This window comes from Aldersonia kunmingensis, from assembly GCF_001646865.1.
Taxonomy (GTDB): domain Bacteria; phylum Actinomycetota; class Actinomycetes; order Mycobacteriales; family Mycobacteriaceae; genus Aldersonia; species Aldersonia kunmingensis.
Genome location: NZ_LRRB01000110.1, coordinates 1 through 57671 on the forward strand (window position 1 = coordinate 1; position 57671 = coordinate 57671).

At 66.5% G+C, this 57671-nt stretch carries 42 protein-coding genes and 1 pseudogene (1 of these 43 running past the window's edge); 29 read left to right on the forward strand and 14 right to left on the reverse strand.

The features are described 5' to 3' along the window. Together A8G08_RS08070 and A8G08_RS08075 are read left to right on the forward strand one after the other, a co-directional pair. A partial coding sequence (locus A8G08_RS08070; protein WP_068272504.1) for a lysophospholipid acyltransferase family protein occupies positions 1-688 on the forward strand: 688 nt, incomplete at its 5' end. Between the two features lie 6 nt (positions 689-694). Continuing rightward, a complete protein-coding gene (locus A8G08_RS08075) occupies positions 695-1468 on the forward strand; it encodes a lysophospholipid acyltransferase family protein (RefSeq protein WP_068272507.1) in 774 nt (257 codons plus the stop codon). Here the strand turns inward: A8G08_RS08075 and A8G08_RS08080 are convergent. Then, entirely contained in the window at positions 1465-2337 is an 873-nt protein-coding gene (locus tag A8G08_RS08080; protein WP_068272610.1) for a helix-turn-helix domain-containing protein, read from the reverse strand. The two genes, A8G08_RS08075 and A8G08_RS08080, sit on opposite strands and share 4 nt — an antisense overlap. A 109-nt stretch (positions 2338-2446) precedes the next feature. Here A8G08_RS08080 and A8G08_RS08085 point away from each other — a divergent pair, with 109 nt between their 5' ends. From A8G08_RS08085 to A8G08_RS08105, 5 genes are all read left to right on the forward strand, one after another. Further along, on the forward strand, positions 2447-3238 hold the full coding sequence (locus tag A8G08_RS08085) for an SDR family oxidoreductase (RefSeq protein WP_068272510.1): 792 nt from the start codon (positions 2447-2449) through the stop codon (positions 3236-3238). A gap of 9 nt (positions 3239-3247) precedes the next feature. Beyond that, a complete protein-coding gene (locus A8G08_RS08090; protein WP_068272513.1) occupies positions 3248-4312 on the forward strand; it encodes an NAD(P)H-dependent amine dehydrogenase family protein in 1065 nt (354 codons plus the stop codon). Positions 4313-4543: 231 nt separating this feature from the next. Next, positions 4544-4879, forward strand: coding sequence for a DUF4333 domain-containing protein (locus A8G08_RS08095; protein ID WP_068272516.1), 336 nt, complete (start codon positions 4544-4546; stop codon positions 4877-4879). 247 nt (positions 4880-5126) lie between these two features. Further along, entirely contained in the window at positions 5127-5429 is a 303-nt protein-coding gene (locus A8G08_RS08100) for a DUF4333 domain-containing protein (protein ID WP_084436031.1), read from the forward strand. Beyond that, positions 5371-5682 (forward strand): DUF4333 domain-containing protein, encoded by a 312-nt coding sequence (locus tag A8G08_RS08105; protein WP_245672725.1) that lies wholly within the window; start codon positions 5371-5373, stop codon positions 5680-5682. Before A8G08_RS08100 ends, A8G08_RS08105 begins: the two co-directional genes overlap by 59 nt. A gap of 4 nt (positions 5683-5686) precedes the next feature. Here the strand turns inward: A8G08_RS08105 and A8G08_RS08110 are convergent, their stop codons facing one another. From A8G08_RS08110 to A8G08_RS08145, 8 genes are all read right to left on the reverse strand, one after another. Beyond that, complete coding sequence (locus A8G08_RS08110; protein WP_342669640.1) at positions 5687-7513, reverse strand: CocE/NonD family hydrolase; 1827 nt, start codon at positions 7511-7513, stop codon at positions 5687-5689. Between the two features lie 470 nt (positions 7514-7983). Next, positions 7984-8670: a sterol desaturase family protein gene (locus A8G08_RS08115; RefSeq protein ID WP_068272520.1), complete on the reverse strand. Its 687-nt coding sequence runs from the start codon at positions 8668-8670 to the stop codon at positions 7984-7986. Continuing rightward, positions 8667-9389: a FadR/GntR family transcriptional regulator gene (locus A8G08_RS08120; protein ID WP_068272522.1), complete on the reverse strand. Its 723-nt coding sequence runs from the start codon at positions 9387-9389 to the stop codon at positions 8667-8669. The genes A8G08_RS08115 and A8G08_RS08120 overlap by 4 nt, the downstream gene beginning before the upstream one ends. 48 nt (positions 9390-9437) lie before the next feature. Further along, positions 9438-10076: a hypothetical protein gene (locus tag A8G08_RS08125; protein WP_245672726.1), complete on the reverse strand. Its 639-nt coding sequence runs from the start codon at positions 10074-10076 to the stop codon at positions 9438-9440. Then, positions 10077-11741, reverse strand: a complete 1665-nt coding sequence (locus A8G08_RS08130) for an ABC transporter family substrate-binding protein (protein ID WP_068272530.1) — start codon at positions 11739-11741, stop codon at positions 10077-10079. It lies immediately after the preceding gene. Between the two features lie 75 nt (positions 11742-11816). Continuing rightward, complete coding sequence (locus A8G08_RS08135) at positions 11817-13661, reverse strand: dipeptide ABC transporter ATP-binding protein (RefSeq protein WP_068272532.1); 1845 nt, start codon at positions 13659-13661, stop codon at positions 11817-11819. Then, the gene (locus tag A8G08_RS08140; protein ID WP_068272535.1) at positions 13658-14572 is read right to left on the reverse strand and encodes an ABC transporter permease; all 915 of its coding nucleotides are present in this window, start codon (positions 14570-14572) and stop codon (positions 13658-13660) included. Before A8G08_RS08140 ends, A8G08_RS08135 begins: the two co-directional genes overlap by 4 nt. 8 nt (positions 14573-14580) lie before the next feature. After that, complete coding sequence (locus A8G08_RS08145; RefSeq protein WP_068272542.1) at positions 14581-15558, reverse strand: ABC transporter permease; 978 nt, start codon at positions 15556-15558, stop codon at positions 14581-14583. Between the two features lie 143 nt (positions 15559-15701). Here A8G08_RS08145 and A8G08_RS08150 point away from each other — a divergent pair, with 143 nt between their 5' ends. Beyond that, positions 15702-16526 carry an HAD family hydrolase gene (locus A8G08_RS08150; protein WP_187344445.1) on the forward strand — a complete coding sequence of 275 codons (825 nt, stop codon included), beginning with the start codon at positions 15702-15704 and terminating at the stop codon, positions 16524-16526. A 30-nt stretch (positions 16527-16556) separates the two neighbouring features. Here the strand turns inward: A8G08_RS08150 and A8G08_RS08155 are convergent, their stop codons facing one another. Continuing rightward, positions 16557-18734 (reverse strand): N-acetylmuramoyl-L-alanine amidase, encoded by a 2178-nt coding sequence (locus tag A8G08_RS08155; protein WP_342669641.1) that lies wholly within the window; start codon positions 18732-18734, stop codon positions 16557-16559. 316 nt (positions 18735-19050) lie between these two features. On the opposite strand from A8G08_RS08155, the gene A8G08_RS08160 reads away from it, so the two are divergent. From A8G08_RS08160 to A8G08_RS08255, 20 genes and pseudogenes are all read left to right on the forward strand, one after another. Next, complete coding sequence (locus A8G08_RS08160) at positions 19051-20643, forward strand: SpoIID/LytB domain-containing protein (protein ID WP_084436034.1); 1593 nt, start codon at positions 19051-19053, stop codon at positions 20641-20643. Positions 20644-20857: 214 nt separating this feature from the next. Next, positions 20858-21808 carry an acyl-ACP desaturase gene (locus A8G08_RS08165; RefSeq protein WP_068272553.1) on the forward strand — a complete coding sequence of 317 codons (951 nt, stop codon included), beginning with the start codon at positions 20858-20860 and terminating at the stop codon, positions 21806-21808. Between the two features lie 104 nt (positions 21809-21912). Continuing rightward, positions 21913-23133 (forward strand): cytochrome P450, encoded by a 1221-nt coding sequence (locus A8G08_RS08170; RefSeq protein WP_068272554.1) that lies wholly within the window; start codon positions 21913-21915, stop codon positions 23131-23133. Further along, positions 23134-23704: pseudogene (locus A8G08_RS08175) on the forward strand (TetR/AcrR family transcriptional regulator). A gap of 50 nt (positions 23705-23754) precedes the next feature. After that, a complete protein-coding gene (locus tag A8G08_RS08180; RefSeq protein ID WP_157108463.1) occupies positions 23755-24693 on the forward strand; it encodes an endonuclease/exonuclease/phosphatase family protein in 939 nt (312 codons plus the stop codon). A 58-nt stretch (positions 24694-24751) separates the two neighbouring features. Then, positions 24752-25510 (forward strand): MerR family transcriptional regulator, encoded by a 759-nt coding sequence (locus A8G08_RS08185; RefSeq protein ID WP_068272556.1) that lies wholly within the window; start codon positions 24752-24754, stop codon positions 25508-25510. A 146-nt stretch (positions 25511-25656) separates the two neighbouring features. After that, entirely contained in the window at positions 25657-26880 is a 1224-nt protein-coding gene (gene glf, locus A8G08_RS08190; protein ID WP_068272557.1) for a UDP-galactopyranose mutase, read from the forward strand. Next, complete coding sequence (locus A8G08_RS08195; RefSeq protein WP_068272558.1) at positions 26877-28790, forward strand: glycosyltransferase; 1914 nt, start codon at positions 26877-26879, stop codon at positions 28788-28790. Before glf ends, A8G08_RS08195 begins: the two co-directional genes overlap by 4 nt. A 67-nt stretch (positions 28791-28857) precedes the next feature. Continuing rightward, complete coding sequence (locus A8G08_RS08200; protein ID WP_245672733.1) at positions 28858-29376, forward strand: phosphatase PAP2 family protein; 519 nt, start codon at positions 28858-28860, stop codon at positions 29374-29376. Further along, positions 29373-30299 (forward strand): decaprenyl-phosphate phosphoribosyltransferase, encoded by a 927-nt coding sequence (locus A8G08_RS08205; RefSeq protein ID WP_068272561.1) that lies wholly within the window; start codon positions 29373-29375, stop codon positions 30297-30299. The genes A8G08_RS08200 and A8G08_RS08205 overlap by 4 nt, the downstream gene beginning before the upstream one ends. After that, a complete protein-coding gene (locus A8G08_RS08210) occupies positions 30277-32259 on the forward strand; it encodes an arabinofuranosyltransferase AftB family protein (protein WP_425394537.1) in 1983 nt (660 codons plus the stop codon). Before A8G08_RS08205 ends, A8G08_RS08210 begins: the two co-directional genes overlap by 23 nt. Before the next feature lie 269 nt (positions 32260-32528). Then, positions 32529-33563, forward strand: a complete 1035-nt coding sequence (locus A8G08_RS08215; RefSeq protein ID WP_425394538.1) for an alpha/beta hydrolase — start codon at positions 32529-32531, stop codon at positions 33561-33563. Between the two features lie 251 nt (positions 33564-33814). Next, positions 33815-34825 (forward strand): alpha/beta hydrolase, encoded by a 1011-nt coding sequence (locus A8G08_RS08220; RefSeq protein WP_084436036.1) that lies wholly within the window; start codon positions 33815-33817, stop codon positions 34823-34825. Positions 34826-35167: 342 nt separating this feature from the next. Beyond that, positions 35168-37015, forward strand: a complete 1848-nt coding sequence (locus tag A8G08_RS08225; protein WP_068272565.1) for an alpha/beta hydrolase-fold protein — start codon at positions 35168-35170, stop codon at positions 37013-37015. A 197-nt stretch (positions 37016-37212) separates the two neighbouring features. Beyond that, positions 37213-37782, forward strand: a complete 570-nt coding sequence (locus A8G08_RS08230; RefSeq protein ID WP_068272571.1) for a DUF732 domain-containing protein — start codon at positions 37213-37215, stop codon at positions 37780-37782. A 38-nt stretch (positions 37783-37820) separates the two neighbouring features. Further along, positions 37821-38750 (forward strand): cutinase family protein, encoded by a 930-nt coding sequence (locus A8G08_RS08235; RefSeq protein ID WP_281182136.1) that lies wholly within the window; start codon positions 37821-37823, stop codon positions 38748-38750. A gap of 150 nt (positions 38751-38900) precedes the next feature. Further along, the gene (locus tag A8G08_RS08240; RefSeq protein WP_068272576.1) at positions 38901-39902 is read left to right on the forward strand and encodes an LLM class F420-dependent oxidoreductase; all 1002 of its coding nucleotides are present in this window, start codon (positions 38901-38903) and stop codon (positions 39900-39902) included. A 174-nt stretch (positions 39903-40076) separates the two neighbouring features. Next, positions 40077-42011 (forward strand): long-chain-fatty-acid--AMP ligase FadD32, encoded by a 1935-nt coding sequence (gene fadD32 / locus A8G08_RS08245; protein WP_068272578.1) that lies wholly within the window; start codon positions 40077-40079, stop codon positions 42009-42011. An 81-nt stretch (positions 42012-42092) separates the two neighbouring features. Continuing rightward, positions 42093-47306: a polyketide synthase Pks13 gene (gene pks13, locus A8G08_RS08250; RefSeq protein WP_084436037.1), complete on the forward strand. Its 5214-nt coding sequence runs from the start codon at positions 42093-42095 to the stop codon at positions 47304-47306. After that, complete coding sequence (locus A8G08_RS08255; RefSeq protein WP_068272579.1) at positions 47303-48847, forward strand: acyl-CoA carboxylase subunit beta; 1545 nt, start codon at positions 47303-47305, stop codon at positions 48845-48847. The genes pks13 and A8G08_RS08255 overlap by 4 nt, the downstream gene beginning before the upstream one ends. A 126-nt stretch (positions 48848-48973) precedes the next feature. On the opposite strand, the gene A8G08_RS08260 is transcribed toward A8G08_RS08255, so the two are convergent. Next, on the reverse strand, positions 48974-49435 hold the full coding sequence (locus A8G08_RS08260; RefSeq protein ID WP_068272580.1) for a hypothetical protein: 462 nt from the start codon (positions 49433-49435) through the stop codon (positions 48974-48976). A 165-nt stretch (positions 49436-49600) separates the two neighbouring features. Further along, on the reverse strand, positions 49601-51850 hold the full coding sequence (locus A8G08_RS08265; protein ID WP_084436038.1) for a serine/threonine-protein kinase: 2250 nt from the start codon (positions 51848-51850) through the stop codon (positions 49601-49603). 160 nt (positions 51851-52010) lie between these two features. On the opposite strand from A8G08_RS08265, the gene A8G08_RS08270 reads away from it, so the two are divergent. Further along, on the forward strand, positions 52011-53561 hold the full coding sequence (locus A8G08_RS08270; protein WP_068272583.1) for an MFS transporter: 1551 nt from the start codon (positions 52011-52013) through the stop codon (positions 53559-53561). On the opposite strand, the gene A8G08_RS08275 is transcribed toward A8G08_RS08270, so the two are convergent. Then, positions 53558-56881, reverse strand: a complete 3324-nt coding sequence (locus A8G08_RS08275; RefSeq protein WP_068272585.1) for an arabinosyltransferase domain-containing protein — start codon at positions 56879-56881, stop codon at positions 53558-53560. The genes A8G08_RS08270 and A8G08_RS08275 overlap by 4 nt on opposite strands. A gap of 21 nt (positions 56882-56902) precedes the next feature. Beyond that, positions 56903-57671, reverse strand: partial view of an arabinosyltransferase domain-containing protein gene (locus tag A8G08_RS08280; RefSeq protein WP_245672729.1) — the end only. 2546 nt of this gene lie beyond the right edge of the window; 769 of the gene's 3315 nt are visible here — the last part of the coding sequence; the start codon falls outside the window, past its right edge; the stop codon is at positions 56903-56905.

Consider the following 57671-nt stretch of genomic DNA (forward strand, 5'->3'; position numbering starts at 1 on the left):
GGTGCGCGGTGCGGAAAATGTGCCGGCCAAGGGTGGCGCGGTGATCGCAATCAACCACACCGGCTACATGGACTTCACCTACGCCGGGCTGCCGGCGCGGACGCCGAAGCGCTACGTGCGGTTCATGGCGAAGCAAGAGGTCTTCGACAACAAGATCTCGGGTCCCATCATGCGAGCTCTCAAGCACATCCCGGTGGACCGTTCGGCGGGTGCCGATTCCTACCGTTCCGCGGTGGGTGACCTGCGCAAGGGCGAACTCGTCGGGGTGTATCCGGAGGCGACGATCAGCCGCAGCTTCGAGATCAAGGAATTCAAGTCAGGCGCCGCGCGAATGGCGATCGAGGCGAACGTGCCGATCGTGCCGATCGTGATCTGGGGCGCGCAGCGCGTCTGGACCAAGGGTCAGCCGAAGCGCATGGGGCGCACGAACACACCCATCTCCATCGCGGTCGGGGAGCCGATCCAGCCGTTCGAACCGGCATCCGAGCTGACCGAGAAGCTGCACAGCGTCATGAAGGACCTGCTCGAGGGCCTGCAGCGCGATTACGAGCATCCTGCCGGTGAGTACTGGGTACCGGCACGGCTCGGTGGCGGTGCCCCGACCCTCGAAGAAGCGGACAAGATGGACGCCGACGAGGCGGCCGAGAAGGCACGCAAGCGCGCCGAGAAGGCTTCGGACGCGGAGTAGCCGACGATGCGCCGCGAACCGGTCTTCGACGTTCTGTCCGGATTGGTACAGACGGTGATCGCGGTGCAGGGCCTGCGGGTCGAGATGACCGGTCTGCACAACATCCCGGCGACCGGCGGCGCGGTGCTCGCGGTGAATCACACGTCCTATGTCGACTTCTTCGAGGTCGGGCTCGCGGGGCGCAAGGCCAAGCGCAATGTGCGCTACATGATGAAGGCCGAACTGGAGAACAACCGGCTGATCGGTTTCCTGATGCGGCACTGCAAGGCGATCGGCGTGGATCGCGACCACGGCGGGGAGTCCTTGGAGAAGGCAGTGACGGCGCTGCGCGATGGCGAGATCGTGGTGGTTTATCCGGAGGCAACGATCAGCCGCAGTTTCGAGCTCAAGGATTTCAAGCACGGCGCGGCGCGGATGGCACTCGATGCAGACGTACCGATCATCCCGATGGCGATCTGGGGCGCGCACCGGGTGTGGACCAAGGGTTTTCCCCGGCAGCTCGGCCGGCACAAGTTTCCGGTGAATATTGCAGTGGGCGAACCGATTTCGCCGGAGGGCGCGGTCGACGAGCTGACCGACGTGATGCGCACGGCCATGAGCGCGGCGCTCGACAAGGCGCAGGCCGGCTATCCGATGCCAGCCGGTGAGCTGTGGGTACCGGCCCGATTCGGCGGCGGTGCGCCCGACCTCGCGGCGGCCAAGCAATTGGAGATCGACGAGTTCGCCGCCCGCCGAGCGGCCAAGGAAGCCAAACAGGCCAAGGAGAAGCGAACCGGTTAGACGCGCGCGAGCGAGAGTTCGGACAGCGCCCCGGCCGCCTCACGCAGCGCGTCGATGTACGCGGCCCGTTGTGCACCATCGACCGCGGCCCGCAGCGGTGCCAGCTGCACCTCGAATCCCGGTAGCGCATCGTCGAATACGGGCGCGGTCAGATAGCTGACCGGCAGCGCGACATCCGAGCGCAGCTCAGCGGCGGTGTACGGGCGCGAGGTGAGGCTGGCGAGCTGGCGCAGCACTCGATCGCGCAGCTGCGGCTGCAGAACATCGGTGCCCACCACATCGAGAAGGTCCGCGAGCACGTCGACGAGGCCGGCATCGTCCGCGGTCGGCCGGAACACCGCACAACCGAAATCCCGCACGGTGCGCAGCAAGCCGGCGCCGGTACGGCGAGGGTCGGGTGCGGTCGCGAGCCAGGTGTCCCGGTCCGCGCGATCGCGCCACGGCATCACCGCGGCGCCGGCCGGATACGCCAGCGGAATACGTTGTCCGACTGCCAGTCCCGGCACAATCCGGGTGCCGGCGTGATGCTTGGCGACGACGGTGAGCCGCCGTGGTTCGATGCGGCTCAGTGTCACGCCGCAGTCGGTCCGCTCGGCCAGGGCGGCGAGTGCGTCTCCGACGCCCACGGGCGGCGCTACGGCTTCGCTGCGCAGGCCGGACAGTGCTGGACCGAGTTGGTAGCGCAGGTCGCCGTCGCGCGTCGCCCATTCGGCGTCGGTCAGTTCGGCCAGCACTGCGCTGACAGTGGCGCGCGCCAGTTGTGTGCCCTTCGCGACCTCGGCGACGGTGTAACCCCGATCCGAACCTGCGAGCAAACCGATCACGTCCACGACTCGCCGCGTGGGTGGGGAGTAACTGCGCGGTGCCATTTCCATCCTTGTCGGTGGGTTCTGCGACGCCTACACTGCATCGACTATTCGTCGATTGCAAGTCGAATATTCGACGCTTGCAGTAGGACACTGGCTAAGGAGCGAGTGCATGATTCTGGACAACTTCCGGCTCGACGGGCAGGTCGCCGTCGTGACCGGTGCGGGCCGCGGGCTCGGCGCGGCGATCGCCGTCGCTTTCGCCGAGGCCGGCGCAGACGTCGTGATAGCGGCGCGGACGCGCGAGGACCTCGACAAGGTCGCCGGCCAGGTCGCCGCTGCCGGGCAGCGGGCGCACGTTGTCGCCGCTGACCTGGCCGACCATGAAGCAGTGTCCGCGCTCGCGCAGACCGCCGTCGACGAGTTCGGCCGGCTCGACATCGTCGTGAACAACGTCGGTGGCGCCATGCCGAAGCCCCTGCTCGACACCACGAACAAGGACCTCGCGGCAGCGTTCTCCTTCAACGTCATCAACTCGCACGCGCTGCTCACCGCGGCCGTGCCGAAGATGCTCGAGACCGCGGGCGGCGGATCGATCATCAACATCACCTCGGCGGTGGGCCGCATGCCGGGCCGTGGCTTCGGCGCCTACGGCACCGCGAAGGCCGCGCTGGCGCACTACACACGCCTCGCCGCTGTCGACCTCTCGCCGCGGATTCGCGTCAACGGAATCGCGCCGGGCGCGATCCTCACCTCGGCGCTCGACATCGTCGCCGGCATGGATGAGTTGCGGAAGCCGATGGAGGCAGCGACGCCGCTGCGTTACCTCGGCGATCCGTCCGACATCGCTGCCGCTGCGCTCTACCTCGCTTCACCCGCCGGTCGCTACCTGACCGGCAAGGTGCTCGAGGTCGATGGCGGTTTGAACACCCCAAATATGGAAATGCCCCTTCCGGATCTGTAGGAGAAACTCATGAGCTTTCGTGTTGTGGCCTGGGGAACGGGCAATGTCGGCAAGCACGCGCTGACCGGAATCATCAAGGACCCGCGGTTCGATCTCGTCGACGTGGTTGTCTCGTCCCCGGCGAAGGACGGTGTCGACGCCGGCAAGCTCGCCGGACTCGACATCGAGACGGGCGTTCTCGCGACGACCGACAAGGCCCGTGTGCTCGCGGACAAGCCCGATGTCGTCGTGTACACCGCGATGACCGACAACCGCCTGATGGAGGCGCTCGAGGATCTGCGCGAGATCCTCGCCGCCGGCGTCAACGTGGTGGCCAGTGCGCCGGTGTTCCTGCAGTACCCGTGGAACGTCCTGCCGGCCAACATGCTCGAGCCAATCGAAAAGGCTGCCGAGGAGGGCAATTCGTCGATCTTCGTCAACGGCATCGATCCCGGCTTCGCGAACGACCTGCTTCCGCTCGCCCTGACGGGCACCTGTCAGAGCGTCGATCAGGTGCGCTGCATGGAGATCGTCGACTATGCCACGTACGACAACCCGGCGGTCATGTTCGACATCATGGGCTTCGGCAAGCCCATGGATGAGACGCCGATGTTGTTGCAGCCGGGCGTGCTCTCACTCGCCTGGGGCAGCGTGGTCCGCCAGATCGCGGCCGGTCTCGGCATCGAGCTCGACGCGGTCACCGAGGTCCACGAGCGGCTGGCTGCGCCGGAGACGTTCAATATCTCTTCTGGCGAGATCGCTGAAGGCACCACCGCCGCAATGCGTTTCGAGGTGCGCGGCATGGTGGGCGACGAGATTCCGGTTGTGCTCGAGCACATCACCCGTACCCGCGAGGACCTCGCACCGGACTGGCCGCAGCCGGCCCAGGAGGGTGGCTCGTACCGCATCGAGATCACCGGCGAGCCGAATTACGCGCTCGACCTGTGCCTGTCCAGTGCGCTCGGCGACCACAACCACGCCGGCCTGGTCGCGACCGCGATGCGCGTCGTGAACACGATCCCGGCGATCGTCGACGCGAAGGCGGGTATCCGCACCACGCTCGATCTGCCACTGGTCACCGGCCCGGGGCGCTGATCCCGGACTGAGTTAGCGAAGCGCCCGTCCCGCCGAAGCCAGGCGGGGCGGGCGCTTTCGTGGTTCTTGCTAGTGGTGGGTCGAAGTGCCGCTGTCGAGTGCAATCGCGGCCCAGATCGCGACGCCGTAAAGGGCGAAGATCCCGATGAGGAGGATGCCTCGCCGATCAATCACCACCCATGGCGGCAGGCGCTGTGCGAGCCTTGAGTCAACCGGATTCGAGGTGTCACCATGCCGAAGCTCCTACGTACCCTGGCGACGGCCTGCTGCGCCGTCGCGTTGTCCGCGCCTGTGCTCGCGGGTTGCTCCGCAGAAGTCAGCATCGGGAACGACTCCGTCGACAAGGACAAGGTCGCCGAGCAGATCAGTACCCAACTCACCGAGCAGGTCGGCACCAAACCGGATTCGGTCGAGTGCCCCGAGAACCTCGACGCGAAGGTCGGTGCCACGCTGACCTGCACGCTCACCCACGAGGGCGTGAGCTATGACGTCGACGTCACGGTCACGTCGGTGGACGACGACAAGAACGTGAAATTCGACATCGAGGTCGCCGACCAGCCCAAGTGAATTCGAAATCTCCTCCGACGCGCTCGCCGAAGGCACCACCGCTACAATGCGTTTCGAGGTGCTTGGGGTGGTGGGCGACGAGATCTCGGTTGTGCTCGAGCATGTCACCCTGACGCGCGAAGCGCCCGTCCTGCCGAGAGTTCGGTGGGGCGGGCGTCGCCCGCTGGTTCATCGGGTTGTTAGGCGACGACTACCATCCTGACGAGCGTTGTGCGAACCTGAGCGGCCACGGATTCGAGGAGTAACCATGCCGAAGTTCCTGCGTATCCTGGCCACGGCCGGCTGCGTCGTCGCGTTGTCCGCGCCGGTGCTCGCGGGCTGCTCCGCAGAAGTCAGCATTGGGGACAAGACTGTCGACAAGGACAAAGTCGCCGAGCAGGTCAGCACGCAACTCGCCGAGCAGGTCGGCACCACACCGGAATCGGTCGACTGTCCCGAGGATCTCGATGCGAAGGTCGGCGCGACGTTGACCTGCACGCTCACCCACGAGGGTGAGAGCTACAACGTCGACGTCACGGTCACGTCGGTGGACGAGGACGGACAACGTTAAATTCGATATCGAGTCGTACCAGACTGTCGGCAAGGACGTTGTTGCCGAGCAGGTCAGCACCCAGCTCACCGAGCAGATCGGCACCACACCCGATTCGGTCGACTGTCCCGAGGATCTCGATGCGAAGGTCGGCGCGACGCTGACCTGCACGCTCACCCACGAGGGCGTGAGCTACGACGTCGACGTCACGGTCACGTCGGTGGATGGGGGCGACGTGAAATTCGACATCCAGGTCGCCGACCAGCCCAAGTGACGCGTTACCCCAGCGGCACGTTCACGAAGCTCGGCGCACCCGGATCCAGCAACAGATGCTGTTGCATGAGCCCGCTCTCGTTGAGCAGCGGCCGCAGCGGTGTGCCCTTGGGGAAGTTGCTCGCGTAGACGTCCACACGCAGCCGGTGCCCGGCCTGCAGCACTGCGTCGGTCGGAGTGAGGCCGACGTCGAGCTGGGTCGCCTGTCCCGGCATCACCGGCTGGCGGGAGATCAGTGTGAGTGTGGGGAAGGGGTCGGTGAGATCCCCGTTCGCCGAGTAGCGGCTGCGTGCCGGGTCGATGGCCCGCAATGACGACGTGAGCTGTCCGGAGGTGAGCACCACCGAGGTGCCATCGGGCGCAACATCATTGAGGGTGGCGGTCCAGAACCCGTCCGTCCCGTTGTGCACGGTATTGAGGTGCACGTTGATCGGCCCGGAGAGCAACGTCGGCCGGTTTACCGGCGCAGCCGTGAAGGTCAGCCCATCGAGTTCCTGCGGGCGAGCGTCGCGCGTACAGCCGACGAGGACCGCGGATGCGCCTGCGGTGATGTACGCGGTGTCGCGGGAGCACACGCTCGAGACGCCGGGACCGATCGACAGTTGATTGACGCCGGTCGGCGGCGCGGGGAGCAGGCTGCCGTCGAACTGGCTGTGCGCAGCGGTCCCACTAGACGCGGCCGAGAGGTACATGCGCTGGTAGTTCACGCCGGGCTGCGGGAACGAGGTGGTGCTGACCCACCCGCCGCCCTGCTGGAACAGGGTGACTGGGCCGTATTTGTCGATACCGTTGTCGATTCCTTTGAGCCACTTGTCGAACCATGCGCGCTGCAGCACGTCGGTGCGCGGCGGATTGCCCGGATTGCCGAACCCGCGGGTCGCGTTGATGTGGTAGACCTCGCCCATCACGAGTTGCTTCTGGCCGGGCGGCAACGGGATTTCGTTGTAGATGCGCGGCTCGCCGTTGGCGAACAGGTCGTGCCAGCCGCCGACGACGAAGGTCGGAATTCGGATCTGGCTGGGTTGCCCCAGCCAGGCCTGGCGCATCGGGCCGTCGTTGAGCATTGCGGCGAGATTGGGTGGTATGGCGTCGACGGTCGGTGTCGCGAGCGCCGCGAACACCAGATCCATGAAGGTGAACGGATTTTCCATCCGATCGGAAAGCCAACGCCAGTCGAATCTGCCGGAGGCGAGCGCACTGATGTCGGGAATCATCTTGGTGAGATTGACCGCCATCAGCCACGGGACGAGGAAGCTGACGCCGACCAGAGCACCCGGCGCCGTGACGTCCCGCATCAGGTCGTTGCCCGGCACCACCGGGAAGATCGCTTTCAGATGCGGGGGCTGCTTCGCGGCGGCTTGCACTTGGTTGATCCCGGAGTACGACGCGCCGGTCATGCCGACTCGTCCGTTGGACCACGGCTGGGTACCGGCCCACTCGATCGTCTCGACAGTGTCCGCCTGCTCCCGTGTCTGGAAGACATCCCAGATGCCTTGTGAGAAGCCGGTTCCGCGCACGTCCGCGACGACCTGGACATAGCCGCTGCGGATCAGTTGGCGATCAACGGCAAAGTTGCGCGCGAAGCCGCCGCTGAGGGCCTGGGTGAGTTCGGTGATCCCGGAGAAGGGCGTGCCGGACAGATCGAAATCGCGCGCGTACTTCATCAGCGAGTCGGAGATACCCGGGATCGACAACGACGCATCCGCAACGGCCGAAATGAGTTTCGTGTACGCCGTCATATTGAGGATGGTTGGCATAGGAATATCAATCGGCAGGCCTGCCGCGTCGGCGGGACGGTAGATATTCGCCTTGAGTACGACCCCGTCGCTCATTCTGATCGGAACGTCCCATTGGATGTGAACGTTTGGATACTGCTGGAGTCCATCCTCGGTAGCGGTCCACGAGGCGCCGAGGGCGCCCGCATCCGGCGTCATCGCAGACGCGGGTGATGCTGTCGCGCAGGCGAAGACGAGTGCGGCCAATGCTGGAGCACCGATGCGAACTGCCCAGCGAGTGAATTTTCCACGACGACGTACTGCTGCCACGGTCCTGCGTCCCCTCCGCGACGGGCGACGCAGGTGCGCCGCGTCTCGGTTACCAGCCACACGGGTGTCGTTGCTCGGTTAACGGCAAGTAGCGCACCGCAATGGTAGCGACACTAACGATGCGGAATTGTCATTCCGCTGAAATCCGTGCGTGTGGAGGGAACGCGAAATATGTTTCCGGACAGAATATTTCGCGTCCGGAAACGAAATTCGCCCGCACAGATTGTGCGGGCGAATTCCGAGGGGGAAATTTGTGGCTAGACGACCCCGTTGAGCGCGTACAGGTTTCGCGCGGTCTTCGAGGTCCGAGTCTCTTGGGGATCGGGATAGGTATTCAGCACGCGGTCGGCCGTGCCCGAGCTGGTGACCGTGAACCAGTAGTGCTCGTTCTTGAAGTGGTGGTGGCGGTGGTTCTTCCACACCGCGCGGTACGGCGCGTACTTCGGCTTGTGGTCGGTGTGGATGAGGTAATGAATCCACTCGTAAACCATGAGGAAGCTCAGCGCGGTGACCGAGAAGGTCAGCCCGAACGCGAGCCCAACGGCCTGGAACGCGAAGACACCGATCAGGACGAGCGCCGGAAGCAGCCAGGCCAGGACCTGCCACGGAACGAAGATCAGCGAGATGATGCGCGGATCCACATGGTGCTCACGGTGTTTGCGGGACACCAGCGGATCGATCTTCATTCCGACAATGCGGCGCGGCTTCCAGTGCAGCAGCGCCACATGGATCCCCCATTCGATGAATGGAAAGGCCACGAACAGGATCACGGGAATGAGCAGGTCGCGGAGCTGCCAGTCGCCCACTGCGACACGAGCCACGACGGCGCCGGTCAGCGTGGTGATGATCAGCCACGGCGACGGATGGCGCAGGAACTCCGCGAACGCGGCCGGGAGTGTCTCGCCGATTCGGGCGCGCGAACGTTCTGCGGGGCGCGTGGTCATGACAATTTCTCCAGTGCGTCGAGAGCGGTAAGCATTTTGTAGGTGGCTGGTTCGAGCAGATCGCGGGCGGCGGCGGTCGCCGCGGCGGGCTCGCCTGCGCCGATCGCATTGGCGAGTGCGCGGTAGGCCTCGGGCCGGCCGACCTCGGCGTCCATCACGGCGGCCATCGCCGGCAGCACCGGCTCGTAGGCCGAGCGCAGCGTGTTGAACATCAGCCGGAAGGCGATTGAGTCGGCGGCATCGACGACGCGATCCCAGTAGGTCATTGCAATGAACTGGCGTTGCACCGGATCGGTTTCCGATTCGAGTTCATCGGCGACGCGGAGCAGTGCGGTGGTCGCGTCGGTGTCGGCGCGCAGGGCGGCCAGTTCCGCGATCTTCGGGCCGTTGTGCATCCGAGCCTCGAGCATGCTGCGGGCGACGGAGACGTCGAGCCCGCCGCTGCGGATCAGCAGCTGAGGAAGCAATTCCATCCCGGCGTGGCGGCGGAAATCGCGAACGGTCGTGGCATCGCCCTGGCGGACCTCGACGAGGCCGGCGGCCGAGAGCCGCTTGATCGCCTCTCGTACGGTGGGTCGCGAAACGCCCAGAACCTCGGCGAGCCGGCGCTCACTCGGCAGTGCTTCCCCCGGCTGAAAAGCACCGTCGAGGACCTTCGCGGCGATCTGCTCGAACACCTCCTCGGGCACCGAGCGCCGACTGACCGGCTCCAACGTCATGCGACGAGTGTGGCCCCGCAGTGGCTATAGGTCAAGTGGTCAGACCAATTAGCTCGGATCGGATCCGCCGATCGCCGACCACCAAATGGCTGCCGCCGCGCCGACCGCGGTCGCCCCGGCGAAGGCTCCGATCCCGCCACCTGCGACGAACACCCACATGAAGCCGACCAAAGGCGCGCCGACCGCGGACTGCGCATCGAGCAGCAACCGCCGTCCGACGCGGTTGGCGGCCACGCCGCGGACCACCGCGTCGGGAGCGATGCGCGAGGGGTTGTCGATCAGACGGCCGACAGGTTCGGTGCTCCTCGACCGACCGGCGGCAAAGAACCGGTGCCCGTTCCAGTCCACCGACCGCGATGTCCCACTCGCCGGTGTCGCGGTCAGCGCGACGAGTGCCGGATCGAAGTACACCGGCAACCAGTAGGCCCGTCCGCCGTCGCGCACCTCGAGCCACGAGCGGCTGACCAGCCGATGCTGCTGCCGGATTCGACGCACCTGAATCGCCCGCGGGGTCTCGCCCCCGGACCGCGCACCGACCAGTCGCACCGTGGTCCAGACGGCGACGATCAGAACCACCACCGCGAGTACGGCGATCTCATCGGCATTGCCGAAGAACGCCAACGCCAGGCAGATCGCGACGGCGCCGATCGCCGTCCCGGCCGGGTAACGCAGCGCGGGCGGCAGCACCTACTTCAGGAAGCCGATGATCGTGTAGTCGTAGGACGCCAGGCCGGGCGCGCCGAAGTTCGCGAGATTGCTTCGCACGCCGACATTTCCGGGCGCCTGCATAAGCGTCGCCGAGAAGCCCTCGTCCCAGACCTCCTGGTCGACCTCGTTGGCCATGACGATCGCCTTCTGCGGATCGAGTTCGGACACCGTGCGCTCGATCAGGTCGTTGAGCTCGGGCGAACCGATCCGGCCGTAGTTGCCCTGCAGATCGTTCGGGTTGTAGGCGTAGATCTGCGGCAGGCCGCTGAGCGGGAAAGCGTCACCGAGCCAACTGAATTGCGCGACATCGAAGTCGCCGGGCTGGATGACGTCGGTGAAGAAGCCCTGGCCGCTGCGGGTGTCGATGTTCAGCTTCACGCCGACCTGCGCCAGGTTCTGCTGGATGATCTGGGCGATCTGCACCCAGGTGGTGGACTGGTACATGACGTCGCGGATCTCGAGCCGCCGGCCGTCCTTCTCGCGCACGTCGCCGTTCAGCTTCCAGCCCAGGGCGTCGAGTTCCTGTTTTGCGGCCTCGGGATCGTAGGCGGGCGCGTTGTCCTGGTAGCCCTCCTGGCCGCGCAGGTAGACGTGGTTGTTCAGCGGCTTCGGATCAGCGACCATGCCGTTCTGCATCGCGGTCGCGATGCCCTGCCGATCGATCGCCTTGATGATCGCGACCCGCAGTGCGGGATCGGCCAGGATCGAGCCCTCCGCGCCGTTGAAGGTCAAGTGCGAGAACGCGTTACCGGGCGCGCGGCGAACGACGACCCCGTTGGAACTCTGCGCGGTCTTCACCTCGTCGATGGTCGCGAGGCCGGTCGAGTCGATCTCATTGTTCTGCAGCGCGGGCACGCGTGCCGCGTCGTCGAGCACGATGAAGGTGACGGTGTCGAGCTTGGGGGTGTTGCCCCACCACTTCGGGTTCCGTCCCAGCGTGATGCGGTTCTGCGCCCGGTCCAGATTGGCCACGACAAACGGCCCGGAGGTGAGCGTCAGGCCATTGAGCAGGCCTTTGTTGAACGCTTCCGGCGTGGCTGTCACCGACTTCGGATAGAGCATCGTGTTGCCCGCGAACTGGCCGCGCCACTCGGCGTAGTTCCGGTCGAAGGTGAGCACCGCCTGCCGGTCGTCGACGCCGCGCTCGACCTTCTGCACCCGATCGAAACCGTTGGTGTTCGCGATCAGGAAATCCTTGTTGCGCCCGCTGAGCGCATTCGCCTGCGATGCGATGTCTTCCCACGTAATAGGCGAACCGTCCGACCACACCGCGGCGGGATTGATCGTGTATGTGATGACCTGGGGGGTCTCGCTCGTGAGCTGGATATCGGTGAAGTAATCGGTGTTGACCGACAGCCGGCCTGCGGCATCGGTGTTGAACGCGCGCGGCAGCGTAGGCCGCTCGATGCCGGCGATCTCGCCCTCGTTGCCGTCGTTGGACAGCGTGTTCCAGTTGGCCGGCCAGGACGACACCGCGAGCCGAAGGTTGCCGCCGTCGGCGATCAGGGCGGGGTCGGTCGGATTGATGTCGTTCGTCGTTCCGAGGTCTCCCGACGCGTCGCTCGTATCGGTACCGCCACCGCAGCCGGCCAAAAGCAACGACAGGGCGGCGAGCGGTGCCATGAACCAACGAGCTGAACGCATCGGCGTTCCTTCCTGCGAAAGGTGGAGTCAGCGTAGCCGCTCCACCTGCGCAGAACCTGGGCAGAGTTGCGCGGATTACCCTGCCGCCACCACGGGGACCGCGGCGAGCAGTTCCCGGGTGTACTCGTGCTCGGGCGCGGCAAAGATACGATCCGCCGGGCCCTGTTCCACGAGCCGGCCGCGGTGCATGACCGCAACGTCGTGGGCGAGGTTCCGGACGACCGACAGGTCGTGCGAAACGAACAGGTAGGAGATCCCGCGGTCGGCCTGCAGTTCGCGTAGCAGGTTGAGGACGCCGGCCTGTATCGAGACATCCAGCGACGACACCGGCTCGTCGAGCACGAGGAATTCCGGGTCCAGCGCGAGCGCCCGCGCGATATTGATGCGCTGCTTCTGTCCGCCGGAGAAGTCGGCGGGATACCGGTCGGCATGGGCACGTTGCAGCCCGACGAGGTCGAGCAGTTCGGGCACGCGGCGCGCGATCTCGGCTTTGGCGCGGCCATCGACGCGCAGCGGCTCGGCGAGCAGGTCGAACACCGGAAGCCTCGGGTCGAGCGCTGCCGTCGGGTCCTGGAAAATGATCTGCATCCGCCGCCGCAGTGCGCGCCGCTGCGCGCGAGTCAGTGTCGCGACGTCGTGCCCGAAAACTTCGATCGAGCCGGACTCCGGTGCGACGAGATCCAGGATCTGCGTGAGGGTCGTCGACTTGCCCGAACCGGATTCGCCGACCAGTGCCAGGGTTCGCCCGGTGCGGATCTCGAAGCTGATGCCGTCCACCGCGCGGACCTCGCCGCGCTTGCGCTTGAACACCATGCCCGAGGTGATCGGGTACGTCTTGGTGAGGTCCTGCACGCGCAGCACTACCTGATCGGCTTCCGCCTCGTGGGCCGCGGGCACTTCGGCAACCTCGCGACGGAAGGCGGCGAACAGATCTGGGCTGCCGAGTTGGTCGGTTCGCACGCAGGCGGCGAGGTGGGCAGCGGCACCGGGCACCTGCTCGAGGGGCGGCTCGTCATCCAGGCAGCGCGGTTCCGCAAGTGGGCAGCGCGGCGCGAACGAGCACCCCGGCGGCAGCGCATGCAGCTGCGGCGGTGCGCCCGCGATGGGCACCAGCGAGGCGCGCGCCGGGCCGTCGAGGCGCGGTATCGAGCCGAGCAGACCAGCGGTGTACGGCATCCGAGGCTGCGAGAAAACGCTTGTCGCCGAGGCAGATTCGACGATCCGGCCTGCATACATCACCATGATCCGGTCGGCAAGCGTGGCCGCGATGCCCATATCGTGCGTGATCATCACGACGCCCGCACCGGTGATATCGCGCGCCTTGCGCAGCAGGTTGAGGATCTGAGCCTGCACCGTCACGTCGAGTGCCGTCGTCGGCTCGTCGCAGATGATCAACTCCGGATCGTTCGCGATAGCCATCGCAATCACCACGCGTTGGCGCATGCCGCCGGAGAACTCGTGCGGAAAAGCCTTGGCGCGCAAGGCGGGATCCGGGATACCGACGAGGTCGAGCAGTTCGACCGCGCGTGCCCCGGCCTCGGCGCGGCTCGTCGCCCGGCCGTGCACGAGCAGTGCCTCGGCGATCTGATCGCCGACCTTGTACACCGGGGTGAGCGCCGACAGCGGGTCCTGGAACACCATGCTCATCGTGCGGCCGCGCAGCGTGGACAGTTCGCGGTCACCCATGCCGAGCAGTTCGCGCCCGCGCAGCCGGATCGACCCGGTCACCCGGGCGTGCTCGGGCAGCAGGCCGAGTACGGCCAGCGACGACACCGATTTTCCGGAGCCGGACTCGCCGACGATGCCTACGACTTCACCGTCGTCGACCCGGTAATCCACGCCGCGCACGGCCTCGACGCGGCCCTCTTCGCTGGCGAAGCTCACCCGCAGGTCGGATACCTCCAGCAGAGGCGCGCTCATTTGCGACGACCCTTCCTCGCGCCGGTTGCGTTGGGGTCGAACGCATCCCGCAGCCCATCGCCGACGAGGTTCGCCGACAGCACGGTGATCACCAGCAGCCCGCCGGCGAACATGAACAGCCACGGATACGTCAGCGCCGAGGCGGTGCCCATCGCGATCAGCGAACCCAGCGACACATCCGGCTGCTGCACACCGAAACCGAGGTAACTCAAACCGGTTTCGGCGAGGATCGCAGCGCCCACGTTGAGGGTCGTGTCGATGATGAGGATCGAGGCGATGTTCGGCACGATATGCGTTGCAATGACGCGGTGCGTGGGCGCGCCCATATACTTTGCGGCCCGGACGAATTCGCGGTCCCGCAGGGACAGCGTCATTCCCCGGACAATGCGAGCGGTGATCATCCAGCCGAACACGGCAAGCAGCACGATGAGGAAGAAGATCGAGCCGCTGGCCTTCGTGCGCGGGCTGAACACCGCGATGATGATGAAGCTCGGCACCACCAGCAGCAGGTCGACCACCCACATGATGACCCGGTCGGTCCAGCCGCCGAGATAGCCGGCGACCGCGCCCACAGTGGCCGCGATCAATGTGGTGAACAGCGCGACGCTGATCCCGATAATCAGCGATTTCTGCAGCCCACGCAGAGTCTGTGCGAGAACGTCCTGGCCGATCTGATTGGTGCCGAACGGGTGCTGGAGGCTCGGCGGCTGCAGCAGCGCGGTGTAGTCGAGCTGCTGGTAGTCGTAGGGCAGAAATGGCGGCAGCGCGAAGCTCGCGATGAACAACAGCACCAGGATCACCAGACCCGCGATCGCCGGGCGATTGCGCAGGAAACGCCGCCGGACCAGCGCACGCCGCCCGGCCGCGGCAACATCGACATCGGAGTGGGTGACGATCTCGACTTCGCTCATGACCCTCCTCAGCCGACCCGGACCCGCGGATCGAGCGCGGCATAGACCACGTCCGCGAGCAGGCCGGAGAGCAGCACAACCAGCCCGATGAACGACGTGACCGCCACGACGATGTTGGTGTCCTGTGTGTCGATCCCGGTGATGAGCCACTCGCCCATGCCGTGCCAGCCGAAGATCTTCTCGACGAAGGTGGCACCGGTGACCAGCGCGCCGAACCCGTAGGCGAAAAGCGTCGCCATCGGGATGAGCGCGGTCCGCAGCCCGTGTTTGAGCATCGCGCGACGGCGGGTCAGTCCCTTCGCCCGGGCGGTGCGGATGAAGTCGCTGCCGAGCACGTCGAGCATGGCGTTGCGCTGGTACCGGCTGTATCCGGCCATCGCGCCGAGTGCGAGCGTGATCGTCGGCAGCACGAGATGTTTACCGCGGTCGACGAGTTGCGCCCACGCGCCCTCCACCGCGCTCGCGGACGTCTCCCCGGTGTAGAGGAAGATCTGTTGCCCGGTGGCCGAGTTGACCTCCAGGGCCCCGTATTTGAGCAGCGTTGCCACCAGGAATACCGGCGTGCTGAGCAGCAACAGTGAGATCGCGGTCGTGAAGTAATCGCTGAACCGGTACTGCCGGATCGCGCCTGCCGCGCCGATCAGCACACCGAGCACGGCGCCGATCACCGAGCCGAGCACGAGCAGCCGGAGGCTGGCAGCGATCCGGCGCGGGAGTTCATCGGAGACCGGTTGACCGGTGATCGTGGTGCCGAAGTCGCCGTGCAAGGCGCCGCTCAGCCACTCCAGGTATCGCTGGGGGATCGGTTCGTCGAGGTTCAGCTCCTGCGCCTTGGCGTCGATCACCGACTGCGGGGGGCGCGGGTTGCGCTGCTCCATGCTGTCGAGCGGGCGGAACGTGAGCGAGGTCAGGCTGAAGGTGAGAAACGACGCAAGCAGCAATAACACCAGATAGTTGGCGGCGCGACGCAGCAGGAACCCAGCCATAGTCCTCGCATCATAGGGATGGCCGTCTCCTGCGGTAGGCAGGCGCGACAGTGCTTTGGGTACCGAGCGCCGCTGCACCGCGAGGACTAGGGTTGTCGGTCCGCGGTGAACCTGACCAGCGGGGTTTCCGGCAGTATTGGGAGGTGACCATGAACAGACCGAAGCTTGTCGCCAGTGACGTGGACGGCACGTTGATCGACACCGATGAGAAGGTCTCTGCGCGCACCCGGAACGTGGTGAAAGCGCTGGTCGATGATGGTGCCCACTTCATCTTGGCCACCGGGCGCCCGCCGCGTTGGATCCCACCCGTGGTCGACGGTCTCGGCCTTGCGCCGCTCGCCGTGTGCGGGAACGGTGCCGTTCTCTACGACAGCGACGCCGACCGGGTGCTCGAGGCCCGTGTTCTCGACGTCGAGACGCTGGACTGGGTGGCCGAGCTCGCGTACCGCGTACTGCCCGGCTGCGGGCTAGCGGCCGAACGGATCGGCGAGAGTGCCCACGATGCGGCGACGCCGCAGTTCGTCAGCTCCCCCGATTACGAGCACGCCTGGCTGAACCCGGACAACACGGAGGTCTCGGTGCGCGAGGTTCTGTCCGCGCCCGCCATCAAGCTGCTGATCCGCTCACCCAAGGAACTCAGCGAGTCGATGCGCGCGGCGCTCGTCCCGCACGTGGGTGACCGTGCCGACATCACCTTCTCGACCAACAACGGGCTGATCGAGGTGTCCGCGCACGGCGTCACGAAGGCGTCCGGGGTTCGCGAACTTGCGCGCCGGCTGGGGATCGAGAACAGCGCAGGCATCATCGCGTTCGGGGACATGCCCAATGACGTGCCGATGCTCGAGTTCGCGGGGCACGGTGTCGCGATGGCGAATGCGCACCCTGCCGCGATCGCCGCCGCCGATGAGGTCACTGCGACCAACAACGACGACGGCGTCGCCCGGGTGCTCGAACGCTGGTGGAACTGACCCGTCAGATAGCGGGGATTAGCTGACCAGTCAGCCGACGGGGACGATCGACTCGTTCGTCTGCGGACGCGCCGGCGCCTCAGCCGGAACCGGTGCGGGCACGGCAGCCTGCACCGGCGCGGGCGCCGCAACCGGCTCGGGCGCGGGCGCCGCAACCGGCTCGGGCGTGCCCACAACCTCTTCGAGCGTCGGGAGCTTCAGTCCGGGCGCGCCCTGGTTGTCGGGCGCTGCGATCGGTGCCGCCGCGTTGTTGTAGGCGTCCGCGTAGGAATCGTTGTAGGTCTGGATGACCTCCTGCACGAATCCGGTGATCTCGTTGAAGATCAGCGAGCCCTTCTCGAAGTCCGCCCGCATGCCCTCAGGCACTGCGTACTCGCTGCTCATCGGCAGTCCGAGGGCGCCGCTGTCGAGGCCGAGTTCGATAAACTTCTGCAGGATCTGGCCGACGATCGTGACGATCTGCCCACCGGGCACGGTGTAGATGTAGCCGTTGGTGAACTTCGCGTACTTCTGGCCACCCTTGGCCTCGATCAGGCCGCTCAGGGCCTTGCCGAGCGGGCCGTCCGAGCCGCCCTGCGCGACCCACGCCTTGGAGATCGGGTTGTCGTCGGTGACCTCCACCACCGCGTCGATCAGGCCTGGGACGTCGATCGTCGGCTGCGCCGCACGCGGTGCCGCGGCCTGGATGTCCGGCGACGACGGAAGCGCGGCGCCCGAGCCGGCGGCGATATCGCGGATCCGGTCCAGCTGGGCGTACGCGGCATCGCCCGGGCAGGTCGTATTCCCGACGTCGCGGTGGGCGAAGATAATCGGCAGATCTACCTCGGCACCCTCGGGGTACGGCGTGAAATCGGTGCCCTCGGAGTACATCTTGGTGTGGCCCTTGGGGTCGAGATTCGCGGACTTGAGCCGCCACCCGAGGAACTGCCCCGTTGACTCGATCGCGGCGTCGGACGGCGCCTCGGTCTCGAAGTCACCCATCATCGCGACGCCGACGGTGTTCTCGTTGAACCCGCCCGCATGCGCGGCCTGCACCGGACGGTCGATCCCGCCTGCGCGGCCCTCGAAGATCTGGCCGTACTTGTCGACCAGCGCGTTGTAGCCGATGTCGCACCAGCCCAGCGTCGTCGCGTGGTACGCGTAGATCGCTCGGACGATGCCGGCGGATTCGGCCTGCGTGTAGTCGTTGTTGCCGGCCGTGTGGTGCACGGCCGCGCCGCCGATGAAGTCGTCGTAATCGGGATCCTGGCAGCGGATCGACTCGTCCGCGCCCCACTGCGAACGGCTGATGATGCGCGGTCCGCCGCTGGCGATGGGCGCGGCCGCCTGGTTCAGCAGGCCGTCGGCGGGATCGGAGCCGGGCTCGATGAGCGCGACGCTGAGGTCCTCTGCGGGAGCTGCCGCCTCATGCACGAGCGAATCGGCGGCGGGTGCTGCCGTCGCAGGATCGCGCGGCGGGGGCAGCGGCTCGGGAGCCTCGAAGCCCTGGCGCGGAAGCGGGGCGGAAATCGATGCCGGCGCATAGCCGAGCGGGGCCGCGCCGGGCGCAGGCGCGGCTGCGGCGGTCTTGCGGCCGATGATCAGCTGGATCTTGTCGGTATTACCGACGTAGATCGGCTCGGTGCCCGGCTGCGGATCGGTGGGATTGGCGCTGACGAGGTTTTCCGCGGAGAACCACCGACTCCACGTGCCGTCCGGCCCCATTGCTCGGATCCGGATGTCGGTGTTCACGAGGTCGCGGGCGGTGACGGCAACCATGCTGAACGGCGAGCTGTGCGTCAGCTCCTTCACCTTGGTGCCGAATGCATCGACGATGTCGGGCGGCAGCTCGTTCGCGGCGACCGGGCTGGCCGGGTCGGACAGCGTGGGAGCCCCGGCCACCGCGTCCCTACGGAGCAACGGCGCAAGCTCGGAGAGCGCCGCACCGGCCGGGATCAGCTTGGTGAGCTCCGACAAGGCCGCGTCGGTGCCTTCCGGAACCGGAATGTTGTTCGGGAGCGGGAGCTTCTGCAGGTCCCGGACGTGCAGGTCCGGCAGATTGAGGCCGGTCAGCTGCTTCAGCGGAATCACGACATCGGGCATTGAGGCTAGGACGACCCTTGCGATCTCGGTCGGCACCGCCGACCTGGTCTGTCGGGCGGCCTCGACATCGTCGTTGCGGACCTTGCCGTATAGCGCCCCCGCCGCAAACGGGCTCGCGATCACCACAGCGGCGACGGTGCCCAACACAACCGATCGGCGCCGGACTGTGCGGCGCGCGGAGTCTGCAAGGTTCCCTTGACGTCCTGCCTTGGACTTCGGAAGCCAGGTCGGTCCACCGTGCGGCACGAGTCCCCCCATCGAGTGTTCGGGATTTGGTCGCAACAGTGATGCTGCTGTTACCCGAGCGAGCTATGTTGCAAGCTGGTGCAACATTGATCACACTAGTCACAATTGCCCCAAGACTCAACCTTTACTTGAGAGTATAGGTAGCCGAACGCGCGATGCGATATCGCGCGGCGACACCACCCAAAAGGGAGCGTTCATGCGCAACCGGAGGATTGTTCGAGGCTGGGCCGATGTGTGGTCCCGGCAGGCACCTGGCTGGACAACGCCGGGACGCAAACGCCGCCGTGCGGTGATTGGACGTCCGGTGCGCAGCGGCGGGGGACCCGTCGTACTGCGCCGCGCGGTCCTCATTTTCGTGCCGGTGATGATCGCCTCTGGCGTCGTCGTGGGGATCTCGATGCGGCCGAGCGCGGCCGAGCGCGAGGGCATCGCCACGGTGGTTTCCGCCGACACGGTTTTCACCATCACCGGCCGCGGCAATGGGCACGGGCGCGGGATGGGCCAGTGGGGCGCATTCGGCTACGCCAAGGAAGGCTGGTCCGCCGAGCGGATCCTCGGCCATTACTACGGCGGCACCCAGCTCGCGCCGCACCCGCCGACCAAGGTCGCGATCCGCCTTATGGGCCGCGACGACAAACCGCTCGATGTGTACTCCGATGCTGGACTGAATGTCGCCGGTCAGCACGTTCCGCCCGGACAAGCCGCGCGGCTGACGCCGGCCCCTGGCGGCGCGGCGGTGGCAATCACCGACGGCTGCGGCGGTGCGGTGCTGTCGGAGCTATTCGCGCCCAACCCGTGGGCCGACCCGATCGACGTTGGGCCGGACCGTCCGGCGAACGAGTTCCTGAAACTGTGCGACGGCGACATCGCCTACCGCGGTGCGCTCGGTGTTGCGTTGGAGGGCCTCGCATTCCGCACCGTGAACGCGGTCGATGTCGAGGACTACCTCTACGGCGTTGTGCCAAAGGAGATGCAGCCGAACTGGGCCGACCAGAACGGCGCGGAGGCGCTGCGAGCTCAGTCCGTTGCCGCACGGTCCTACGTGCTGGCCGAGAAGCGCTACGACTACGCCCAGTCCTGCGACACGCAGTCCTGCCAGGTGTACGGCGGTGCCGGAGTGGAGGATCCGCGTACCACCGATGCCGTGCGCTCGACGCGGGGCACGGTGCTCATGCGCGACGGCCAGGTGGTGCGCTCGGAGTACTCGGCGTCCACGGGCGGTGCGACGGCCGGCGGCGACTTCCCGGGTGTGGTCGATACCGGTGACGGCGCCGCGCCCAATGCGAACTGGTCGAAGACGATGACTGGTGCGGAGATCGGGAAGGCGTTCAACGTCGGAGACCTGACCGCTCTCTCCGTGACCGAACGCGACCCGGCGGGCCGCGTGATCAAGATGCACGTCGAGGGCACCAACGGCGCGCTCGATCCCACCGGCGAACAGGTACGCGGGGCGCTCGGACTCGACTCCGACTGGTTCGACATCACCGAGGGCACGGCCGCTCCGGCGCCTGTTGCGCCCGCACCCGCGGCGCCTGGTGTGCCTGCCCCCGACGGCTCGAACGGGAGCAGTGGTGGCGGCGTCGACGGTGCCACTGCGGTCGAGGACAAGTACCGCGAGCTCGGTGGAACCGAGGGCACGATCGGCTCGCCGATCGGACCCGCGATCGATCTACCGGAGGGCTTCGGAACGTTCCGAATCTTCACCAACGGGATCATCCTGTGGACCCCGGACTTCGGAACGCAGGCGCTGGACCTGACGGCGCTCGAGAAGCTGCTGCCCGAGTACTGAGCCTGAGCGCCCACTTTTCGGGCCACGCGCGCGGGATCCCGCGCCATCGGCAGAAAAGTGGGCGCTGGCGTTCACAGCCCGGCCGGTTGTTCGCGGCGCTGGGTTCGAGGGGATGCGCAGCTCTTGTCGCGCTCGGCGGTGCCTGTCCAAAGGTGACTACTTCTAGGGACTTTCGACCCTACGCCAGTCAGACCCGCCCGCCGACGATGAGGCAATGGCGAGCCGAGAACTGACCGACGTCCAGTTGCTCCACGAACTCGAGGAATTCGCCGAGGCCGAAGTGGAGCGGCATCTGTCGATGGCGAAGGACTGGCACCCGCACGACTACGTGCCCTGGGACGAGGGCCGGAACTTCGCTGCCTTGGGCGGCGTCGACTGGGATCCTGAGCAGTCCCGGCTCAGCGATGCGGCCAAGGCCGCGATGTTCACCAATCTGCTTACCGAGGACAACCTGCCGTCCTACCACCGCGAGATCGCCGAGAATTTTTCGCTCGACGGGGCCTGGGGCACCTGGGTCGGCCGGTGGACCGCCGAGGAGGCCAGGCATTCCATCGTGATGCGGGACTACCTCGTCGTGACCCGCGGGGTCGATCCGGTCGCACTCGAAGAGGCGCGGATGACGCATATGACGCACGGGTTCGGTGTGGGCGAACAGAATTCGATGCTGCGCTCGGTGTCGTACGTGACTTTTCAGGAGCTCGCCACGCGGGTCTCGCACCGCAATACCGGCAAGGCCTGCGGCGACCCGATCGCCGATCGCATGCTCGCAAGGGTCGCGGCGGACGAGAACCTGCACATGATGTTCTACCGGAACATCGTCGGGGCAGCGCTCGACATCGCGCCTGATCAGGCCATGCGCGCGGTGGTCGAGATCCTGGAGAACTTCGCCATGCCCGGCTACTCGATGCCGGGATTCCGGCGAAATGCGGTGCTCATCGCCAAGTCCGGAATCTACGACCTACGCCAGCACCTCGACGAGGTGGTGTTGCCGGTCATTCGCAAGTGGAACATCTTTGGGCGCAATGACTTCGGGGCCGAGGGCGAAGCGCTGCGCGATCGGCTGGACGCGTACCTCACCGATCTCGAGGGCAAGACAAAGCGGTTCGAGGAGTCCCGCGACCGCGCATTCGAGCGCGAGGCGGCGCGGGGTATTGCAGCGCGCTGACCGACGTGTGAACGGAAGATTCGTTGCGTTAGACGGAGTGAACGCTTCCGTTCACTCCGGAGATGGTGGTTGACACATTCGCTGATATGTCTCAGGCTCGACACATGTCGACCCTGGCGTCCAAGCCTGCACAGTTCATCCCCTGCGAGGGTCAGTCCTGGCTGAGCCCCTGGCAGATGTATGCCGACCTGCGCGATCACGACCCGGTGCATCACGTGGTGCCGGACGAGGCGCCGGAGTTCGACTATTACGTCCTGTCCCGGCACGCGGACATTTACACCGCGGCCCGCGACACCACCACGTTTTCCTCCAACAAGGGCCTGACCGTGGCCTACGGCGAGTTGGAGAAGATCGGGCTCGCGGACAATCCGCCGATGGTGATGCAGGACCCGCCGCAGCACACCGAGTTCCGTCGGCTGGTCTCCAAGGGCTTCACGCCGCGACAGGTGGAGGCCGTCGAGCCGGCCGTCCGGGCGTTTGTCGTGGAGCGGCTCGAGCGGCTACGCGCGGCCGGCGAGGGCGACATCGTCACCGAGCTGTTCAAGCCGCTGCCGAGCATGGTCGTCGCGCATTACCTCGGTGTGCCGGAGGAAGACCGCGATCAGTTCGACGGCTGGACCGAGGCCATCGTTGCGGCGAACTCCTTCGGTGACCCGTTGCAGGCCGCGGCCGCAGTGACCGAACTGATGACCTACTTCACCGGCCTGATCGAGCGCCGCCGGACCGAACCCGAGGACGACACCGTCTCGCATCTCGTCGCGGCCGGAATGGGCGCGGACGGCGACTTCGCGGGGCTGCTCTCCATCCTCGGTTTCGCCTTCACGATGGTCACCGGCGGCAACGATACGACTACCGGAATGCTCGGTGGCGCAGTGCAATTGCTGACGCATCGACGTGATCAGCGGCAGCTGCTGATCGACGATCCCGCTGTGATCCCGGACGCAATTGATGAGCTGCTGCGGCTCACCTCGCCGGTGCAGGGCCTGGCCCGTTGCACGACGAGGGACGTCGAACTTCACGACCAGATCATTCCCGAGGGCCGAAAGGTGTTGCTGCTCTACGGTTCCGGCAACCGGGACCCGCGCGAGTACGGCGCCGATTCGGACGACCTCGACGTGCGGCGCAACCCGCGCCAGATCCTCACGTTCAGCCACGGCGCGCACCACTGCCTCGGCGCTGCGGCCGCGCGCATGCAGGCCCGCGTCGCGCTCGAGGAACTGCTCGCCCGATGCCCGGATTTCACCGTGGACTTCGACGGGGTCGTTTACGCGGGCGGCAACTATGTGCGCCGGCCGCTGCATGTTCCGTTCCGGGTGAGCGAGTAGATGAGCGACTGGCTCGCGGCCGACCGCACCGACCTTGCCGCCGACCGGATTCTCGACGCCGCGGCCGCGCTGTTCTCCGAAAAGGGCGTCGCGACCGTCGGAATGGCTGATGTCGCCAAAGCCGCGGGCTGTTCGCGAGCGACGCTGTACCGCTACTTCGAGAATCGGCGGGCGCTGCAGTACGCCGTCGTGAATCGCGAGTCGCGCCGTATCGGAGCCGCGGTCGTCGCGGATGTAAAAGACGTGCACGAGTCCGGGGGAGCGGATCGTCGCGACTGTCGAGTCGGTGCTCGCGCGGGTGCGCGCGGATCCCACGTTGATGGCGTGGTTTCGCACCGACAATGCGGGTATCGCCAGTGAGCTGGCCAATTCGTCCGCGGTGATCGAGGGGTTCGCCGCGGCTTTCTTTGCAGGTCTGGGTGTGGGCGATGCGGCGCTCAACCCGACGGCGCGTTGGATTGTCCGGATAGTCAACTCGCTCCTGGCCACTCCAGGCGCCGACGCGGCCGAGGAGCGAGCGATGCTCGAGCAGTTCGTGGTGCCGTCCGTACTCGGCCGCATCACCTCCTGACCACGGTGCACTGAGCAGCGCTTAGGTTCGGCGTCGAGCATGATGTCGATGTGATCTCGGTCGGTCTGGCTCTTCTCGCTTGCCTTGCGACGCTGACGGGAGCTGCAGGAATCGCGTTGCACTTCAGTGGGTCGTCGGCGCACACGTTGGTGCTGGCCGCTTCGATTGCGCCGTATCTCATGGTCGCCGCGGTGGTTGGGCTGGCGTTGTTTGTGGCCCTGCGACGTTGGATTGGTGTCGGGGTCGCCGTCGTGGTCATAGCCGCCGCAGCATGGACGCAACTTCCTCTGTATGTCAGTCACCCGGACAACGAGGGCGGCCGGGCAGTGATGGTGATGCAGGCCAATCTGCTCTTCGACGGAGCCGACCTGCAGACGCTGGTCAATCAGGTGCGGGCGCACAAGATCGAAGTGCTCACGGTCAACGAGCTCACGCCGTCGACGGTCGACGGTCTCGGCCGTGCGGGGCTCGACCGGTTGCTGCCGTACCGGTATATCTCCCCGGGCAGAACCGCGGCAGGGACTGGAATCTGGAGCCGGTACCCGCTGTCGGACACGGTTGAGTACGACGGATTCGTGCTGAACCAGCTCTCGGCGACGGCGAATATCCCGGAGACCGGACCGGTCACGGTGTACGCATTCCATCCGGTGCCGCCCGTATACGGCACAGAGGTCTGGGCCGACGAGTTGTCCCGGCTGAACGGCATTCTCGACCGGGCGCCGACGAATCGCCCGGTGATCGTCGGCGGCGATTTCAACGCGACCTACGACCATGCGCAGTACCGCGCGATGGTCGCCGGCCGTTTCGGCGATGCTGCCGAACAGGCGGGCGCCGGGCATCTGGTCACCTACCCGACTGACAAGCGCTGGCCGCCGCTCGTCGGTATCGACCACATCCTGCTCGCCAACGGCCGCGCGATTGCGGTGCAGACCGTCAGGTTGCCCGGTGCGGACCACCGAGCCCTGGTGGCGAAGGTTCTCCTGAACTGACGACCGGAGCCACGAAAGCACTTGACATTGACGCAACGTCAAGTTGCACGCTGGATGCATGCCGAGCGAATGGTCGATCAACGAGCTGGCGCGGGCGTCGGGCACCACGAGCCGGGCCCTGCGCCACTACGGCGACCTGGGCCTGCTCGAACCGATCCGCACCGGCGCGAACGGTTACCGCTACTACGGGCCGGAGGCGCTGGTGCAGCTGCAACGCATCCTGCTGCTGCGTGAGCTGGGACTGCCGCTGCGCACTATCGGTGATGTCCTGCGCGGCGAGCACGATCCTGCGGTCGCCCTGCGCACCCATCTCGACCTGCTGCGCAATCAGCAGGAGCGGATCGCCCGGCAGATCGCATCCGTGCAGACCACGCTGCGCAAGACCGAGGAAGGACAACCACTCATGGCCGACGAGGTATTCGACGGTTTCGACCACACCCAGTACCGCGACGAGGTGATCGAGCGCTGGGGCCGCGATGCCTACGAGAGCGGCGACAAATGGTGGCGGTCGATGTCCGAGCAGGACAAGCAGGACTTCGGGCAGCGCCACCTCGACATCGCCGCCGAGTACGGCACCGCCCACCGCGCCGGCCTTGCGCCCGACAGCGCGGAGGTGCTCGCGATCGCGCAGCGTCACTACGACTGGATCGCACTCGGCTGGCAGGGTCGCCGGCCGACAGCCGAGGCGTTCACCGGACTCGGCGAGATGTACGTCGCCGATCCGCGGTTCCGGGCGAACTACGACGTGCACGGCGAGGGGACGACGGAGTTCGTGCGCGATGCGATGGTTGCTTACGCGCTGGAGCACCTGACCTGACGTTCGCGAAGGGCGCTCCCATTCGGCCGGAACGCGGCCGGACGCGCCAGAACGCGTGCGACACGCCGGGGTTCGGTGCAACCGCTCGGACCAGCGGTGATGTGCCTTACAGGAACCAGCGGCGGCATCCGATACCCTGGGGACCCGTGAATGCTGTGTCCCCTGGTAAGACGACCCCCGGCCAGTACGATTTGATCGTCGTTGGCTCCGGCTTCTTCGGACTGACGATTGCCGAGCGCGTCGCCTCCCAGCTGGGCAAGCGGGTGCTTGTCCTCGACCGCCGCTACCACCTCGGTGGCAACGCGTACTCCGAGCCCGAGCCCGAGACCGGCATCGAGATTCACAAGTACGGCGCGCATCTGTTCCACACCTCGAACAAGCGGGTGTGGGACTACGTCACGCAGTTCACCGAATTCACGGGCTACCAGCACCGCGTGTTCGCGCTGCACAAGGGGCAGTCCTACCAGTTCCCGATGGGGCTCGGCCTGATCTCGCAGTTCTTCGGCCGATACTTCACCCCCGACGAGGCCAAGGCGCTGATTGCCGAGCAGTCCGCCGAGATCGAGACCGGTGACGCGCAGAACCTCGAGGAGAAGGCGATCTCGCTGATCGGCCGCCCGCTCTACGAGGCGTTCATCCGCGACTACACCGCCAAGCAGTGGCAGACCGACCCGAAGGAACTGCCCGCAGGCAACATCACCCGCCTGCCGGTGCGCTACACCTTCGACAACCGTTACTTCAACGACGACTACGAGGGCCTTCCCAAGGAGGGCTACACGAAGTGGCTGGAAAACATGGCGGCGTCGGATCTCATCGACGTACGGCTGAACACCGACTGGTTCGATGTGCGTGACGAGTTGCGTGCGCAGAGCCCGGACGCGCCGGTCGTCTACACCGGCCCGCTCGACGCGTACTTCGACTACGCCGAGGGCGAACTGGGCTGGCGCACCATCGATTTCGAGACCGAGGTCCTCGATACCGGCGACTTCCAGGGCACCTCGGTGATGAACTACAACGACGCGGACGCGCCGTACACCCGGATCATCGAGCCGCGCCATTTCCACCCGGAGCGCGACTACCCGACCGATAAGACGGTCATCATGCGCGAGTTCTCCCGCTTCGCGCAGACCGGCGACGAGCCGTACTACCCGATCAACACCCCCGAGGACCGCGACAAGCTCGCCGCGTACCGCGAGCGGGCGAAGCGCGAGACCGCGGAGGCGAGGGTGCTCTTCGGTGGCCGCCTGGGCACCTACCAGTACCTCGATATGCACATGGCCATTGCGAGCGCGCTGAGCATGTACGACAACGTGCTGGCCCCGCACCTGGAGACGGGCGAACCGCTGCACGAGAACGGGAAGGGCGCGTGACCCCGAAGCACCTGCTGGAGGAGGTCGAATCGGTGGTTGAGGAGAACCTGCGCGGAAAGGCGCTGCTGCAGCGCGTCATCCTGCCGCGGCCGGGCGAGCCGCTCGATGTGCGCACCCTCTATCTCGAGGAAGCGATCACGAACGCGCGGCGGGCGCATGCCACCTCGCGTACGTCGCTGTCGATCGGCGCCGAGTCCGAGGCGTCGTTCTGCACCTACTTCAACGCGTTCCCGGCCAGCTACTGGCGCCGGTGGAGCGTGCTGACCTCCGTAGTGCTGCGCTTGGAACTGACCGGCCACGGCCGCGTCGACGTGTACCGCTCCAAGGCGGACTCGTCGCGGATCCACGTCGAGGGACGTGAATTTGACGCAGGCACGGCGAAGCTCGAATTCGAGGTCACCCTCGCCCCGTTCGAGGACGGCGGCTGGATCTGGTTCGACATCACCACCGACACCGACGTCGAGTTGATCAGCGCAGGCTGGTTCGCGACCAGCGACGCACCGGGGTCCGGGCGTATCGCGGTCGGCATCCCGACCTTCAACCGTCCCACCGATTGCGTGAAGGCGCTGGTCGCGCTCGCGTCCGACCCGCTGGTCCTCGAGCGCATCGATGCGGTCATCATCCCGGACCAGGGCACCCGCAAGGTCCGCGACGAGGCGGGCTTCACCGAAGCCGCGGCCGCGCTCGGCGACCGACTTGCCATCCACGACCAGCCCAACCTCGGTGGTTCCGGCGGCTACAGCCGGGTCATGTACGAGGCGCTGAAGACGACGGCCTCCGAACACATCCTGTACATGGACGACGACATCGAGATCGAACCGGATTCGATCCTGCGCGCGCTGGCGATGTCGCGATTCGCGAAGAAGCCGACGCTGGTCGGCGGGCAGATGCTGAACCTGCAGGAGCGCAGCCACCTGCACACCATGGGTGAGGTCGTGGACCGCGGCCGATTCATGTGGTCGGCAGCGCCCAACGTCGAGTACGACCACGACTTCGCGAAGTACCCGTTGCGGGACCGGGACAACTCCAAGCTGCTGCATCGGCGTATCGACGTCGACTTCAACGGCTGGTGGATGTGCATGATCCCGCGTGTCGTCGCCGAGGAACTGGGCCAGCCGCTCCCGCTGTTCATCAAGTGGGACGACGCGGAGTACGGCCTGCGCGCTCGCGAGCACGGCTACCCGACGATCACCATGCCCGGTGCCGCGATCTGGCATATGGCGTGGAGCGACAAGGACGACGCGATCGATTGGCAGGCGTATTTCCACCTGCGCAACCGACTTGTGGTCGCCTCGCTGTACATGGGCGGCAACGGCCGGGGACTGGTGCTCGACACGGTCAAGGCCACGTTCAAGCACCTGCTGTGCCTCGAGTACTCGACCGTGGCGATCCAGAACCTCGCGATCGCCGACTTCCTGGCCGGTCCGGACCGGCTGTTCGAGCTGCTGCCAAGCGCGCTCGGCGCCGTGCACGACCTGCGCAAGCAGTACCCGGACGCGGTGGTGATCGGTTCGTCGACGGACCTGCCGCTGGCTTCCGGCGCGGGTGTCGGCGCGGTCGGTGAGCCGGCCAACCCGATTGCGAAAGTCGCGCGGCTCGGCAAGGGCATCGTGCACAACTTCAAGGCCGCCGACCCGGTCCACCACGAGCATCCGCAGCTCAACGTGCCGACGCTGGACGCGCGCTGGTACCTGCTGTCGCAGGTGGACGGCGTCACCGTCACCACCGCGGACGGTCGCGGCGTGGTGTTCCGCAAGCGCAGTCCGCGCAAGGCTGTCGAGCTGCTGCGTGAGGCGCTGCGGTTGCGCCGCGAACTCGCTCAGCGCTTCCCCGAGCTGAAGCGCGCGTACCGGGCCGCACACCCCACGCTGACCAGCAAGGAGAGGTGGGAAGATGCATTCGGCATCTGAGGCTGCGGGCGGATCGCCCAAATTGGGCCTGGTTTCGGCGGATGGTCACGGTGACCACACGGTCACGATCCCGCCCGTCGCGGGAGAGGTGGCAATCCTCAACGCTGTGCAGTCCGGACTCGGCGCGCACCCCAACGTCATCAAGGCCGCGCGGGGCATGTCCCACTTCGGTGAGCACGCGCTCGGCTGGGTCGGGATCGCGGCCGCCGGTTATGTGCTCGACCGCCCGCGCCGCCGGCAATGGGCGGGCGTTGCGGTTGGCGCCGTCGGTGCACACGCCGCGTCGATCGTGATCAAGCGGGTTGTCCGCCGCCCCCGGCCGAATCACCCATCGGTGCAGGTGAACGTCTCGACGCCGAGCAAGCTGAGCTTCCCTTCCTCACACGCGACCTCGACGACAGCGGCTGCCGTGTTGATCGGTCGGCTCACCGGTTTACCCTTGCCTGCGATGCTCGTCCCGCCGATGCTGCTATCGCGCATGGTGCTGGGCGTGCACTACCCGACCGACGTGCTCGCGGGTTCGGCTCTCGGCGCGGCATCGGCCGCGGCGGTGCTGGCCGCCGAGAAGAAGTTTGGAGCGAAATGAGCGAGGAGCCGACGGCCCACGATCTCGAGGAAGCCGCAGTACAGGGGCCGCCGAAGACGCTTCCCGCTGCCATCTTCAAGGCGATGCGGCCGCGTCAGTGGGTGAAGAACGTCCTCGTGCTCGCCGCGCCGCTCGCGGCGGGTGTGGTCAACGAGGTCGACGTGCTCCTGCCGACCGCGCTCGCGTTCGTGGTCTTCTGCATGGCCGCGTCGGGCATCTACCTGGTCAACGACGCGATGGACATCGAAGCCGACCGGGCGCACCCGACCAAGCGGTTCCGCCCGATCGCCGCCGGTGTGCTGCCGGTCAACCTCGCCTACGGGATCGCGGTCGCGTTGCTGGCCGGTTCAATCGCGCTGTCGTTTCTCGCGAACTGGAACCTGGCGCTGACAATGGCGGTCTATATCGGTATCCAGCTCGCCTACTGCTTCGGCCTCAAGCATCAGGCCGTGCTCGACATCTGCATCGTGTCGTCGGGCTTCCTGCTGCGCGCCGTCGCGGGTGGTGTCGCCGCGGAAATCCCCCTGTCCCAGTGGTTCCTGCTGATCATGGCGTTCGGTTCGCTGTTCATGGCGGCCGGTAAGCGCTACGCCGAGTTGCAGCTCGCGATCAACACCGGGGCGAAGATCCGCAAATCGCTGGAGAATTACACCCCGACCTACCTGCGCTTCATCTGGACCCTCGCGGCAACCGCGGTGGTCATTTTCTACGGCCTCTGGGCATTCGAGCAGGACGCGATTCGCGACACCGAGCTCTTTGCGATCTCGATGGTCCCGTTCACCATCGCGATCCTGCGCTACGCGGTCGATGTCGACGGCGGCGTTGCCGGCGAGCCCGAGGAGATCGCCTTCGGCGATCGGGTGCTTCAGCTCCTCGCGCTTGCCTGGATCGGGGTGGTCGGTGTCGCTGTCTATATCGCGTGACGAGAGGACGGCGTCGCCTCCTGACGGCGCCGTCGACCCGGCTGCTGACCGCGCGCTGCCAGGCTGGGTGCCGCGTGTCGTTTACTCGGTCGGCGTTGCGCTGACCGCGCTTGTCTTCCTGCTTGGCGCATGGGAGCGGCGCTGGATCGCCGATGACGGGCTGATCGTGCTGCGCACCGTGCGCAATCTGCTTGCCGGCAATGGGCCGGTTTTCAATATCGACGAGCGCGTCGAGACCAATACGAGCGCCGCCTGGACGTACATCGTCTTCGCCTTCAGCTGGCTGACCCAGGCCCGGCTCGAGTACGTGGTGCTCGGCCTGACGCTCACCCTCTCAGTCGTTGCGATTGTGCTGGCCATGCTGGGCGCGGGCCGGCTGTGGGGTGGCACGAAGGCGGGATTGCTCGTACCCGCTGGCGCGCTGGTCTACGTCGCGGTCCCGCCAGCTCGCGACTACGCGAGCTCCGGGCTGGAAAGCGCCCTGGTGATCTGCTGGCTCGCCCTCCTGTGGCTGTTGCTGGTGCGCTGGAGCAAATCGGAGTCCGTGAAGCTGCCCGGCCTGCTGGTGATCGGTTTCGTCGCGGGTATGGGCCCGATGGTTCGGCCCGAAATGCTCATGGTGGCCGCGCCCGCGCTGCTGATGGTGTTCCTCTCGCCGATGGCACGACCCTGGCTGACCCGCATCCTGTTCGTTGTGATCGCCGGAGCGGTCCCGGTCGGCTACCAGATCTGGCGGATGGGCTACTACGGCTTGCCCTACCCGAACACCGCGGTGTCCAAGGACGCCGCCGGCGCGAAGTGGAACCAGGGCTTCAGCTACCTGTGGAACCTGGTCGATCCGTACTTCCTCTGGGTGCCCGTGGTTGTCCTGGCAATCGCCGGAGTGCTGCTCGCGGTGTGGAACCGGACGCCCGCGCGTGCCGCGGCTGCCCAGCCGGCGGCCCGCCGGTCCAACAAGCACAGCGCACCCGACAGCGGGCAGCGGCAGGCGCGGGTGCTGCGGCTGCGGGCCTGGCTGCGCACGCCGAGCGCGGTCGTCACACTGTTCCTGGGCTGCGCCCTCCTCCTGCAGGTGTACTCGCTGCGTGTCGGTGGCGACTTCATGCACGGCCGGATGCTGCTGCCGGTGCTTTTCTGCCTGATCCTGCCCGTCGCGGTGCTGCCCATTCGGCTGCCTGCGCGCAGCTCGGTCGCCGCTCGCGGCCGTGGCCGCAGCTACGCGCCCGCGCTCGTCGGGCTGGCCGCCTTCCTCGCCGTGATCGGCTGGGCCTACATCGCCTCGAACACCACCGGCATGACAACCGGCACCACGATCGGCCGGAGCGGCATCGTGGACGAGCGCGCCTATTACGTGCTCAACACCGGCCACGACCACCCGATCCGCGCCGAGGACTATCTCGACTACCCGCGCATGCGGGCGATGGTCGACGCGATCGAACGGACGCCGGACGGCGGACTACTGATCAACACCCCGTCGTACATGTACTGGGACGTCGTGCCGCCACCGCTGCCGATTCCCGAGGGCGGCGCCGGGCACACCGTGTATTTCCTCAATCTGGGTATGACCAGCATGAACGTCCCGCTGGACGTGCGGGTCATCGACCCGATGGGATTGGCCTACCCGCTCGCGGCGCATTCCGACCGGCTGATGGACGGCCGGATCGGGCACGACAAGAGCTTGTTCGCGGACTGGGTCGTCGCCGACACCGGCATGGTCGACCAGCATCCCTGGCTGCCGTACTACTTCGACGAGGACTGGGTGCAGCAGGCCGAGGTCGCGCTGACCTGCCCGGAGACCCAGGACATGCTCGATTCGTCTCGCGGCGACCTCACGTGGGAGCGGTTCAAGAACAACGTCAAGCGGTCGTTCGAGTACGCCGAGTACCGCTTCGATCGGGTGCCGGAATATGCGATCGAGCTGTGCGGACTCGAGGATCCGATTCCGGAGAACGCGCGCTGAGCGACCCGCATCCTGTGGTGCGGTGACCTGTACCTTTCGGCTTCGCCCGACGTATCGAGGATTGTTTCGCTAACGTGGTTCGCTGGCGCACCGATTACCCAGAAGACAACCGAACAGCGAATGCGGCGGTCACAGTGCTTTGAGGCAGCGCCTCGCGGGTACGTGACAACGAGGTTCCGCCCCCATGCAATCCGGGTGGCTGTCGTATCCGAATACGCCGAAGCAGTCCGGTAGCGATCGGACTGCTTCGGCATCGAGGAGGCTCGTCCATGCGTGAAGCTCAGGGCGGTTGCAGGTCCGCGCACGATGACACGGCGGTAGGGCCGCCGCGGAGGACCGCACGGCTGCTCACGTGGCTCACGATGGTGCTGGCGCTCGTGCTGGTGGTGCCACTCACCGCCGCGCTGACCGGCAGCGGCGGCGTCGCCTCGGCCAGGTTCACGCCGACGGGCTTCGACTTCTGGGTCAACTCGAGCATGGGGCCGATCAAGAGCCGCATCTTCCGCGCTGCAGACGGCAACACCAACCGCGTCGTCTACGCACTCGACGGCATGCGAGCCCGCAACGACCTCAATGGCTGGGAGATCGAGACCGACGCGGCCAACGCGCTCACGCGAGCGAACATCAATGTGGTGATGCCGGTCGGCGGTGAGTCGAGCTTCTACTCCGACTGGAATGCGCCCAGCAACTTCAACGGGCAGCGGGTCACCTACAAATGGGAGACCTTCATAACCCGCGACCTGCGCTTCGCGCTGCGCGACCGGCTCGGGTTCAACCCCAACCGCAACGGTGCCTTCGGCCTGTCGATGGGCGGCAGCGCTGCTCTGGCGCTGGCGGCCTACCACCCGGACCAGTTCGTCTACGCGGGTTCGTACTCCGGGTACCTGAACATCTCGGCGCCCGGCATGCGCGAGTTGATGCGCATCGCGATGCTCGATGCGGGCGGCTACAACATCGACAGCATGTGGGGCCCGCCGTGGAACTCCGCCTGGCTGCGCAACGATCCGTTCGTCTTCGCGCCGACCCTCCGCAAGAACAACACCCGGTTGTGGATCTCGGCCGGCAGCGCCCTCCCCGGCTCCGATGATCGGATCGGCAGTCTGCTGGACGTCTACAACGTAGTCAATGCCATGGGCCTCGAGTCCTTTGCCCTGCTCAATACCCGCGCCTTCCAAGTGAGGATGGCCACACTCGGCGCCAACAATGTCGTGTACAGCTTCCCTGCGGTCGGGATTCACTCGTGGAGCTACTGGGCGGCCGAGCTGTACCGGATGATCCCCGATCTGAGCGCTCACATCGGCTGATCGACGTGCCCAGCGTCACCCCAGTTGTCGGCTAACGCGGGTTGATCGCGATTAGATAACCATTTGGTAACACAACTTCCTTGCCGATACTTTCGCTAAGGAGTTGCCGCGATGGGTCCTGGTCGAATAGGGTTCCAGCGCAGCATCTGTGTGACCTATTCGTTATTCGAGTAACGCTCGGGTCTCGGGGGACATGCTTGGGTGCGCGTTGCTACGTGCGACGTCGCAGAGCAGAAAGTGAGTACAGAGCAATGCCTTTTGGCGCGAAGGGGTTCGGTAGCCGGCTAACGTCTGGCAACTGGAAGCGGCGGCTGCTCGGTGCGAGCGCCATTGCAATGATCGTTCCGATTGCTGCCGGCGCGGTTGCCACAGCGGCGCCGCTCGCTACACCGGCACATCGTTCTCCGAGCGGTGGCTACGACGAGCTTCAGGTGCCGTCGAGCATGGGGCCGATCAAGGTTCAGGTGCAGTGGGCTGCTCGCGGGGGAAACGCGGCGCTTTACCTGCTCGATGGCCTGCGGGCGCGCAACGACAGGAACGCCTGGTCGTTCGAGACCAATGCGCTCCAGCAGTTCGCGAACGACAACGTCTCCTTGATCATGCCGGTCGGCGGCCAGTCGAGCTTCTACACCGACTGGTACTCGCCCAGTAACTTCAACGGGCAGAAGACCACCTACAAGTGGGAGACGTTCCTGACCAAGGAACTGCCCGAATACCTCGAAGGCTGGGGCATTTCGAAGGCCAACAACGCGGTCGTCGGTCTGTCGATGGGCGGCAGTGCCGCTCTGACGCTGGCCGCGCACCACCGCGATCAGTTCAAGTTCGCCGGTTCGCTTTCCGGCTACCTGAACATCTCGGCTCCGGGCATGCGCGAGGCCATCCGCGTCGCGATGCTCGACGCCGGTCGCTACAACGTCGACGCCATGTGGGGTCCGCCGTGGAACAAGCAGTGGCTCCGTAACGACCCGTTCGTGTTCGCGCCGGAGCTCAAGGGCCTGCCGATGTACATCTCGTCTGGTACCGGCATCCCGGGCAAGTACGACCGCCCGAACTCGCTTATCGGGGTCTACAACACCAGCAGTGCGATCGCGCTCGAGGCGCTTGCTCAGGTGAACACCCGGGCATTCCAGATCCGCCTGGCGACCCTGAAGATCCCCGCCAAGTTCTCCTTCCCGCTGACCGGCACGCACGGTTGGAAGTACTGGGAGGGTGAGCTGTGGAAGGCACGTCCGGGAATCCTGGACGCGCTGAACGCACACTGATCTCCAGCTAGAGCGACACGCCGTCCCGCTCCCGATTCGTCGGGGTGCGGGGCGGCGTTTCTCGTTTTGCCCGCGGCAGGCCCAGCCGCATTCGGCGGCACACCATCTTGTGCCGCACACAGCGAACTGTCTCCGCATGTGGTGTACGCGTGATGATTTCGGCCGCTGCGCTACGCGTTCGTACGGTCCGCGGCGGACTTTTGCGATCCCGGTTTCGCAACATTTGTCACAGCCGTCACAGCGCGCCTTCCCGGCTTCCGGTGCCGGATCACGGTAGAAATAGCTCATCCCCGGGCGAAAGTGCTGCTCGCGCCCGGTTTACGGGAGGAAGCGAGGCACCTCATGCGACGGGGTCAAGGTCGGCGCATCCGCGGATCGCGCACACTCAGGCTGCTCACCGCCGCGGTCGTCCTGGCGCTCACCGCGGGCACCGCGGCCGCAGCTCCGGCGCTCGCCGCGCCCACGCCGCACACCCAGGCCCCAGGCGTTGCCACAGTGCAGCGCATGGACTGGCTCACCGACCGTCGAGTCGCGCTGTGGATCGTGTCGCCGTCGATGTCCGCCCCGATCCAGGTGCAGCTGCTGCTTGCCCGGGACTGGAACACCAAGCCGGACGCGAAGTTCCCGGCCCTGTTTCTGCTCGACGGTTTGCGAGCACAGGAGAACGAGAGCGGCTGGACACACGATGCCGGGGCCGAGGCATTCTTCGCCGAGAAGAACGTCAACGTGATCCTGCCCATCGGCGGACAGTCCAGCTTCTATTCGGACTGGCTCACCAAGGACAACGGCGTCAACTACCAGTGGGAGACGTTCCTGACCAAGGAACTGCCGCCGCTGCTCGAGACGCAATGGCGCACCACCAATGTGCGCGGCCTCGCCGGGCTGTCCATGGGTGGCACCTCGGCGATGTTCCTTGCCGCGCGCAATCCTGGTTTCGCGCGCTACGCCGCGTCCTACTCCGGCTTCCTGAGCACCACGTCTATCGGTATGCCGCAGGCGATCTCGTTCGCAATGGGCGATGCCGGCGGTTTCGACTCCGAGGCGATGTGGGGGCTGCCGACCAACCCGGCGTGGGCCGAACACGACCCGTACCTGCTCGCAGACAAGCTGAAGAACATCAGCCTGTACGTTTCCAGCGGCAGCGGGATGACCGGCCCCTACGACCAGGCGATGGGGATCCCCGGGGTCAGTACGAACGTCGCGGGCATGGGCCTCGAGATCCTGTCGCGGCTCACCTCCCAGACCTTTGCGACCAAGCTGAACAAGCTCGCCATCCCGGCGCAGATCAACTACCGGCCCTCGGGCACGCACTCGTGGCCGTACTGGGACTTCGAGATGCGTCAGTCGTGGCCACAGGCGGCGACCGCAATCGGCACGCAGATCGAGAAGCCGCTCTGCGGGGTCGGCGGGGCCATCGGTGGCACGGCCGCGGCCAATCAGTGGCTCGGTGACTGCCTCACCGGCGAATACCAGATACCCGGTGGCATTGCACAAGACTTCCGTTCCGGGCGGGTGTTCTACTCGCCGGTGACCGGCACCTACCCGGTCGCAGGCCGGATCGGCGGCGGTTACGTGGCCGCGGGCGGCCCGGGCGGCGCGCTCGGGATGCCGGCCGGGTTTGAACTCGCGGCACCCGACGGCAAGGGCCGATTCCAGGTCTTCGAGCACGGAATCTCGTACTGGACACCGGAAACGGGCGCGCATGCCGTGCGCGGCGCCGTGCTCGAGGAGTGGGGCCGGCAGGGCCACGAGCGCGGTGCGCTCGGCTACCCGACCGGCGACGAGCGCAAGACGCCGAACAAGGACGGAGCGTCACAGGGCTTCCAGATCGGCACCGTGTTCTACAGCCCTGCAACGGGCGCGCACTCCGTGCAGGGCCTGATCCTCGGCAAGTACGGCCAGATGGGCTTCGAGGACAGCTGGCTCGGCTTCCCGACCACCAGCGAGGCGTCGCTTAAGGACTTCGGCAAGTTCAACCAGTTCGAGAACGGCAATCTCTACTGGAGCCCGCTGTCCGGGGCCTGGGCGGTCCACAACGGGCCGTTCTTCGACGCGTATCGCAGCGTGGGCTTCGAAAACGGCAAGCTCGGCTTCCCGACCAGCGACGAGTTCGACATCCCGGGCGGAAAGCAGCAGAACTTCCAGTTCGGCAACATCACGCTGATCGGCGGCAAGGCGGACGTGCGCTAGCGACGGACGCGCAGTGCGTCTCCCGAGGCGGAGTAGTGGTGCCCGACCCTCTCGGACATGCACAATTGCTTGCTCGGCGAGCAGGGGTGCGTCGGGAATTCGGCACCGTCAGGTGTGGAATGCCTGGATACCAAGTCTGACCGGGCACTTTGCGATGCGTCTGTAGCCTGTACGAAACCGAAAGCATAGGAACCTCGATGCCCCGTAATACCCTGCGCGCGGTCTCGCTTGCCGCGCTGGCCGTCGCTGCCGCTGGTGTGCTCACCGCGTGTGGCGACGACTCAACGGCGACCAGCACACCGACGTCGCTGTCACCTTCGTCCACCACCGCCGCGGCTGAATCGTCTGCGGCACCGGAGGCCACCGGTACTGACGCCATTGGGACCGACGCCCCGCCCGCCGACGCCACCGGAACCGACGCGATCCCGGTGAGCCCCGGCGAGGCCGCGACCGCGCCGCCGGAGACCCCGCAGGCCATGCCGAGCGATTTCCCGGGTCCCGAGGCCGCGCCGATGGGTGACGCGGAGAAGAAGTACCTGGCTGAGCTGAAGTCCGAGGGCATCGAGTACTCCGGCAACGGCGAGAGCGCCGTCGTGATCGCGAACTACGTGTGCGCAGCACAGGAGGCCGGCGAGCCGGACGAGTCGATCGCCGTCAACGTCGGGGCTATGGCGGGTGTCGAGCAGAGTCTGACCGGCGGTGATATGGATCCCGCCGAGGCCGGACAGATCTACATCGACGTCGCGAAAAGCACGTACTGCCTGTGAGTGCCGTTCGAAATCGCCGCCGACGCAAGACTCCAATAGTGCTCGGCCTGCTGGCGGCCGCGTTGCTGCTGGTGATCCTCATTGTGATCATCTGGTACATCGCGGCCGGTCGGCTGCCGAAGCCAGGTGAGGGCCCGCTTCCGGGCCCCACCAAGCCGGATACGCAATCCGCGGCGTGCCCCGATGTGCAGTTCGTCGCGATCCCGGGTACCTGGGAGTCAAGCCCCAACGATGATCCGCGCAATCCGACGGCGGTCCCTGCCGCGTTGCTGAACAACGTCACCGTGCCACTGAACGAACAGTTCCCGGACTCGCGTGTCGACGTGTACACCGTGCCGTACGTCGCGCAGTTCTCGAACCCGATCGCGTTCCCGCCCGATGGCCAGCAGTCCTACAACAACAGCCGCACTGCCGGCACGCACGCGACGACCGATGTGCTTGCCGGGATGCACGCGAATTGCCCGCTGACGAGCTTCGTCATCGTCGGCTTCTCGCAGGGCGCGGTGATCGCCGGTGACATCGCCGCACAGATCGGTGCGGACAAGGGCCCGGTTCCCGCGGATCAGGTACTCGGCGTGACGCTCATCGCCGATGGCCGCCGCGTTCCCGACCAGGCCGTTGCGGTCGGCGCCAACCCGCCCGGTGTCGGCGCCGAGGTCGCGCTCAAGGGTCTCAAAGTTCCCGGTATCACCATGACCGGACCGCGTCCGGACGGCTTCGGTTCCTTGACGGATCGCGTCAACAACATCTGCGCGCCCGGCGATCTGATCTGTGCCGCCCCCCCCGCTGCGCTCAGCCCGGTGAACATCCCCGGCAGCTTGGCCTCGTTGGCCAGCTCCGCGGGCAATCCGGTGCACGCGCAGTACAACACCTTCGTCGTCGACGGCAGCGGTATCACCGCGACGGAGTGGACCGCAGGGTGGGCATCGGAGCTGATAAACGGCGCTCCGCAGCCGGCGCACGAATGAGAATCGGACAGATCTGACCGAATAGTAAGTTGGGTCTGGTCAAGCCGGTTCTCCAAATGTTAACTGTCAGTAGGTCAACACTGGCCGACCCGCTAGAGTGCAGGACGGTCGTGGTGACCTACTGTGCCGTGCAACCCAGGAGATGCCTTAATGACAGCCGCCGAATCGGCCCCCGCTGCGCCATTGCGGAAGTTTCGTTTTGCCGCCGGTGGCGAGGGCAATCCGGAGGAGGGCGGCGCTCGTAAGTTCATCCAGCTTGCGCAGCAGGCCGAGGAATACGGCTTCGACAGTTTCATGATCCCGGACCACATGGGTCCGCAGGTTGGGCCGATCGCCGCGCTGGGTGCGCTGTCCGTTGCCACGGAGAAGATCCGGCTGGGCACGGCAGTCCTCGCCAACGGCTTCCGGCACCCGGCGGTCCTGGCCAAGGACGCCGCCACGATCGACGTTCTGTCGAAGGGTCGCCTCGAGCTCGGCATCGGCGCCGGGTGGATGAAGGAAGAGTTCGACAAGGCGGGCATCGCTTACGACCGGCCGGCGGTTCGGATCGAGAAGCTCGACGAAGCGTTGACCATCCTCGACGTGCTGCTACGCGGCCAGGAGTGCAACTTCGAGGGCAAGCACTACCAGGTGCGTGGGCTCAAAGGCAGCCCGCGTCCGCGCCAGGGTCCTCGCCCGCCGATCGCGGTCGGTGGTGGTGGTCCGAAGATGCTCGCGCTCGCTGCCAAGCACGCCGACATCATCTCCGTGGTCCCACAGACCACGAAGGAAGGCAAGCTCCGGCTGTCGGGTGTCACCATTGAAAAGACCGCCGAGCGGGTCGAGCTGATCCGCAAGGCGGCCGGCGACCGGTTCGCCGACATCGAGCTGAACTGGACTATTACGACCATCGTGATCACCGACGATCGCGAGCAGGTCGCGGAGATGGCGCTCGCCGCCCTGGACAAGGGCTTCCCGCCCAACATGGACGTCGACGTCAAGCTCTCGGTCGAGGAGATCCTGTCCTCGCCGTATATCGCGATCGGGACTTTCGAGGAGATCGCAGACCAGATTCGTACGGTGCGCGCCAAGACGGGCATGTCCTACGTCGGTGTGTTCCCGACCCAGATGGATGCTTTTGCGCCCATCATCACCCTGCTGAAGGGTGAGTAAGGACGGTCTCAGTAACATATTCGGAGGATTCTGCGCTGTTGCAGCGTACGACTGATTTCTTAGCGCGTGCCGGTTCGGCCGGTTTTCCGGGGCCATGGGCTTCCGGCCGAGCGCAGTAGGACAGACCGGGAGCCAGTCTGACTTACGCGGGTGCTGTGGAGGAGTAAAGACACAATGGACAACAAGTTCGACGATTACCTGGATGCCGACGGAAATTTCTTCATTCCCGAGGAGCGAACTCTGGTCGATCACGTCGAAAAGCACACCCGCAACGACGCGAACGATCTCGCCTACCGGTATATCGATTACTCCCGTGAACGCGACGGCGAAGTCCAGGAGCTGACCTGGAAGGAGTTCGGTGTTCGGCTTCGTGCGGTCGCCGGTCGTCTGCAGCAGGTCACCAAGCCTGGCGACCGCGTCGCTGTGCTCGCCCCGCAGGGCCTGGAGTACGTCGTCGCCTTCTTCGCCGCCGTCTACGCCGGCGCCATCGCGGTTCCGCTGTTCGACCCGGAGGAGCCGGGTCACACCGACCGCCTGCATGCCGTCCTCGGTGACTGCAAGCCGACCGCGATCCTCACGGGCAGCAAGTCCGCCGCCGGCGTTCGCCAGTTCTTCCGCTACCTGCCTGCCGCCGAGCGTCCGCGCATCATCGCCGTCGACGCGATTCCGGACACGGTCGCCGACTCGTGGGTGCGACCGGAATTGAGCATCGACGACATCGCGTACCTTCAGTACACCTCCGGCTCCACCCGTACCCCGGCCGGAGTCGAGATCACCCACCGCGCGGTGGGCACCAACGTGCTGCAGATGATCGACGCGATCGAGCTCCAGGAGAACTCGCGCGGCGTCACCTGGCTGCCGATGTTCCACGACATGGGCCTGCTGACGGTCATCCTCCCGGCCATGGGCGGCGCCTACATCACGATCATGTCGCCGAGCGCGTTCGTCCGCCGGCCGAGCCGCTGGATCCGCGAGCTCGCCGCTCATTCCGACGGCGCCGGCACCTTCGCCGCCGCGCCGAACTTCGCCTTCGAGCATGCCGCTGCGCGGGGCCTGCCCAAGGCGGGCGAATCCCTCGATCTGTCCAACGTGATCGGCCTGATCAACGGCAGCGAGCCGGTGACCACGTCTTCGATGCGGAAGTTCAACGAGGCGTTTGCCCCGTACGGCCTGCCGAAGACCGCCATCAAGCCCTGCTACGGCATGGCGGAAGCAACGCTCTTCGTCTCGGCCACCCGGCACGAGGACGAGGCCAAGGTCACCTACGTCGACCGCCACGAGCTGAACACGGGCCGCATGGTCAAGGTCGACGCGACGCATCCGAGTGCGGTCGCACAGGTGTCGTGCGGTTACGTCGCGCGCAGCCAGTGGGCCACGATCGTCGATCCCGAGACCGGCGCCGAGCAGCCCAACGGGCTTGTCGGTGAGATCTGGCTGCACGGCAAGAACATGGGCGTCGGCTACTGGGAGCGCCCGGACGAGACCGCGGCGACCTTCCATGCCAAGCTGACCTCGCGGATTCCCGAGGACAGCCACGCTGCGGGTGCGCCCGAGGACGCCAACTGGATGCGCACCGGCGACTTCGGCGTGTACTTCGACGGGGAGCTCTACATCACCGGGCGCGTGAAGGACCTGGTCATCGTCGACGGGCGCAACCACTACCCGCAGGACCTCGAGTACTCCGCGCAGGAGGCGAGTGACGCGCTGCGTCCCGGCTTCGTCGCGGCGTTCTCGGTTCCCGCCAACGAGCTTCCCCCGCTGGTGTTCGAGCAGGGCAGCCATTCGGGTCTCGGCTCGAAGTACGACGCGGACGACTCCTCCGAGCAGCTCGTCGTCGTCGCCGAGCGCGGCCCGGGCGCCGGCAAGGCGGACCCACAGCCGATCGCGGACACGGTCCGCGCGGCTCTTTCGAGCCGCCACGGCGTGATGGTCCGCGACGTGCTGCTGGTGCCGGCGGGTTCGATCCCGCGGACCTCGAGCGGCAAGATTGCGCGGCGCGCCTGCCGGGCTGCGTATCTCGAGGGCACTCTCCGCGGGGGGTACACCCAGACGGCGTTCCCGGACGCGGTGGACAGCGATGACACCGCCGACTCGGTCAGCCAAGACTGACATCGCACGACTAACACGACACGGTATTTCGAAACGGGGGAATTCGAGACCACGGAATCAGACGGGTAGCTTTAGGGACTAATGGCTGAGAACGAAACTCCCGCGGTGCGGGCCGAAACGGACACGACCGCGGGCACCATCGCGGAGCCTGCGGAGCGACCCGGAGACACCGCGGAGCCTGCGGAGCGACCCGACGGCGCACCCCAAGGTTCTGCGGAAAAGCCCGACCTGACCGTTGCCGAGTTGCGCGAGTGGTTGCGCAACTGGGTCGCGGAGGCGACCGGGCAGTCGATCGATCAGATCACCGTGGACCGTCCGATGGAGGAGTTCGGCCTCGCGTCGCGTGACGCCATCGCACTCGGTGGCGACATCGAGGACCTCACCGGCGTGATTCTGACCGCGACGATTGTGTACCAGCACCCGACGATCGCCTCGCTCGCGAAGCGCGTCATCGAGGGTGAGCCGGACCTGCCGGAGGAGTCGACCGACGCGTCGTTCTACACCTCAGCAGCGCTTGGTGACGCGCACGATATCGCCATCGTCGGCCTGGCCACCCGTTTCCCGAAGGCCGGTCGCTCCCCGGAAGAGACCTGGGAGTTCCTCATCGGCGGCGGCGACGGCATCGGCGATCTGCCCGAGGGTCGCTGGTCGGAGTTCACATCCGATCCGGAGATCGCGGCGGCGGTGGCCGCGGCCAACACCCGCGGCGGCTACCTCGACGACGTCAAGAGCTTCGACGCGGAGTTCTTCGCGATGTCCCCGCGCGAGGTCGAATGGGTCGACCCGCAGCAGCGGCTCGCGCTCGAGCTCACCTGGGAGGCGCTCGAGCACGCGCGAATTCCGGCGAGCGAGCTCAAGGGCACGCCGGTCGGGGTTTTCATCGGAACGTCGACCAACGACTACATGCTGCTTGCGTCCGTCGAGCCGACGAAGACGCACGCGTACACCCTGACCGGTGCCGCGAGTTCGATCGTGGCCAACCGGGTGTCCTACTTCTACGATTTCCGCGGACCGTCGATCGCCGTCGACACGGCGTGCTCGTCGACACTGGTCGCGGTGCATCAGGCCGTCCGCGCGCTGCGCAATGGCGACGCCGATCTGGCCCTCGCCGGTGGCGTGAACATGCTGCTCGCGCCTGCGATCACGCTCGGATTCGACTCGGTCGGCGCGGTCGCGCCGGATGGTCACATCAAGGCGTTCTCCTCGGATGCGGACGGTATGGTGCGTTCCGAGGGCGGCGGCCTGTTCGTGCTGAAGCGGCTCGAAGATGCCGAGCGCGACGGCGACAAGATCCTCGCGGTGATCGCCGGTTCCGCGGTCAACTCGGACGGCCGGTCCAATGGTCTGCTTGCACCCAACCCGGATGCCCAGGCCGACGTGCTGCGCAGCGCCTACCGTGATGCCGGCATCGTGCCGACGAGCGTGGACTACATCGAGGCGCACGGCACCGGCACAATCCTCGGTGACCCGATCGAGGCCGACGCGCTCGGCCGGGTGGTCGGCCGTGGCCGCGATGCGGACAAGCCGGTACTGCTCGGCTCGGTGAAGTCGAACTTCGGCCACATGGAATCCGCCGCCGGCGCTGGGTCGCTCGCGAAAATCGTTCTGGCGCTTCAGGAAAACAAGATCCCGGCGTCGATCAACTACGCCGGACCGAACCCGTACATCGCGTTCGACAAGGCTAACCTGCAGGTGATCCCGGAGGCCACCGATTGGCCGCGCTACAGCGGTCAGGCGATCGCCGGTGTCTCCGGCTTCGGTTTCGGTGGCACCAACGCGCACGTGGTCGTGAAGGAGTACGCGCCGGTCGCGGCCGCGGTGAGCGAAACACCCACTGCCGAGGTCGATTCCGACGCCGAGGTTCTCGACACGGTTGAAGCGTCGGCTGCCGTCGAGTCGAATGTCGAGGCGCCGCAAGAAGTTACGGACGAGGCCGCGGCCGATTCGGAGCGTGAAACGCCGCTGCCGGTGCTGCTCGCGGTTTCCGCCTCGATGCCATCCCGTCGTCGACGTGCCGCAGCCGATCTCGCCGATTGGCTCGAGACCGAAGCGGGCAGCACGACGCCGCTCGCCGACATCGGTCGCGCATTGGCGAAGCGAAACCACGGCCGCTCGCGCGCCGTCGTGCTCGCCGCCACCCACGCCGATGCGATTACCGGTCTGCGTGCCATCGCGAACGGCAAGCCCGGTGCCGGTGTGTTCAGCTGCGATTCCCCTGTCGCGCAGGGTGCTGTCTGGGTCGCGTCCGGTTTCGGTGCCCAGCACCGCAAGATGGGCAAGCAGCTCTACCTCGAGAACGCCGTCTTCCGCGCCGCGATCAACGAGGTCGACGAGCTGATCGTCGACGAGGCGGGCTACTCGATTCGCGAGATGATCCTCGACGACGAGCAGGACTACGACGTCGGCACCTCGCAGGTCGGCATCTTCGCCATCCAGGTCGCCCTGGCCGCGGTGTTGCGCCATCACGGCGCTGAGCCCGCCGCAGTCGTGGGCCACTCGATGGGCGAGGTTGCGGGGGCGTACATCTCCGGCGGTCTCGATCTCGTCGATGCCGTCCGAGTGATCTGCTCCCGTTCGCGCCTCATGGGTGAGGGCGAGGCGCTGCTGTCCGGTGACGACATTCGCCGGATGGCGCTTGTCGAGTACACCTCCGACGAGATCATCGGCGTGCTCGGCGATTTCCCGGATCTCGAGGTCGCGGTCTACGCAGCGCCGACGCACACCGTCATCGGTGGGCCGGAGCCGCAGGTCAACGCGATCGTCGAGCGTGCCGAGGCCGAGGGCAAGCTCGCTCGGGTGCTGGCCACGAAGGGCGCCGGACACACGTCGCAGATGGACCCGTTGCTCGGTGAGCTCGCCGCGGAGCTGGCCGGCCTGGAGCCGAACAAGCTGAAGGTCGGGCTGTACTCCACGGTCGACATGGAGGCGTTCTACCGCGCAGGTAGCGACCCGGTGCACACCGAGGACTACTGGGTGAAGAACATGCGCCACGCGGTGTACTTCACGAATGCGATCCGTCTCGCGGTCGAGGCCGGCCACAGCACCTACGTGGAGCTCGCTCCGAATCCCGTTGCGCTGATGCAGGTTGCCGCGACCACATTCGCGGCTGGTATGCACGACGCGCAGCTGATCCAGACGCTGAAGCGCAAGGAAGACGAGTCGCTCGGTGTGCTGAGCGCGCTCGCCCAGCTCTACGTGTACGGCCAGAACATCAACCTGCCTTCGCTTTTCGAGGCAGGCGACTACGCAGACATCCCGCGCACCGCGTTCGTGCGTAAGCCGTACTGGATCGAGGCCCAGCTCGGCGGCGGTTCCGGCAACAACCGGATCCCCGGCGCGCGTGTCTCGATGCCGGACGGCCGCCACGTGTGGGAGGTGCTGGCCGGCGTCGTGGGTGACTTCGGTGCCCTCGTGACCGCTGCGGCAGGTCAGGTGCTCAGCGACGCCTCGCTCGGTGCGGCGATCACGCACGCCGACGTGCCCGCTGCAGGCACGCTGACCACGACGCTCACCCCGCATCCGGGTGGCGCCTCGGTGCAGGTGCATGCGCGCGACGCGGCCGAGAACGCGGCCTTCCGACTCGTGTACGACGCGGTTGTCACCGGTGGCCCGGCAGTGCCTGCTGCCGCCGCGCCGGCCCCGCAGCTGCCGGCGTTCGAGCCGGCCGGTCTGGTCGAGGAAGAGCCCGAGGTCATCGAAACCTTTGGCGGCAAGTGGGATCCGGACGGCCGCGAGTCACTCGAAGACCGGCTCGCGTTCATCATCGCCGAGTCGATGGGCTACGCCCCCGAGGATCTGCCGCTCGAGATTCCGCTGATCGAACTCGGGCTCGATTCGCTCATGGCGGTCCGAATCAAGAACCGCGTCGAGTACGAATTCGAAATCCCCCAGCTGCAGCTGCAGGCGGTTCGCGACGCGAACGTGGCCGGCGTGGCCAAGTACCTGCGCTATGCGGTGGAGAACCGCGAAGAAGTGCAGGCCATGGCAGACCAGCAGCAGGCCGAGCGTGAGGCGGCCGCGGGCGAAACTGCCACTGCGCCAACCGAATCTGCGGCGCCTGTGGCAGAGGTTGTAGACACCACGGTCGAGGCTGAGGCGGAAGCGATTCTGGCCGAGGCAGAGACCGGCACGGAGGCCGAGGCGCCCGCTGCGGAGGTCAACACCGCCGACGCGCCCACCGTGCTGAACAGCCAGCAGGCTGCGGCCGAGGCGGCGGGCACGGACGTGCCGCCGCGCGACAATGCCGAGCGGCTGACTTTCGCGACCTGGGCCGTCGTTACCGGCAAGTCCGCGAAGGGCATCTTCAATACGTTGCCGATCCTCGAAGAGGAAATGGCCGAGAAGCTCGCCGAGCGGCTGTCCGAGCGCGCGAAGGCCGAGATCACCGTCGACGATGTGCTCGACGCCGAGACCATCGAGGAACTGTCCGACACGGTCCGCAAGCACCTCGAGGGCGGCTCGATCGACGGATTCGTCCGCAATCTGCGGCCGCGCCCGGAGGGCTCGACCGCGGTACCGGTGTTCGTCTTCCATCCGGCCGGTGGCTCCACCATGTGCTACGAGCCGCTGATGCGTCGCCTGCCTGCCGACACTCCGGTGTACGGCATCGAGCGCGCCGAGGGATCGATCGAGGAGCGGGCCCGGCAGTACCTGCCCGAGCTGCGCAAGATCCAGGGCAACGGCCCGTACGTGCTGTACGGCTGGTCGCTCGGCGGTGTGCTTGCCTTCGCGGCGGCGAAGCTGCTGACCGATGAGGGCGCCGATGTTCGCTGGGTCGGTCTGATCGACGTCGCCCTGCCGTCCGAGGCTCCGGTGGATTCCCCGGCGGAAGTGCGCGCGCGGTTCGAGCGTTATGCCGAGTTCGCGAAGTCGACCTACGGCGTCGACGCACCGCTGCCACTCGACGAGCTGTCGGGAGCGGACGACGAGAAGCAGATTCAGATCATCATGGACATGGTGAAGCTGAGCGGCGCCAAGATCCCCGGCGGTGTGATCGAGCATCAGCGCACGTCGTGGATCGACAACCGTGAGCTTGCGAAGGCGAAGCCGACGCACTACGACGGTAACGTCGTGCTCTACCTCGCCGATCGGTACCACGACGGCGCGATCCAGCTCGAGCCCCGCTATGCGCATCGCGCACCCAACGGCGGCTGGGACAACGACGTGCCGAACCTGACCGTGGTGCAGGTTGGCGGCGATCACCTGCAGATCATCGACGAGCCCTACATCGCAAAGGTCGGGTCCGATCTGACGCAACGTCTGCAGGAAATGAACGAATCGGAGGCCAGCCGGTGAGCTCCACCGCCGAAAAGCTCGCAGAGCTGCGCAAGCGGCTCGAATTGGCGCAGGAGCCGGCCGGTCAGGCAGGCATTGCGAAGCGCGAACTGAAGGGCATTCCGAGCGCGCGCGAGCGGATCACCATGCTGCTCGACAAGGGCAGCTTCGTGGAGGTCGGCGCGCTGGTGAAGCAGCCGGGTGACCCGAACGCGCTCTACAGCGACGGCGTGGTCACTGGTCACGGGTTGATCGACGGCCGACCGGTGGCGGTGTTCTCGCACGACCAGACGGTGTTCGGCGGCAGCGTCGGTGAGATGTTCGGCCGCAAGGTCGCCGCGATCATGGAGTTCGCGGCGAAGATCGGTTGCCCCTTCATTGGTATCAATGACTCGGGTGGCGCTCGCGTCCAGGACGCCGTGACGTCGCTTGCCTGGTACGCCGAGCTCGGTCGCCGCCAGGAACCGCTGTCGGGACTCGTCCCGCAGATCTCGATCATTCTGGGAAAGTGCGCCGGCGGAGCGGTTTACGCGCCGGTCAACACCGACGTCGTCGTGGCGACCGAAGAGTCGTACATGTTTGTGACCGGTCCGGATGTGATCCGCGAGGTCACCGGTGAGGATGTGAGCCTCGAGGAACTCGGCGGCGCGCTCAGTCAGGCGAATTACGGCAACGTCAACCACGTCGCCAAGGACGAGGCGGCCGCTTACCAATGGGTGCGCGAATACCTGTCGTTCCTGCCGTCGAGCTGCCAGGAACTCCCGCCGGTCATCAACCCGGGCCTCGAGCCCGAGACCACCGACACCGACCTCGAACTCAACTCGATCGTTCCGGACGCCGACAATGCCGGTTACGACATGCACGACATCCTGCTGCGCATCTTCGATGACGGCGACTTCCTCGAGGTGGGTGGACAGTCGGCGCTCAACATCATCACCGGGTTCTCCCGCGTGGACGGCCGCAGCGTCGGCATCGTCGCCAACCAGCCGCTGGTCAACGCTGGCGCGCTCGACGCGGCTGCTTCGGACAAGGCCGCGCGGTTCGTGCGCATCTGCAACGCCTACGAGGTTCCGCTTATTTTCGTGGTCGATACCCCCGGCTTCCTGCCTGGAGTCGAGCAGGAGAAGGTCGGCGTGATCAAGCGCGGCGGCCGTTTCATCTTCGCGTTCGTGGAGGCGTCGGTCCCCAAGGTCACCGTTGTCGTGCGCAAGGCCTATGGCGGTGCCTATGCCGCAATGGGTTCCAAGCAACTCGGCGCGGACGTCAACTTCGCCTGGCCCACCGCGCGCATCGCGGTGATGGGTGCGGAGAGCGCGGTAAGCATCATCGGCCGCCGCCAGATCGCCGCAGCCGCACCCGAGGACAAGGCCGCCGTTCGGCAGCAGCTGATCGATTTCTACAACGCGACCATGGCCACCCCGTGGATCGCGGCCGAGCGCGGCTACATCGACGCCGTCATCGAGCCGTCCACCACGCGCCTCGAACTGCGCAAGGCGCTGCGTCTGTTGCGGGACAAGGAAGTCATCAAGAACCCGCGCAAGCACCACCTGCTGCCGATCTAGGGCAGACAGCTTTCAGCGAGCCGCATACGCATTGGCGTGTGCGGCTCGCTGCTTTAGTGTTGCGGTCGCCGCGCCGCCCGGGCCGCACACTTCCTGATCACCAAAAAGTGTGCGGCGAACTGGAGTTCAGCGGACCTGCACAACTCCGGTGCACGACGTCGACGGAACACCCCACAGCGCATGCCAATTGAACGCGCTGAGAGTGAGCTCTACCGGTCCGGGACCACTGACGAAATGGAACCGGCCCGGCTGGCCGCCGGGGTAGCCGACGAGTTGCGTTGTGAACTCTGTCCCGGATGCTCCGGTAGCGGGGTTTCGCCAATCGAGCCGGGCCTGGGATTGGTAGCCGCCCGCGAAGAACCAGAGGCTCGCGACGTCGCGAAGTGCGAGCGTGACCGTACCGGATTCGTTCTGCTCCACCCACAATCGCGCCGGCGCGTATGGCTGATCGACGATGAACGGGCTGGGGCCGAGGCACCGCGTCATCGGCAGTTCGGTTTCGGCGCTTGCGCTGCCGGCCCCAACGATCACGATTCCGGCGGCCAGAGTCATCGCTGTGGCGGCCAGGCGGACGAGTGTGCGGTGCATTCGTACTCCCTCGGGCGAGTCGGTAACGGTATGTCCGGTTCAGCGTCGAATGACGTCTCTCGAAGCTACCGCGAGCCGCACACCTTCTGTCGGTCCGCACACGAAACTGCGCCCCGCAGCGTGGCGGATCGTCGAAAAGTGTGCGGCGATGGGGCGCGATCCTGCTTACGGCGCAGTGCTTTCCGCCTTGCGTCGGACGGTGCTGGCCACGCGAACGAGGGCCTCGAGGTCTGCGTCGACGATCCGGAACAGCCAGTGCGCGGCACCGATCGCGACGGCGCCAACCACGCCGAGTCCGATGAGCGATCCGGCGACCGAATACAGGTCTTCTTGGTCGAGGAAGGCGATCCCGATCGCGATACCCACCGGCGGGATGAGCGCCGTGTAGAGCAGCATTTGCCGGCAGCGGCGCGCAATGCGGTGTAGTTGCACGGCATCGTTGGATGTCGTTGTCCCGTAGGTCAACAACGCCGGGTAATACCACCGAACGACATGCCAGGTGACGAAGAAGAAGGGGAACACCGCGCCGATCGCCCCGGCTACGACATGTGAGGCGAAGATGTTGATGAGGAACGTCGCAGGTAAGTCGGCTTCGAGCAGCACCACCAGTCCGGATATTGCGAGTGCGCAGATCCAGCCGACGAAGGTCAGCAGAGCCATGCGATCGGCGCAGACCAGGGTGTCGTGGCGAGCGCGGGCGAGGGCCGTCGGGTCGTAGCGTTTGCCTTTGCGCACGCCCCACGGAACGGTGATCACGTTGCGACAGACGTAGGCGATAAGGCCGCCGAACAGCGGGACGATCGTGGCGAGAACGACCAACTGCATTGTGTTGAACAGCGATTGCGCGTTGCCCGTCAGGTGAGCATCGAGCAGCTTCACGTTGTGGCCGAACACGTAAGCCGCGGCGAGCAGTTGCCCGACGACGAGTGCGGTCGTGGCTACGGGAATCGGTTGCAGTGCGAGCCGCTCGCGAACGCTTCCGCGCGGCGGGTCCACCAGGTTGCGGGCGCGATCATCCAAGCACAGGGCGAACTGCTGCGCGAGCTCCGCGCTCGACGCCCACCGATACTCCGGCTTGGGAGCAAGGCAGGTCAGCAGGACTCGTCGCAGCGTCGCGGGGCAGTCCTCCGGGAGCTCGTCCAGCCGGTCCTCGGGAATGCCGCCGCGACGCAGGGTCAGCATTCGTTCCAGCGAGGTGGAGGAATCACCGGCCCGCGTCTCGTCGTCGAAGGGCCGTCGCCCCGTCAGCAGCTCCCACAGCATCACGCCGAGCGCGTAGATATCGCTACGACCATCGAGGCTCGCGGCCGACGTGGGTAGGTGCGGGTGGCACGCCTCGAGCTGCTCGGGGGACATGTAGGCGAGCGAGCCGCCGAAGTATGCCGCCGGACTCGCGCCCGGGATGTGCTTGTCGAAGCTGATATTGAAATCGGCGAGCTTGGGCGTGCAGTCCACCGCCAGCAGCACATTGGCGGGTTTGATATCGCGATGCAGCACCCCGTGCTGGGCCGAATAGTCGAGCGCCTCGGCGAGGCATTTCCCCAGCCACGCGACGGTTTCCGGCCAGGACAATCCGGCAATTTTCGCACGCGACGCGGGCTCGGCCCCGAGCGCACCCTTCTTGTTCAATGCTGCGTCGACGGACGCGAACAGCAATTCGGCGCTCCGCTCATCCGGCGGGGTTCGCGATGCGCGTTTGAGCAGATCGAGCATCGTGCCGCCCGGCACGAACTCCATGTACATCAGTTTCAAATCGCGCTCGGTCAGCAGGCGCTGGTCGAATACGCGAACGATGTACGGGTGATCGAGCTGCGCGAGAGTCTCTGGCTCGGTGCCGTGATTGCGCGAAATCTTTAGCGCGACCAGGCGCCGCATCGAACGCTGCCGGGCGAGGAAGACCCGGGCGAAGGCGCCGCTGCCGACGTCGAGCAGGAGATCGAAGTCGTCGATATCGTCACCGATTTCGAGCTCATTCAGTGGGTCGACTGCGCGTGGAGACATGATCAGCGTGCTGCGATAGTCACCGGCAGCCAGTCGCTGCCGAAGCATGTCATCGTATGCGGCGGGGTCTACGTCCACACCGGCGAGGCGCAGGCAATGAAACTCCTCGTACTGCAGATCGGGCGGCAGCGGCGCGCCCTCCAACTCTGGGAAATCCGCCAGATACTCGGTCAGCCGTTTCGGGTTGGAGCGTCGCGATCGGTGCTGCATATCGACCTTGATCAGCTCGATCAGGCATACGGTCCGGGTGTCCGACGAGTCCGGCAGATAGGCGCCGAGTTCTGGCGCATCCGATTCGCTCCACGCCTCGGCGAACCGAGCGATCGCCGCGGCCAACGTCACCTGCGTTATCGCTGCGGGGCGCGTCGCGTCCACGTCGTTGGTATCGGTGAGCAATTCGAAGTCGTTTTCCATCGCCGGAGTCCTTCGCGCAGTATCCGCAAATCGTATTCGGCGCCACCCCGGTGCGGCCCGAAACTCCCACGACTGCAAACCGGCCCGGATAACGTGACTACGTCGGGATACCTGCACGGGAGGATCGCCGCGATGCCGCGCCGCATGATCGGACTCGGACATGAGTGATCCGGCAGCGACGTTGGCCGTCTCGCGTCGTCGATGGGTTTCCCTGGCCGCCACCTGCACCGCGGCCGGCCTGGTGTGGCTCGCGTTCGCCGATCTGGCGGTGGCGATCCCGAATATCGCCGACGAGTTCCACTCCAGCCTGTCCGCGCTGCAATGGGCGAACAATGCCTTCGCCCTGGTAGCGGGCTCACTCGTGATCGCCTGCGGCAAGTTCGCCGATGTGTACGGGCGGCGCCGAATGCTGCAGCTCGGCCTCGCGCTCTTCACCGGGTTCTCGGTAGTGGCCGCACTCGCGCCCGACGTGGGCACACTGGTCATCGGTCGCGCGCTGATGGGCGTCGGCGCGGCACTGATCCTGCCGGCGAGCCTGGCGATCATTCCGCCGCAGTTCTCGGGCCGCGCGCAGCTCACCGCCTTCGGGGTCTGGCAGGCCGTGGCCTGGGGAGGCCAGGCCGTCGCGCCCGCGATCGGCGGCGTGATCACCGACGTGCTCGACTGGCGATGGCTGTTCTGGATCAACCTGCCGCTCGGTATCGCCGCATTTGCGGTGGTGCGCGTGTTCACGCCGGAATCCAAGGACGAGGAGGCGTCGAGCCGCGTGGACTGGGTCGGCCTCGTGACCATCGGCCTCGCAGTATTTGCCCTGCTCTACGCGCTCACAGACGGACCGGACGTCGGTTGGGCGAGTCCTCTCGTCATCGGTCTGCTGGTGGCGACGGTGGTGCTTGCCATCGCCTGGGTGCTGGTGGAGCAGCGGGTTCGGGAGCCGCTGGTGGATCTGTCGCTGTTCCGGCTGCGGCCCTACGACGGCGCGTTGACGGCGAACCTGATGATGAACCTCTCCTACGCGGGCCTGAGCTATCTGCTCGTGTTGTGGCTCCAGAATGTGCGCGACTACAGCCCGATCGAGGCCGGCCTGATGTTGTTGCCCGCCACGGTCGGCATCTTCGCGTTCATTCCGCTCGGCGGCAGGCTCGATGCGAGTCGCGGTGGCCGGTTCCCCGTGGTGATCGGCCTGGCGGTGCTGGGGATCGGGCTGGCAGTCTTCGGCGCGCTCGAATCGGACACGACGCTCTGGCTCATCGGCGGCGCTCTTGTCGTCGTGGGCGTGGGACTCGGATTGTTGTCCACGCCGATCTCCAACACGGCCGTCGGGGATGTGCCGCAGGATCTCGCCGGAACCGCGGCGGGCGTGTTCAAGATGTCCAGCATGGTCGGCGGCGCGCTGGGCGTCGCACTGTTGTCGGCGTTCGCGCGGGGATTCGCGGAGAGCGATGCCTCGAGCGCATTCGAAAAGGCCGGGCTCGATCAGGCGGACCTCGACCAGGCGGAGAGTGCGCTGGTCAACTCAGCGTCCTTCTCGGACGCCATCAAATCGCTGCCCTCCGATATTCAGGGCGCGGTCACCTCGGCGTCGATCGACGCCTTCTCCACCGGGCTGAGCCGGGCGATGGCCGTCGCCGCGTTGCTGGTCCTGCTCGCCGCGGTGGCGGTCTCGGCCATCTGGCCCCGGCGGGCCAACAGGGTGCGGGAGCCGGACTAGAACACCCGCAGCTGGCCGGGCGACCAGAGACCGGACCGGCGGGCTTCGCCGGTGTCGATCTGTGCCGGCGTCTCGGTCGGATTGAAGCGGTCGTAGCGCTCCAACGAGCCCCAGTCGCGCGCCCAGTCGTCCTTCAGGTAGGTCGGCACCGTCACCGCGGCTGCGAGCATCTCCGTGAAGCCAAGCGGGCCACCGAATTCCGCGGCCTGCCAGGTGTCCGTCGAGCTCACCGCGAGCGGGCGGTCCGGCAGGATGCGGTAGTTCGGCATCTCCGCCACGCCGTACTCGTGGAAGAACGGCCGCTGGCACGGGAACTGAAGGCCGACCGCCCAGTCCAGCAGCACCGGCTGCTCACTGCCGATGGAGTCGTTGAGCGACATCAGCTTCGGCAGGCGCGGGGGAGTGAACGCCAGCCACTGGTCGCCGGTCAGGTTCGGGTCGTTCGCGACGATCCGGACCACGTCCGCGTCCGGAGCGATCTCGTCCAGCGGCACCCGCAGATTCCGCCACGACGGCGCCGGGCCGACATCGCGCGGCAGGTAGTTGCCGAGGTGCTGCACTGTGCCATCCGGCAGACGCTTGCCGTAGTCGACGGTCAGCGACTGTCCGTAGGTGGCCGCACCGGTGTCGTCCACCGACCAGATGCGTCCTGCGGCCGAAATCACCACGAGCGGTGACTCTTCCGAGCGCGGCGGCAGTTGGTACCAGCTCGACACCAGCGATGCCGGCTCCTGCACGCCCGGCTGGTAGCTGCCGAGCACCGGCGTGGTGGCGGGGTCGAGGCCGAACGGCAGTTTCGCCGTACTGCCAGTGACGCCGCGCACGCCAGTGCCGCCGCTCGTGCCCGCGCTCTCGCCCTCGGCGAAGGCCGGTCCGACGCTCTGATTGTCGGTGTTGCCCTGGCCGGGCTTCACCTCAACCGCGTCCGCGCTGATGTCCTCGGGAACGCCGTTGGGGCTGAAGCCAACCGGGTTGCCTCCGCCGAGCGGATCGTTCGGGTTCTTCGGCGGATGTGCCGGATCGATCAGCGGAACGAGGTTGCCGGAGTTCGGATTCGATTCCACCAAAACGTCATTCGCGAGCCCACAGCTATCGCCTGCCATAGCGGCGAAGTTCGAGCGGGTAAGTGAGTACGCCGGGTACTGCCCAACCGCGCCCTTCACCAGCGAAAGCACCTCGAACAACACCATCAGGCCAGCGATCACGGTCAGTGGCGCGGCCGCGAACGTGCGAATCCGCCTGCCCTTGGCGGTATCGGCCTTGGCCGGTGGCTCCGCGTAACCCTCACGCAGGTACTGCCAAGCCACGACTCCGAGCGCGGCCAGGAACAGCACCAGCATCAGCGTGTTCGACTGGTAGCCCTGCAGTGACACCCGCTTGTCGAACCACGGCACGCCGTAACTCGACACGTACCAATAGCCGTTTATGCCAGAGAACGACAGCGCCAGCACGAAGAGCAATGCGGCCAGGAAGATCGAGCGGTTTCGCCGTGAGCGCAACGCCGTTGCCGACACCACGACCGCGGTGAGCGCCGCCAGCGAACCGGCGATGCCCGCGTACGCCCCGAAGTGGTGGGTCCACTTCGTGGGGTTGAACATCATGAAGAAAATCGTGCCGAACACGATGCCCATGAGCCGCCACGCCGGACCGGACGCGACGCCCGGAATCCGCTTGCGGCGCAACAGCACCAGCATCGTGGTGAACAGGCACAGCAGCATCGTGAGGAAGGCGAAGCGCCGCGACAGTGAGCCGTCCACGGTCTCGACGAACAGGTAGTAGTAGCGCAGGAAGTCCTCGTACCAGGCCAGGTTCGGCCCGGTCAGCTGACGTACACGGTTCGCTTCCTGGATACCGGCGAAGGTCTGGTCGCCGTAGACGACCACGAGCACAAGCAATCCCGCGGACGCGATCGGCGCGAGCAGCGGCCAGGTGCCGACCAGTCGGCGGCGGCGAACCACGATCCGGGTGAGCGGTCGGATACCGGCGATCAAGGCGGCGACACACATCAGGCCGGTCGGTGCGGCGGCAAGGGTGAACGCACCAATCAGCACCGCGACGCCGGCGGGCAGCAACCGTCCGGTGGCGATGGCGCGCTCGATCGAGCACCAGGTCAGCAGGGCGCCGAGGGCAACGATCGGCTCGGGGCGCAGACCGTTGTTGTACGGCAGCCAGAAAGCGAGGAATACCAGCGCGCCGGTCCACAGTGCGATGCGGTTGTTGCGGACCGCCCGGCCGAGGCGCGGCACCACCTCGCGGCTGATCACCATCCAGCACAGGATCGCGGCGATGAGGGCCGGCAGGCGCATCCACGGGCTCGCCGTGGACACCTTCGCGAACAGTTCGAGCACGTCGTAGTACCACCCGAACGGCGCCTCGGGGACGCCGTACCAGCGGAAGTAGTTCGCCATGTACCCGGCATGCGGCGCGACGCGCGCCATGTTCAGCAGGTAGCCGTCGTCGGAGGTATTCGCGCCGACGAAATGCCACAGCACCAAGACGCCGGTGACCACACCGTCGACCGCCGTGGGACGCAGCCAATGCGCCGGGAGGAACCGCCGGTGGCCGCGGCCGTCGACGCCATCGAGCCTGGCCAGGGCAGCAAGCGCGAGCAGCGTGCACAGGCCGGCGCCGAACATCGCGATGAGCTTGATCAGGGTCGGCGAGGTGGAGAACCGCGAGTCGACGTTCATGGTGAAGTCGAGCCGCGGCGGGACCGGACCCTCGAGATCGGTGAACACGCCGACCACCTGGGGCCGAAGGTCGCCCTTCAGCTCGCCGGCGACGGGCTTTCCGGTCTCTCGGTCGGTCAGTCCCCGGAACTCGGCTGTGGTCGAGTTGATGTCGGAGTTGATGACGAGTTCCGAGCACTCACCCATTCGGGCGCGATCGGCGCTGGCCACCACGACATTGCGATCGAGAACGTCGACGGTCGTCTCGGAGGCGCGCACGAACATCGCCTCGAGCGGCGCGCCCGTCCCCTGGGCCGGGGCGGTCGCGAGCGCGATGCCGCCGCGGGCGGGCAGTGACGAGATCGCCGAGCACGGGATGGTCGCGGACAGATCGAGCGGCACCTGCGACATGAGCGGTGCCTCGACATCGGTGAGCGAGCCGTTCTGCGGCCAGCTCACCGCCGACGTGGTCTGGACGACCGGCAGGAACGGGGTTGCGATCGCCAGGATCGCGCCGAGCAGGCCCGTGACAATCGCAATCAGTCGCGCAGTTCGGTATTGCGCCCGAATTTCGGCGGGGTCTTGCTGGGCCGAGGGCTGCTCAGCCGAGGCCGGAGGCTCGGCTTGCGGGACTGTCACGACGTCGGGCACGGTTCACGATGGTAGCCGTGGTCACTCCACCCTGATCCGATCGGGACGCCAGAGCCCGCTACGCGTCGTTTCGGTCGTGCTGACCTCGGCAGGAACCGTATCCGGGTCCTTCGGATCGAAGCGTTCCAGCGATCCCCAGTCACGCCGCCAGTCGTCGTTCAGGTAGGTCGGCATGGTCTCCGCGGTGAGCAACAGCTCGGTCCAGCCGAGCGGCCCGCCGCCGATATCGTCCTGCCACGCATTGGTCGCGTCCGCGCCAACCCGGTCGGGCAGGATCCGGTATTCAGGGACCTCGGCGACGCCGTTCTCGTGATCGAACGGACGCTGGCACGGGAAGGCCAACCCGACGGACCAGTCCAGCAGCACCGGCACCTCGTGCCCGATCACCGAGTCGAGCGTTTCGAGATGCGGCACGCGCGGCGGTGTGACGGCGACCCACTGCCGCTGGGTGATGTCGTTGTCCACGGCGACAATGCGCACCGCGTCGGCGTCCGCCGGGATATCGGCGAGCGGCACGCGCAGGTTCCGCCACGACGGCGACGGGCCGATGTCCACCGGTGCGATCGCACCCTGCAACTCGACGCCGGTCGCGGTGCGGGTGCCGTATTCGACGCGCACCTCCTGGCCGTACTTGACCACGCCGTCGGCATCCACCGACGCGATCCGCCCGGCCGCGGTGATGGCAAGGATCTTGTCGTTCGGGCCGAGGTCCGAGCGATCCAGTCCGTACCACTGGGTGGTCAGCGACGCCGGATGCTGCGCGCCGTCGGAGTAGCTGCCGAGCACCGGC

What these genes read in the sequence shown, in the direction of transcription:
- A8G08_RS08095 (WP_068272516.1), top strand. Translation starts at nt 4,544, where the DNA reads ATGCCGAAGCTCCTACGTACCCTGGCGACGGCCTGCTGCGCCGTCGCG.
- A8G08_RS08265 (WP_084436038.1), bottom strand. Translation starts at nt 51,850, where the DNA reads ATGGAAAACGACTTCGAATTGCTCACCGATACCAACGACGTGGACGCG.
- A8G08_RS08160 (WP_084436034.1), top strand. Translation starts at nt 19,051, where the DNA reads ATGCGCAACCGGAGGATTGTTCGAGGCTGGGCCGATGTGTGGTCCCGG.
- A8G08_RS08075 (WP_068272507.1), top strand. Translation starts at nt 695, where the DNA reads ATGCGCCGCGAACCGGTCTTCGACGTTCTGTCCGGATTGGTACAGACG.
- A8G08_RS08165 (WP_068272553.1), top strand. Translation starts at nt 20,858, where the DNA reads ATGGCGAGCCGAGAACTGACCGACGTCCAGTTGCTCCACGAACTCGAG.
- A8G08_RS08170 (WP_068272554.1), top strand. Translation starts at nt 21,913, where the DNA reads ATGTCGACCCTGGCGTCCAAGCCTGCACAGTTCATCCCCTGCGAGGGT.
- pks13 (WP_084436037.1), top strand. Translation starts at nt 42,093, where the DNA reads ATGGCTGAGAACGAAACTCCCGCGGTGCGGGCCGAAACGGACACGACC.
- A8G08_RS08135 (WP_068272532.1), bottom strand. Translation starts at nt 13,661, where the DNA reads ATGAGCGCGCCTCTGCTGGAGGTATCCGACCTGCGGGTGAGCTTCGCC.
- A8G08_RS08085 (WP_068272510.1), top strand. Translation starts at nt 2,447, where the DNA reads ATGATTCTGGACAACTTCCGGCTCGACGGGCAGGTCGCCGTCGTGACC.
- A8G08_RS08215 (WP_425394538.1), top strand. Translation starts at nt 32,529, where the DNA reads ATGCGTGAAGCTCAGGGCGGTTGCAGGTCCGCGCACGATGACACGGCG.
- fadD32 (WP_068272578.1), top strand. Translation starts at nt 40,077, where the DNA reads ATGGACAACAAGTTCGACGATTACCTGGATGCCGACGGAAATTTCTTC.
- A8G08_RS08230 (WP_068272571.1), top strand. Translation starts at nt 37,213, where the DNA reads ATGCCCCGTAATACCCTGCGCGCGGTCTCGCTTGCCGCGCTGGCCGTC.
- A8G08_RS08130 (WP_068272530.1), bottom strand. Translation starts at nt 11,741, where the DNA reads ATGCGTTCAGCTCGTTGGTTCATGGCACCGCTCGCCGCCCTGTCGTTG.
- A8G08_RS08270 (WP_068272583.1), top strand. Translation starts at nt 52,011, where the DNA reads ATGAGTGATCCGGCAGCGACGTTGGCCGTCTCGCGTCGTCGATGGGTT.
- A8G08_RS08140 (WP_068272535.1), bottom strand. Translation starts at nt 14,572, where the DNA reads ATGAGCGAAGTCGAGATCGTCACCCACTCCGATGTCGATGTTGCCGCG.
- A8G08_RS08225 (WP_068272565.1), top strand. Translation starts at nt 35,168, where the DNA reads ATGCGACGGGGTCAAGGTCGGCGCATCCGCGGATCGCGCACACTCAGG.
- A8G08_RS08100 (WP_084436031.1), top strand. Translation starts at nt 5,127, where the DNA reads ATGCCGAAGTTCCTGCGTATCCTGGCCACGGCCGGCTGCGTCGTCGCG.
- A8G08_RS08110 (WP_342669640.1), bottom strand. Translation starts at nt 7,513, where the DNA reads ATGAGCGACGGGGTCGTACTCAAGGCGAATATCTACCGTCCCGCCGAC.
- A8G08_RS08080 (WP_068272610.1), bottom strand. Translation starts at nt 2,337, where the DNA reads ATGGCACCGCGCAGTTACTCCCCACCCACGCGGCGAGTCGTGGACGTG.
- A8G08_RS08145 (WP_068272542.1), bottom strand. Translation starts at nt 15,558, where the DNA reads ATGGCTGGGTTCCTGCTGCGTCGCGCCGCCAACTATCTGGTGTTATTG.
- A8G08_RS08205 (WP_068272561.1), top strand. Translation starts at nt 29,373, where the DNA reads ATGAGCGAGGAGCCGACGGCCCACGATCTCGAGGAAGCCGCAGTACAG.
- A8G08_RS08220 (WP_084436036.1), top strand. Translation starts at nt 33,815, where the DNA reads ATGCCTTTTGGCGCGAAGGGGTTCGGTAGCCGGCTAACGTCTGGCAAC.
- A8G08_RS08090 (WP_068272513.1), top strand. Translation starts at nt 3,248, where the DNA reads ATGAGCTTTCGTGTTGTGGCCTGGGGAACGGGCAATGTCGGCAAGCAC.
- A8G08_RS08115 (WP_068272520.1), bottom strand. Translation starts at nt 8,670, where the DNA reads ATGACCACGCGCCCCGCAGAACGTTCGCGCGCCCGAATCGGCGAGACA.
- A8G08_RS08120 (WP_068272522.1), bottom strand. Translation starts at nt 9,389, where the DNA reads ATGACGTTGGAGCCGGTCAGTCGGCGCTCGGTGCCCGAGGAGGTGTTC.
- A8G08_RS08240 (WP_068272576.1), top strand. Translation starts at nt 38,901, where the DNA reads ATGACAGCCGCCGAATCGGCCCCCGCTGCGCCATTGCGGAAGTTTCGT.
- A8G08_RS08185 (WP_068272556.1), top strand. Translation starts at nt 24,752, where the DNA reads ATGCCGAGCGAATGGTCGATCAACGAGCTGGCGCGGGCGTCGGGCACC.
- A8G08_RS08260 (WP_068272580.1), bottom strand. Translation starts at nt 49,435, where the DNA reads ATGCACCGCACACTCGTCCGCCTGGCCGCCACAGCGATGACTCTGGCC.